This is a genomic window from Paenibacillus sp. lzh-N1 (assembly GCF_002872435.1).
Classification (GTDB): Bacteria; Bacillota; Bacilli; order Paenibacillales; family Paenibacillaceae; genus Paenibacillus; species Paenibacillus polymyxa_C.
Map to the genome: position 1 here is coordinate 1835686 of NZ_CP025696.1, position 57671 is coordinate 1893356.

The 57671-nt window shown below is 45.1% G+C and carries 60 protein-coding genes and 2 riboswitches (2 of these 62 only partly in view); of the genes, 26 read left to right on the forward strand and 34 right to left on the reverse strand.

What is annotated here, in order from left to right:
- Window positions 1-380 carry the 3' end of an LLM class flavin-dependent oxidoreductase gene (locus C0638_RS08295; protein WP_058711930.1) on the forward strand. The gene continues 673 nt to the left of window position 1, outside the view, so 380 of the gene's 1053 nt are visible here — the last part of the coding sequence; its start codon lies beyond the left edge, outside the window; its stop codon occupies window positions 378-380.
- Between the two features lie 126 nt (window positions 381-506).
- On the opposite strand, the gene C0638_RS08300 is transcribed toward C0638_RS08295, so the two are convergent.
- From C0638_RS08300 to C0638_RS08315, 4 genes are all read right to left on the reverse strand, one after another.
- Window positions 507-1016: a DUF1036 domain-containing protein gene (locus tag C0638_RS08300; RefSeq protein WP_013373808.1), complete on the reverse strand. Its 510-nt coding sequence runs from the start codon at window positions 1014-1016 to the stop codon at window positions 507-509.
- Between the two features lie 81 nt (window positions 1017-1097).
- Window positions 1098-2606 carry an aminotransferase class V-fold PLP-dependent enzyme gene (locus C0638_RS08305; protein WP_058711929.1) on the reverse strand — a complete coding sequence of 503 codons (1509 nt, stop codon included), beginning with the start codon at window positions 2604-2606 and terminating at the stop codon, window positions 1098-1100.
- A gap of 135 nt (window positions 2607-2741) precedes the next feature.
- Entirely contained in the window at window positions 2742-3218 is a 477-nt protein-coding gene (locus C0638_RS08310) for a DsrE/DsrF/DrsH-like family protein (RefSeq protein WP_058711928.1), read from the reverse strand.
- A gap of 114 nt (window positions 3219-3332) precedes the next feature.
- Window positions 3333-4196: a hypothetical protein gene (locus C0638_RS08315; RefSeq protein ID WP_058711927.1), complete on the reverse strand. Its 864-nt coding sequence runs from the start codon at window positions 4194-4196 to the stop codon at window positions 3333-3335.
- 244 nt (window positions 4197-4440) lie between these two features.
- On the opposite strand from C0638_RS08315, the gene C0638_RS08320 reads away from it, so the two are divergent.
- Together C0638_RS08320 and C0638_RS08325 are read left to right on the forward strand one after the other, a co-directional pair.
- Window positions 4441-5403, forward strand: coding sequence for a radical SAM protein (locus C0638_RS08320; protein WP_025675717.1), 963 nt, complete (start codon window positions 4441-4443; stop codon window positions 5401-5403).
- A 164-nt stretch (window positions 5404-5567) separates the two neighbouring features.
- Window positions 5568-6542, forward strand: coding sequence for an aldo/keto reductase family protein (locus C0638_RS08325; RefSeq protein ID WP_058711926.1), 975 nt, complete (start codon window positions 5568-5570; stop codon window positions 6540-6542).
- 84 nt (window positions 6543-6626) lie between these two features.
- Here the strand turns inward: C0638_RS08325 and C0638_RS08330 are convergent, their stop codons facing one another.
- The 5 genes from C0638_RS08330 to C0638_RS08350 form a co-directional block, all read right to left on the reverse strand.
- On the reverse strand, window positions 6627-7022 hold the full coding sequence (locus C0638_RS08330) for a hypothetical protein (RefSeq protein WP_013373802.1): 396 nt from the start codon (window positions 7020-7022) through the stop codon (window positions 6627-6629).
- Window positions 7023-7211: 189 nt separating this feature from the next.
- Window positions 7212-9152 carry an ABC transporter permease gene (locus C0638_RS08335; protein ID WP_058711925.1) on the reverse strand — a complete coding sequence of 647 codons (1941 nt, stop codon included), beginning with the start codon at window positions 9150-9152 and terminating at the stop codon, window positions 7212-7214.
- A complete protein-coding gene (locus C0638_RS08340) occupies window positions 9142-9903 on the reverse strand; it encodes an ABC transporter ATP-binding protein (protein WP_013373800.1) in 762 nt (253 codons plus the stop codon). Before C0638_RS08340 ends, C0638_RS08335 begins: the two co-directional genes overlap by 11 nt.
- A gap of 102 nt (window positions 9904-10005) precedes the next feature.
- Window positions 10006-11010, reverse strand: a complete 1005-nt coding sequence (locus tag C0638_RS08345) for a sensor histidine kinase (protein WP_040102519.1) — start codon at window positions 11008-11010, stop codon at window positions 10006-10008.
- A complete protein-coding gene (locus C0638_RS08350; protein ID WP_058711924.1) occupies window positions 11003-11698 on the reverse strand; it encodes a response regulator transcription factor in 696 nt (231 codons plus the stop codon). Before C0638_RS08350 ends, C0638_RS08345 begins: the two co-directional genes overlap by 8 nt.
- A gap of 167 nt (window positions 11699-11865) precedes the next feature.
- On the opposite strand from C0638_RS08350, the gene C0638_RS08355 reads away from it, so the two are divergent.
- Window positions 11866-12495 (forward strand): YfbR-like 5'-deoxynucleotidase, encoded by a 630-nt coding sequence (locus C0638_RS08355; protein WP_025675722.1) that lies wholly within the window; start codon window positions 11866-11868, stop codon window positions 12493-12495.
- A gap of 168 nt (window positions 12496-12663) precedes the next feature.
- On the opposite strand, the gene C0638_RS08360 is transcribed toward C0638_RS08355, so the two are convergent.
- Complete coding sequence (locus C0638_RS08360) at window positions 12664-13848, reverse strand: RCC1 domain-containing protein (RefSeq protein ID WP_013373795.1); 1185 nt, start codon at window positions 13846-13848, stop codon at window positions 12664-12666.
- Between the two features lie 119 nt (window positions 13849-13967).
- Between C0638_RS08360 and C0638_RS08365 the strand changes: the two genes are divergently transcribed.
- Entirely contained in the window at window positions 13968-14459 is a 492-nt protein-coding gene (locus C0638_RS08365) for a hypothetical protein (protein WP_013373794.1), read from the forward strand.
- A 48-nt stretch (window positions 14460-14507) separates the two neighbouring features.
- Here the strand turns inward: C0638_RS08365 and C0638_RS08370 are convergent, their stop codons facing one another.
- The gene (locus C0638_RS08370; protein ID WP_058711923.1) at window positions 14508-15215 is read right to left on the reverse strand and encodes a phosphodiester glycosidase family protein; all 708 of its coding nucleotides are present in this window, start codon (window positions 15213-15215) and stop codon (window positions 14508-14510) included.
- Between the two features lie 238 nt (window positions 15216-15453).
- Here C0638_RS08370 and C0638_RS08375 point away from each other — a divergent pair, with 238 nt between their 5' ends.
- Window positions 15454-16440, forward strand: a complete 987-nt coding sequence (locus tag C0638_RS08375) for an aldo/keto reductase (protein WP_058711922.1) — start codon at window positions 15454-15456, stop codon at window positions 16438-16440.
- Window positions 16441-16556: 116 nt separating this feature from the next.
- Here C0638_RS08375 and C0638_RS08380 read toward each other — a convergent pair whose 3' ends face one another.
- The 6 genes from C0638_RS08380 to C0638_RS08405 form a co-directional block, all read right to left on the reverse strand.
- On the reverse strand, window positions 16557-16856 hold the full coding sequence (locus C0638_RS08380; protein ID WP_013373790.1) for a spore coat protein: 300 nt from the start codon (window positions 16854-16856) through the stop codon (window positions 16557-16559).
- Window positions 16853-17065: a hypothetical protein gene (locus C0638_RS25615; RefSeq protein WP_013373789.1), complete on the reverse strand. Its 213-nt coding sequence runs from the start codon at window positions 17063-17065 to the stop codon at window positions 16853-16855. Before C0638_RS25615 ends, C0638_RS08380 begins: the two co-directional genes overlap by 4 nt.
- Before the next feature lie 29 nt (window positions 17066-17094).
- Window positions 17095-18231: a zinc-dependent alcohol dehydrogenase gene (locus tag C0638_RS08390; protein ID WP_058711921.1), complete on the reverse strand. Its 1137-nt coding sequence runs from the start codon at window positions 18229-18231 to the stop codon at window positions 17095-17097.
- On the reverse strand, window positions 18228-18608 hold the full coding sequence (locus C0638_RS08395) for a spore coat protein (RefSeq protein WP_043886153.1): 381 nt from the start codon (window positions 18606-18608) through the stop codon (window positions 18228-18230). Before C0638_RS08395 ends, C0638_RS08390 begins: the two co-directional genes overlap by 4 nt.
- A 40-nt stretch (window positions 18609-18648) precedes the next feature.
- Window positions 18649-18900: a hypothetical protein gene (locus C0638_RS08400; protein ID WP_040102524.1), complete on the reverse strand. Its 252-nt coding sequence runs from the start codon at window positions 18898-18900 to the stop codon at window positions 18649-18651.
- A 77-nt stretch (window positions 18901-18977) separates the two neighbouring features.
- Window positions 18978-20516, reverse strand: a complete 1539-nt coding sequence (locus C0638_RS08405; RefSeq protein ID WP_102163415.1) for an FAD-dependent oxidoreductase — start codon at window positions 20514-20516, stop codon at window positions 18978-18980.
- Window positions 20517-20672: 156 nt separating this feature from the next.
- Here C0638_RS08405 and C0638_RS08410 point away from each other — a divergent pair, with 156 nt between their 5' ends.
- The gene (locus C0638_RS08410) at window positions 20673-21341 is read left to right on the forward strand and encodes a hypothetical protein (protein WP_058711919.1); all 669 of its coding nucleotides are present in this window, start codon (window positions 20673-20675) and stop codon (window positions 21339-21341) included.
- A gap of 220 nt (window positions 21342-21561) precedes the next feature.
- Here C0638_RS08410 and C0638_RS08415 read toward each other — a convergent pair whose 3' ends face one another.
- The 3 genes from C0638_RS08415 to C0638_RS08425 form a co-directional block, all read right to left on the reverse strand.
- Window positions 21562-21855 (reverse strand): DUF1330 domain-containing protein, encoded by a 294-nt coding sequence (locus C0638_RS08415; protein WP_013373783.1) that lies wholly within the window; start codon window positions 21853-21855, stop codon window positions 21562-21564.
- Between the two features lie 139 nt (window positions 21856-21994).
- Window positions 21995-22366: a winged helix-turn-helix transcriptional regulator gene (locus C0638_RS08420; RefSeq protein ID WP_058711918.1), complete on the reverse strand. Its 372-nt coding sequence runs from the start codon at window positions 22364-22366 to the stop codon at window positions 21995-21997.
- 208 nt (window positions 22367-22574) lie between these two features.
- The gene (locus C0638_RS08425; protein WP_013373781.1) at window positions 22575-23198 is read right to left on the reverse strand and encodes an acetate uptake transporter; all 624 of its coding nucleotides are present in this window, start codon (window positions 23196-23198) and stop codon (window positions 22575-22577) included.
- A gap of 217 nt (window positions 23199-23415) precedes the next feature.
- On the opposite strand from C0638_RS08425, the gene C0638_RS08430 reads away from it, so the two are divergent.
- From C0638_RS08430 to C0638_RS08440, 3 genes are all read left to right on the forward strand, one after another.
- Complete coding sequence (locus C0638_RS08430; RefSeq protein ID WP_016822573.1) at window positions 23416-23772, forward strand: nucleotide excision repair endonuclease; 357 nt, start codon at window positions 23416-23418, stop codon at window positions 23770-23772.
- Between the two features lie 111 nt (window positions 23773-23883).
- A complete protein-coding gene (locus tag C0638_RS08435; RefSeq protein WP_013373779.1) occupies window positions 23884-24828 on the forward strand; it encodes a helix-turn-helix transcriptional regulator in 945 nt (314 codons plus the stop codon).
- A gap of 64 nt (window positions 24829-24892) precedes the next feature.
- Window positions 24893-25414, forward strand: coding sequence for a DinB family protein (locus C0638_RS08440; protein WP_013373778.1), 522 nt, complete (start codon window positions 24893-24895; stop codon window positions 25412-25414).
- Here C0638_RS08440 and C0638_RS08445 read toward each other — a convergent pair.
- The 4 genes from C0638_RS08445 to C0638_RS08460 form a co-directional block, all read right to left on the reverse strand.
- Window positions 25347-25883 (reverse strand): Crp/Fnr family transcriptional regulator, encoded by a 537-nt coding sequence (locus C0638_RS08445; RefSeq protein ID WP_013373777.1) that lies wholly within the window; start codon window positions 25881-25883, stop codon window positions 25347-25349. The two genes, C0638_RS08440 and C0638_RS08445, sit on opposite strands and share 68 nt — an antisense overlap.
- Before the next feature lie 36 nt (window positions 25884-25919).
- Window positions 25920-26660 carry an SDR family oxidoreductase gene (locus C0638_RS08450; protein WP_058711917.1) on the reverse strand — a complete coding sequence of 247 codons (741 nt, stop codon included), beginning with the start codon at window positions 26658-26660 and terminating at the stop codon, window positions 25920-25922.
- Between the two features lie 27 nt (window positions 26661-26687).
- Window positions 26688-27266: a TetR/AcrR family transcriptional regulator gene (locus C0638_RS08455; RefSeq protein ID WP_013373775.1), complete on the reverse strand. Its 579-nt coding sequence runs from the start codon at window positions 27264-27266 to the stop codon at window positions 26688-26690.
- Window positions 27267-27400: 134 nt separating this feature from the next.
- Window positions 27401-27946 (reverse strand): glutathione peroxidase, encoded by a 546-nt coding sequence (locus tag C0638_RS08460; RefSeq protein WP_058711916.1) that lies wholly within the window; start codon window positions 27944-27946, stop codon window positions 27401-27403.
- A 277-nt stretch (window positions 27947-28223) separates the two neighbouring features.
- On the opposite strand from C0638_RS08460, the gene C0638_RS08465 reads away from it, so the two are divergent.
- Both C0638_RS08465 and C0638_RS08470 read left to right on the forward strand, forming a co-directional pair.
- Window positions 28224-28955 carry a YheC/YheD family protein gene (locus C0638_RS08465; protein WP_025675730.1) on the forward strand — a complete coding sequence of 244 codons (732 nt, stop codon included), beginning with the start codon at window positions 28224-28226 and terminating at the stop codon, window positions 28953-28955.
- A 182-nt stretch (window positions 28956-29137) separates the two neighbouring features.
- Entirely contained in the window at window positions 29138-29653 is a 516-nt protein-coding gene (locus C0638_RS08470) for a DUF2798 domain-containing protein (protein WP_025675731.1), read from the forward strand.
- A 60-nt stretch (window positions 29654-29713) separates the two neighbouring features.
- Here C0638_RS08470 and C0638_RS08475 read toward each other — a convergent pair whose 3' ends face one another.
- The gene (locus C0638_RS08475; RefSeq protein ID WP_058711915.1) at window positions 29714-30454 is read right to left on the reverse strand and encodes an SDR family NAD(P)-dependent oxidoreductase; all 741 of its coding nucleotides are present in this window, start codon (window positions 30452-30454) and stop codon (window positions 29714-29716) included.
- Window positions 30455-30613: 159 nt separating this feature from the next.
- Here C0638_RS08475 and C0638_RS08480 point away from each other — a divergent pair, with 159 nt between their 5' ends.
- A complete protein-coding gene (locus C0638_RS08480) occupies window positions 30614-31501 on the forward strand; it encodes a LysR family transcriptional regulator (protein WP_102163418.1) in 888 nt (295 codons plus the stop codon).
- A 45-nt stretch (window positions 31502-31546) separates the two neighbouring features.
- Here C0638_RS08480 and C0638_RS08485 read toward each other — a convergent pair whose 3' ends face one another.
- Entirely contained in the window at window positions 31547-32416 is an 870-nt protein-coding gene (locus tag C0638_RS08485; RefSeq protein ID WP_102163420.1) for an AraC family transcriptional regulator, read from the reverse strand.
- Between the two features lie 246 nt (window positions 32417-32662).
- Between C0638_RS08485 and rlmN the strand changes: the two genes are divergently transcribed.
- From rlmN to C0638_RS08505, 3 genes are all read left to right on the forward strand, one after another.
- Window positions 32663-33760 carry a dual-specificity RNA methyltransferase RlmN gene (gene rlmN / locus C0638_RS08495; RefSeq protein ID WP_025675732.1) on the forward strand — a complete coding sequence of 366 codons (1098 nt, stop codon included), beginning with the start codon at window positions 32663-32665 and terminating at the stop codon, window positions 33758-33760.
- A gap of 140 nt (window positions 33761-33900) precedes the next feature.
- Window positions 33901-34602: a dihydroorotate dehydrogenase electron transfer subunit gene (locus tag C0638_RS08500; RefSeq protein WP_058830966.1), complete on the forward strand. Its 702-nt coding sequence runs from the start codon at window positions 33901-33903 to the stop codon at window positions 34600-34602.
- Entirely contained in the window at window positions 34583-35515 is a 933-nt protein-coding gene (locus tag C0638_RS08505; RefSeq protein ID WP_102163422.1) for a dihydroorotate dehydrogenase, read from the forward strand. The genes C0638_RS08500 and C0638_RS08505 overlap by 20 nt, the downstream gene beginning before the upstream one ends.
- A 101-nt stretch (window positions 35516-35616) precedes the next feature.
- Here the strand turns inward: C0638_RS08505 and C0638_RS08510 are convergent, their stop codons facing one another.
- Complete coding sequence (locus C0638_RS08510) at window positions 35617-35799, reverse strand: hypothetical protein (protein ID WP_013373763.1); 183 nt, start codon at window positions 35797-35799, stop codon at window positions 35617-35619.
- A gap of 223 nt (window positions 35800-36022) precedes the next feature.
- Between C0638_RS08510 and C0638_RS08515 the strand changes: the two genes are divergently transcribed.
- Complete coding sequence (locus tag C0638_RS08515) at window positions 36023-37675, forward strand: ATP-binding protein (RefSeq protein WP_233902300.1); 1653 nt, start codon at window positions 36023-36025, stop codon at window positions 37673-37675.
- On the forward strand, window positions 37672-38409 hold the full coding sequence (locus tag C0638_RS08520; RefSeq protein WP_102163426.1) for a response regulator: 738 nt from the start codon (window positions 37672-37674) through the stop codon (window positions 38407-38409). The genes C0638_RS08515 and C0638_RS08520 overlap by 4 nt, the downstream gene beginning before the upstream one ends.
- 51 nt (window positions 38410-38460) lie before the next feature.
- Here C0638_RS08520 and C0638_RS08525 read toward each other — a convergent pair whose 3' ends face one another.
- Window positions 38461-39480 (reverse strand): 2-hydroxyacid dehydrogenase, encoded by a 1020-nt coding sequence (locus C0638_RS08525; protein ID WP_102163428.1) that lies wholly within the window; start codon window positions 39478-39480, stop codon window positions 38461-38463.
- Between the two features lie 17 nt (window positions 39481-39497).
- Window positions 39498-40553, reverse strand: a complete 1056-nt coding sequence (locus C0638_RS08530) for an AEC family transporter (RefSeq protein WP_013373759.1) — start codon at window positions 40551-40553, stop codon at window positions 39498-39500.
- A 291-nt stretch (window positions 40554-40844) separates the two neighbouring features.
- Here C0638_RS08530 and mmuM point away from each other — a divergent pair, with 291 nt between their 5' ends.
- Window positions 40845-41792 (forward strand): homocysteine S-methyltransferase, encoded by a 948-nt coding sequence (mmuM, locus tag C0638_RS08535; RefSeq protein WP_102163430.1) that lies wholly within the window; start codon window positions 40845-40847, stop codon window positions 41790-41792.
- A 188-nt stretch (window positions 41793-41980) separates the two neighbouring features.
- Here the strand turns inward: mmuM and C0638_RS08540 are convergent, their stop codons facing one another.
- The 5 genes from C0638_RS08540 to rhaB all read right to left on the reverse strand — a co-directional run bounded on the left by C0638_RS08540 (window position 41981) and on the right by rhaB (window position 49172).
- Entirely contained in the window at window positions 41981-44218 is a 2238-nt protein-coding gene (locus C0638_RS08540; protein WP_199771173.1) for a GDYXXLXY domain-containing protein, read from the reverse strand.
- Window positions 44219-44361: 143 nt separating this feature from the next.
- Window positions 44362-45255 (reverse strand): AraC family transcriptional regulator, encoded by an 894-nt coding sequence (locus tag C0638_RS08545; RefSeq protein WP_013373756.1) that lies wholly within the window; start codon window positions 45253-45255, stop codon window positions 44362-44364.
- A 268-nt stretch (window positions 45256-45523) separates the two neighbouring features.
- Window positions 45524-46369: a rhamnulose-1-phosphate aldolase gene (gene rhaD / locus C0638_RS08550; protein WP_102163434.1), complete on the reverse strand. Its 846-nt coding sequence runs from the start codon at window positions 46367-46369 to the stop codon at window positions 45524-45526.
- Between the two features lie 52 nt (window positions 46370-46421).
- Window positions 46422-47678 (reverse strand): L-rhamnose isomerase, encoded by a 1257-nt coding sequence (rhaA, locus tag C0638_RS08555; RefSeq protein ID WP_102163436.1) that lies wholly within the window; start codon window positions 47676-47678, stop codon window positions 46422-46424.
- Window positions 47679-47690: 12 nt separating this feature from the next.
- On the reverse strand, window positions 47691-49172 hold the full coding sequence (rhaB, locus tag C0638_RS08560) for a rhamnulokinase (protein WP_102163437.1): 1482 nt from the start codon (window positions 49170-49172) through the stop codon (window positions 47691-47693).
- 327 nt (window positions 49173-49499) lie between these two features.
- Window positions 49500-49603: riboswitch (purine riboswitch) on the forward strand.
- A 157-nt stretch (window positions 49604-49760) separates the two neighbouring features.
- Between rhaB and C0638_RS08565 the strand changes: the two genes are divergently transcribed.
- The 7 genes from C0638_RS08565 to C0638_RS08595 form a co-directional block, all read left to right on the forward strand.
- The gene (locus C0638_RS08565) at window positions 49761-50378 is read left to right on the forward strand and encodes a xanthine phosphoribosyltransferase (RefSeq protein ID WP_102163439.1); all 618 of its coding nucleotides are present in this window, start codon (window positions 49761-49763) and stop codon (window positions 50376-50378) included.
- Window positions 50372-51679: a nucleobase:cation symporter-2 family protein gene (locus tag C0638_RS08570; protein ID WP_058830975.1), complete on the forward strand. Its 1308-nt coding sequence runs from the start codon at window positions 50372-50374 to the stop codon at window positions 51677-51679. Before C0638_RS08565 ends, C0638_RS08570 begins: the two co-directional genes overlap by 7 nt.
- 733 nt (window positions 51680-52412) lie before the next feature.
- Window positions 52413-52616: riboswitch (cobalamin riboswitch) on the forward strand.
- Window positions 52617-52835: 219 nt separating this feature from the next.
- Window positions 52836-54416: an ABC transporter substrate-binding protein gene (locus tag C0638_RS08575; protein ID WP_102163441.1), complete on the forward strand. Its 1581-nt coding sequence runs from the start codon at window positions 52836-52838 to the stop codon at window positions 54414-54416.
- A 15-nt stretch (window positions 54417-54431) separates the two neighbouring features.
- Window positions 54432-55361: a nickel ABC transporter permease gene (nikB, locus tag C0638_RS08580; RefSeq protein ID WP_102163443.1), complete on the forward strand. Its 930-nt coding sequence runs from the start codon at window positions 54432-54434 to the stop codon at window positions 55359-55361.
- Between the two features lie 14 nt (window positions 55362-55375).
- Entirely contained in the window at window positions 55376-56191 is an 816-nt protein-coding gene (nikC, locus tag C0638_RS08585; protein ID WP_013373745.1) for a nickel transporter permease, read from the forward strand.
- Window positions 56191-57096 carry an ATP-binding cassette domain-containing protein gene (locus tag C0638_RS08590; protein WP_013373744.1) on the forward strand — a complete coding sequence of 302 codons (906 nt, stop codon included), beginning with the start codon at window positions 56191-56193 and terminating at the stop codon, window positions 57094-57096. Before nikC ends, C0638_RS08590 begins: the two co-directional genes overlap by 1 nt.
- Window positions 57093-57671, forward strand: the 5' portion of a protein-coding gene (locus C0638_RS08595; RefSeq protein WP_013373743.1) for an ABC transporter ATP-binding protein. The gene runs 201 nt beyond the window's last position; the window shows 579 of its 780 coding nt (coding positions 1-579); its start codon is at window positions 57093-57095; the stop codon falls past the right edge of the window. Before C0638_RS08590 ends, C0638_RS08595 begins: the two co-directional genes overlap by 4 nt.

Here is a 57671-nt window from a genome sequence, read left to right on the forward strand (position 1 = left end):
ATGCATCGCTGCTTCCAGTTGCATCCCACTCGCATGGTTTTATCGCGGAGACCACCGAGCTTGCAGCGGAAAAGTTTTTCCCTTCCACTCAGCAGAGCATGAATGTGCTTGGACGTGAACGTGGTTGGGGTCCTTATACTCGTTCCAGCTTCGATGCCGCGCGCAGCTTTGAAGGAGCATTGTATGTAGGTGATCCCGATACGGTTGCCAAGAAAATCATTCATCTCCGTAAACAGGTAGGCATTACACGTTTTCTGTTGCATGTGCCCGTCGGCACGATGCCGCATGATGATGTCATGAGAGCTATTGAGTTATTGGGAACAGAGGTAGCGCCACGGGTGCGTGAAGAGATATCCAAGTGGGAATCTGAGAGCAAATAAGCGGATTGACCTCAGCATAGAGAAAAGAGAAAGGAGCAGACCGTGTAAGGAGGTCGCTCCTTTTTTGGTTCTAAATAATTCTGTATGGGTTCTAAACAATCTGTATAGGTGAGTTCAGATCATTCTTTATTTTGTCCGTTTTTTATGAGTGATGCGTTTCTGTAATTGAGGTTTCCCTTGTTGTAATCTCTTAGGTTTGGCAGGAACTCTGCGCAAGATAGGTTTCTCTTGGGTTGCTTTGGAAGGCAGCGTCATGCGGAGTGTGGTTGATGCAGGTTTTCTTTGGCTGCTGCTTCTTATAAAGTCGATAGTATAGTTCAAGACGAACGGGCTAACCGCAATTCTCCGCAGTCCCACGTTTCTACAAGTGGTACAGCCTGTATCCCAGCACCAATCGAAGGCATTCTCAGGAACTTGAGTGAAGTAAGAACCCTGCCATGTACGTCCAAAATCATCCTCGGCGTAATAGAAAAACGTATTACCTCCGGCGAAGCCGCTCCATACTTGAATAGTTTGACCGGGGTTCACGCGATACCAGCCTGCTTTGGAGTAGTTAACAGGAGTACAGCTGAAGTCCGGATAGGCAAAAACTACAAAGATAGCCGCATTGGTGCTGTTGCGAAAATTGAGACCCATTGTCGCCCCTTCTTTCCTCATATAGTAATCTTACAGTGTAGCTTATGAGTATTTTGAAAGAAGGAAACGGACAAGAGTCTCTTAATTGCTAAAGTTGAACCATTTGCTGATGTCTATTTTGTTATGTTCATTCAAAGATCGCCATTCGTTGGATTCCGGTTGATAGGTATAATCTTTTTGCCAGGTTATGATGTTTTCCACGATAGCCCGTATGGAAGAGACAATATAAGAAGCTTCCTGATTGGTCATCATGGGATGAAGCGACAGACGCACCCAGCCCGGCTTTCGAGATAAGTCTCCCGCATGAATCAGGTCTATCATTTGTTTAGAAGCTTGCTGGTCGATGCCCAGCAAATAATGTCCATAGGGCCCAGCACATGAACAGCCACCTCGGACCTGAATGCCAAATCGATCATTGAGTAGTTTTACAATCAGGTTATAGTGAATATGGCCGACAACGAAAGAAACGATTCCCAGTCGATCTTGGCTGCTTCCCCCCAAAATGTGCAGACTGGGTATGGAGCTCAAGCCTTTTAGCAATAATGAGGTCAGCTCCTTTTTACGCTCCGATATGCGTTTGTATCCCATTTGCTCCTTCAACTGAATACAGAGCGCGGTTCGAACAGCCTGTAGAAAAGGAGGAGTGCCTCCATCCTCGCGAGCCTCAATACTATCTTTATACTCGTATCCACCCCAAGGACTGGTCCAACTTACCGTGCCGCCTCCGGGCTGATCGGGAGCACAATGGAGACACAGCCGCGAATCCATAATGAGAACGCCGCTTGTGCCGGGGCCACCAAGAAATTTGTGAGGAGAAAATACAATCCCGTCCAGTTTCTCAAGGGGATCTGTAGGATGCATGTCGATCTCCGCATATGGTGCACTTGCCGAAAAATCAACGAAACATACGCCACCATGTTCATGCATTTTGCGGGATAGTTGGTGAATTGGCACTTCGAACCCTGTAACATTGGAGCAGGCGGTAAAAGCGCCAATCTTGATCGGGCGATGCCGAAATTGATGCAGCAGTCGTTCGAGATGAGCTGGATCGACCATTCCTCCGGGGCCCGGAGGGGGACACACAACGTCTCCAATGGTTTCTGCCCAGGAAATATGATTGGAATGATGCTCCATGTGTGTAACAAAAATAACGGGGCGGTCTTTTTCGGCGATGGGGTAGAGGGGCTTTAATTTTTCATGTATTTTTAATCCTAATAGTCGCTGAAGCTTATTCACCGCACCTGTCATCCCAGACCCGGCGAATAGGATGATATCATGTTCGTTGGCATGAACGTGGTTCTTAATGATTTGTTTCGCTTTTTCATAGGCTTGGGTCATCAGAGTACCTGTCAAATTAGACTCCGTATGCGTGTTCGCCACAAATGGACCTAATTCATAAGCTATTTTCGACTCGATGGGTCCATACAGACGACCGCTAGCTGCCCAATCCGCATAAATCAGCTTTTTAAGCCCATATAGAGATTCAAAGGTCTGGTGATAACCGATTGTATTTTCGCGATACTTTTGAAAATAAGCCTCGTTAGAAGGCTGATACCTACAGTTACTACTTCCGATTCGAGCCATGAGCATACGGCGCCTCCCAAGTCGTTCTGTCTTCTTAGGGTACGTAGGTAGGCTGGAATAGGTTAAAAAAAATGGGCGAATGTCATCATTTAGTCAAATTAAAAAGCCTCATCCAACAGCAGGATAAGGCATGGGTATATATTAGATAAAAAGTTGCATATCTGATTCGAGCGCATCCTTCAGATACGTTTTGGCCTCGATAATTTCCAGTTCAGGTATGAATTCTTCCGGTTTAAAGCCCATAATATCCACCGATAGCTTGCAGGCATAAAATTTGACGTTTTTCTTCCGGGCCCCTTTCAGGAAATGGATCAGCTTCGGTGCTTCATTGTCTTCCAGCATTTCCGTCAGCATCAACTTGCCCAGACCGCTAAAATTCATATGGGACAGCGGCATGGCTTCAGGCCCTTTGGGTGTCATCATGTCCATGAGTTTCTCGTAAATTGTTTTGTCCTCAAGCGTCATTTTATCGGGATCACGAACCAATGACAATCCCCAGAACGCAAAAAACATCGTAACCTCGACATCCAGCTCCCGAGCTGTATTGGCCAAAATCAGTCCAGCCATTGCTTTATCATAATCGCCGCTGAACATAAGCAAATTCATCCTTTTATCCACGATCTTCCGCCTCCATTACCAATAGATATATTCAGTATGGATTTGGAAATGAGAACTATGCCCAGTTCACATATTGATCACAATTGTTGAGGAGGCACTTACACCAGTTAAGAATCAATATTCTACCTTAAGGGAGTAAAACTGACCTTTTGAATTAAAGTCTCCACTCAGCTTAGGTGAATGATCTTTTTCAAAAGTGACTCTGCCGTGCATTTGCGTATTCTTAATCACTTTATATCCGGTCAGATCAACGTTTAGCAGTTCTTTATCCTGTTTTTGGGCCAGTTCCAGAATTTGATCTTCTGAGAATGATTTCAGTTTTTGCTCTACTGTATCGACTTCTGCTTTGTCTTTTCCGAAAAGCTTGTCTGCGAGAATTCTGGTATTGATCGACATCACTTGATTGGAGCCCTTTTCGACCTGAATCCAAACAGGGCTTTCCTTATCACCGTTTTGGAACATAAATTCAAAAACCTTTTTATTTCCCTTCGCAATCAGGGAGATGTGCTTCAGGTTTCCTTTGGTTACTCCGTCAAGAGCTCCAAACACGCCTTCTGCCGCTTTCAGAGCTGTCTTGTCTGCCTTGCTCGTGTCAACGTCCTCTACGGTATGATCTAACTTGTTATTTTTAATCATGAATGTGCGATTACCTACTTCGACATGGGCATCCGTTATATTCCCATTTTTATCGGTAGAAACTTGATCAAATCCTTGCCCTTTAACACTTAATTCGATTTCATTTCCTAAAGCTTGCTTGTAAACGAGCTCCAGTTTCTTACCTGTAATCTCCTGTAATTTCTTTTGAGCATTTTTAATAACTGTACTGTCTGATGGTGTAGATGCATTTACAGTAGATGAGCTTGTGGTAGTGCTCTTGACAGAAGAGCTTGCTGCATAGACATGAGTCGGTATTACCGGAAGAGCGCCGATGATTCCTGCAAGTGCTGCTGTAGAGATTGCTTTGTACAATTTTTTCATTTCTTTAAAAATCCTCCTTATTAGTACTATTATTTGCACATTATAAAGAGACGGAATAAGTTTCCTTTTTTTTGCACTAATTTGGATGTTTTTTGGGGATATTCAATACCACATGTCAATTTGTGATGAGAATAGACTCTAAAACTCCTGCCGTTACCAATGTCATATCTACAAACCCATCCCATTCTGTATAATCTCAAGGGAATTCAAGACACAAGCCTGAGATCGGGAGGATTATAAGAAATTGAGTATAGAGAACAAATATAAAGCACTTGAACTGGAAAAGCCGGGCATCTACGAGCTGGAGGGTCTGGAAGTCGGGGTCACCTCTAATTGCAACTTCAAGTGTGATTACTGCTGCGCATATCAGCGGAACGACGGACAATGCATCAGCAGCAAAGAGGTCATAGGTATTATTGATGACATTCCAACGTTAAAACGTGTGCGACTTTCCGGGGGCGAAGTAACCTTAAAGTATGACGATTGTCTGGACATCGTGGCTCACTGTTCGAGCAAGGGAATTGCAACCCAGCTTAATACCAATGCGAGCTTGCTTAGCCCTGAACGAATTGAGAAACTGCGTGACGCAGGGCTTTCCAATATTCATATCTCCTTTAACTTCACGGATGCCGATAAATATGCAGCCTATTATCATGTTCACCCTCGTATGTATGAGAAAATCGTTCAAAATATCCGTTTGTGTACCGAAGCCAAGCTGGAAACGGTGCTGGAGACATTGTTATTTGAAGAGACGCAGAACAACATGCCAGCGATCAGTGAAAAGGTTTACGAACTCGGTGTACGCATCCATGAAATCCAAAACAGCATCGTGATGGATCATACGAATTGGAACGCGATCTCCACCAAGGAAGCACTTGTCCGTTCCGTTCATGACCTGATTGCGCATAAAAAAGACGATACTGTGTTGTATTTTACCTGTATGGACCGTTTTGCTGAGGCGCTGGGCTTCAAGGAGCAACCGGGGGTATACTTTTCCAACTGTGTTGATGGTAAAAAACAGCTCCATCTGCACGGGAACGGGGACATCCTAATCTGTGAACTATGCCATCCTGTAGTCATCGGTAATATCTATAACGGAACGTCCTTAAAGGATATTTACAAAAATAAGCCCAAGCAGCTTCAGGAGTTTCTCGACAAACTGCCTTGTCCTGCATATGATGCGCTTTTCCCTGGAGGAAGCATATAGATATAATTTGAGATGATGAGACAATAAGCATCTACTACCCTAACGAGTAGGGTGGTAGATGTCCTTCATGTAACTCCACGAGTCCTTTATTATTTGTTTTAATGAAAGGGTTTACATGTTAAGATATATAAAAATGCAAGCTTCTTATGAAAGAAGGAGTAGATATGAGATATAGAAATGTAGGCAACAGCGGTCTTAAAATTAGTGAAATCGGACTGGGGAGCTGGTTAACGTACGGTACGGTCGCCGAACAGGAAGCAGCTCATACCTGTATTGCCAAGGCCTTTGAACTTGGGATTAATTTCTTTGATACCGCGAACGCGTATAACCGTGGAGAAGGCGAGAAGGCTATGGGAGCCGCATTGAAGCCTTACCGGAGAGAAAGCTATGTACTTTCTACTAAGGTATTCTTTCCTATGGATTCCGGTCCCAATGACAGAGGGCTGTCACGCAAGCATATTATGGAGCAATGTGAGGCAAGTTTGAAGCGGCTCGGCACGGATTATATCGACATGTACTTCTGCCATCGTTATGATCCAGATACTCCGTTGGAAGAGACACTGCGGGTGCTAGATGATCTTCAGGCTCAAGGCAAGATCTTGTATGCTGCGGTCAGTGAATGGAGTGCCGCCCAGCTCACGGATGCTTATGGTATCGGAAAAAGGCTGAATCTGCGGCCGCTGATTGCCAATCAGCCGATCTATAATATGTTCGAGCGTTATATCGAGCATGAGGTTCTTCCCGTATCCGGGCAGATAGGCATCGGCCAAATTGTATTTTCACCTCTAGCCCAAGGCATCCTCACGGGTAAATACAAACCGGGACAACCTATACCGACGGGGAGTCGCGGGGCTGATGCCTCTGTCAATAATGTCATCAGCAGTTACATGAACAATACTGTTCTCAACTGCGTTCAGGAGCTGGACAAGCTGGCGAAGGATTTGGGTGTCACCCTGTCACAACTCGCGCTTGCCTGGATTCTGAGAGAACCGGGTATCAGCGCTGCACTGATTGGGGCTACTAAACCGGCACAAATCGAAGAAAATGTGAAAGCAGTCGAGGTGACTTTGCAACCGGAGACCTGCGCGGAAATTGAGCAGATTCTGAAGCAAACAGAGGGATTTGAGCCTTTGCGCTAAGCATTCACACGAGCCTCTATAGAGGGAAGCCATCAATAACAAAGTCTCGCTCTTCCTGTCCTTAACAGAGAAGGGCGAGACTTTTTAACTTGCTTCAAGCATCGCATAGATGCCTGAAATCATACTAAGTGCAATCCCGCTCACTAAAACAAGGATTTGCTTCTTACTGAGATCCAGCGGATCAAAAAAGATGGGCAACAGCCATTTTAGACTGATGACAGCCCATAGACCTTCCACCAACCCCAATATCAATACCTTTTGCCCCCAGTGAAGCTTCATCTGCGGTGTTAGCGGACCTTCAAGAAACAGGTCACCTGAAGTATGAATATTCCAAGAAACGATAACTACGAATATCACAAGCGTTAATAATGTTGACATAATATAAGTGATATCTTTTTTAGCCTTTTTCGTGAGTTTGGGCGATTTTTTAAACTCAGGGAATCCGATCAGGAAAAAGACGATTCCTACGATAATAGCCACCCCTACAGAGGAACCGAGTATAATATTCGCTATAATGCCGATGCCATTGATGAGTAATAATAAAATATGCTCTCCCCCTTTGGGGCTACGATGATAGTTATTTTATTGTACACGCAGGAACGAAAATGCTCAAATATTTGGAAAAGCCCCTGGCACTTTTTTGCCAGAGACTTTTGGGCGTATGACTGATTATAAAGCTGCTTTAATGACCTTTTTATAGTACAGAATGGATAGAACTCCAAAAATGGAATATAGGGCAGTGTATAGTACCATTACGATGATCATAGGCATCCAAACTTCGGTTCCAAACAAGAACCAGCCGGATTGGACGGCGAAATAGCTGTGTGATAGGCCAATCACTAACGGAATGCCGAAGTTAAAGAGTTGTTTTATTTTAATGCCTCGCAGCAGGTCACTTTGGGTGAAGCCTAACTTTCTCAATACAGTATAATTGGCCTTTTCGTCTTCGCTCTCATCCATCTGCTTAAAATAAAGAATACAGCCTGATGTAATGAGAAAGGTCAGTCCCAAAAAGCCAACGACAAACATGATCACTCCCATATTTCTCTTCTGATTGCTGCTCATTTCAAGCTGTGATGTTTGTTGATCGTTAAAATTCGCAGCTGCAAACAGTCGATCGGCCTCTTTGATCTGTGCTTCATTTAGTATATCAATTCCAATATATGGGGATGACTTCTTCTGAATCTTAGGATTTACGTCTTTTTTTAACCGCTCAAAGATGGTTTCATCTACAATGGCAGTGGGTAGCCCCCCGGCTGTAAAATAGTAAGGAATGACATAATCCCTTTTTAGACCCACATATTGTTGAGGTATGACTTCTGTTTTTCCCTTCAAATCCAAGGGTCCAAAGTCTTTCAAGGACATGAATTTCTGTAACATATCATTATAGCCCGTTAAAACCGTTTGGCCTGGAGATACATCCGTACCCTCCACAGATTGGTCGCTAATGACAGGCAGTGTCATGGAATCCGTACCATCATTTAATGGTTCCATAGGAGTCTCCATAATTTGTGCTGTCTTCACACTGACTTGAATGACTTCAATTTTCTTTTCACGATACTTTATATCATGCTGATGAAGTAACGCTTTGAATTTCTCCGCATCCGGCACATTCGTCATGGCAAAATGGGAAGGTACATTGTCCTCAGCTGCTTGATCCGCAGAATAATAGGCGATATAGCTTAAGGATAGTAAACCGATAGCAAGTGCCGATACTGTCGTAATAATGCTTAACAACAAAGCATTGGATTTCATGCGGAACATAATGGATGAGAGGGACAGCACCTCATGGATGTTTAAATATCCGCCTTTGCTTTTTCTGATGATATTGGAAATAAAGCGGATGGATCCTTTATAAAAAAGAAATGTCCCGATGATGACAGAGCCCAAAATAAACACCATCGCCATAAATAGTTCATTTAAGGATGTAAAATCTCCACCAAATAATCTGGAGGAAACATAGTAACCTAAGGCGATAAGCGAGATGCCAATGATCCCGATGATCATCTCAAAGATCGTTATTTTCTTGATTTTCCCTTCGGTGGTTGAGGTCACTCGGAACAAAGACAAAATACTTTGTCTTTTGATAAAAGAATAATTCATGACCATGATCAGCAAGTAGATGACAACAAAAACGATGAGTGTTTGAGTCAGTGCTTGGTTAGAGAAATATAGAGTGGCAATGGCTTCGACACCCGTCGTCTTAAATAAGATCATGATCACTAGTTTGGAAAAGGAGAATCCAACCCCTATTCCGACGAAAAGCGAACCGAAGTATAAAATTAAGTTTTCAGCACTTAGAATGCGAAAAATTTTGTTTTTTGTCATTCCAATCAATTGAAATAAGCCAATTTCTTTACTACGTCTTTTTATAAAAATATTATTAGCATACATAAGGAAAATGCAGACAATAGCGACCAGTAAAACAGAAGCTGCCCGTATGGAGGCTGCACCTTTAACAGAACCCTTCACTTCATCCATGGAGGGATCGTACTGTAATGTGACGAAGGAGAAATAGAGCGCAACACTGAAAATGAGAGCAAAAACATAGAGATAATAATTGCTCAGATTTTTTTTCAGATTTTTAAGAATGAGTAGATTAATGTTCATGTTGAACCCCGCCTAAGACCGCTTGGGTTTTCATGATATCCTGGAAGAAGCTTTGTCTCTCCTGCACGCCTTTATGAAGCTGCGTGTACATTTGCCCATCCTTGATAAAAATAACGCGGCTGCAATGGCTGGCTGCAACCGGATCGTGCGTGACCATAATAATGGTTGCCTTGCGCTTTTGGTTCAGCTGACCCAGCTTGTTTAATAAATCGGATGCCGACTTCGAATCAAGCGCACCCGTAGGTTCATCGGCAAAAATAATAGTAGGCTCATGAATAAACGCTCTAGCCGCAGATGTACGCTGTTTCTGCCCGCCCGAGATTTCATTGGGGTATTTGTCCTTAAGCTCATAAATCCCCAGTTCTGTAGCGACTTCCTGAAATCTTCGGTTAGCCTCTTTTTTAGGCGTTTTGGTGATAGATAGCGGCAAGAGGATGTTTTCCTTCACGGTGAGCGTATCCAGCAGATTATACTCCTGAAAAATAAAGCCTAAATGCTTTTTGCGGAATTCAGCCAGTTGCTTTTCTTTCATTTTCGTCATTTCGATATCATTGATCTTAATGGAACCGTGGCTCACTTTATCAATGGAGGAGAGGACATTTAGCAGTGTGGTTTTACCTGAACCGGAGGCTCCCATAATACTGACAAATTCACCTTCTTCAATAACGATATCTATTCCCTTCAAAACCTCCTGCATATTTAGCTTATTACCATAGCTTTTGTGAATCTTATGGGCTTCTAAAATATTCACTTCGATGCACTCCTTATTGTTCTTGTAGCCTTATTATAAAAATCGTGCCGATGATTTTCCTTTGATTGGGCGAACAGTATATAAAAGCATGTGACATCTCTGTCACATGCTCAGCATACTTACGAAATCATTTCGTTTGGGGAAAATTAAAGTGAAGGTAGTACCCATGTTCGGTTTGGAGTGCACATCTATATGTATGAGCAGGGACTGCGCTGCCTTTTTCGTTAAATATAACCCCATGCCCGTCGAAGTATGATCAGAATGTTGGGTCGTGGATGTAAAACCTTTCTCGAAAATACGAGGTATATCCTTCGGATCAATACCGCGCCCAAAGTCTTGGACCTCAAGCTGTATTCGATCCCTTTGTTCATAGCTGTGAATGATAATATCGCTGGCATCGCTATATTTGATGGCATTGGTTAAGAGCTGTCTGATGATAAAAGCCAGCCATTTGGCATCACTTAGCACTTCCATTTGCTCAAGTCGGATGTCAAAACCGATCCCTTTTTGGATGCACCATGACTGTAATGCTTTGATTTCTTTAAAAACCAGAGATTTTAAATCCACTTGCTCGACATATAGATCATTTTCAATAAAAGATATGCGTTTGTGATGGAGCTGTTGATCCAGCAGTAAGTGAATTCGTAGCCATTCATAGGTTAACTGAGCTTTTAGGGACTTGTCGTCCAACCGCTCAATCATCAAATGCATGGTGGTTAAAGGTGTTTTTACCTCATGAATCCAGGATAGTAGTTCATCTTTTTCATGTTCAAGTGTCAGTTGATTTTGCGAGATGATCTGTTGTAACCGTTCGGTCTGGTCAGTGATTTTTTGTTCAATGATTTGCTCAAACGGACTCTCCGGTTCGCCTATACCCGTTAGTTCTAGAGGGCTCTCCCATTCTTCTAATGTGGTATAGAATTTAGTTTCCTTGAGATAGCGAATGATTAAAAAAACCAAGAAAATCATCATAGATAAGAAGACGATATAAAGGATCGGCATTAATGGAATTGCTGCATCCACATAAGCGATGAACAGGATCAGGAATTGCTGACACACAAACAGTAGAATCCAGCTCAACCTTTCCCTCAGATATTTTTTAATCATAGGCAGGTGCCTCTTCTGTAGCCATGTAGCCTTGCCCCACTTTCGTTTCAATGAAACGGCCCAAATCCAGCTCGTCCAATTTTTTACGCAGGCGGTTCAAGTTGACGGTCAGGGTATTGTCGCTGACAAAACGTTCATCATCCCAGAGGCTTTTAATTAATTCCTCCCGAGAGACAATTTTATTCTTTTGTTCAATCAGCAGCTTTAATATATAAATTTCGTTCTTGGTTAATTCGATGGAGCCAGCCTCATTGGCTACTACATTTTTTTCATAATCGACCGTCGCTCCACGCCATGTTTTCAGGGAAACAGGTTCTGTATTGTAATTGTATACACGGCGAAGTGTCGCCTGTAATTTTGCAATCAGTACATCAAAATGAAACGGTTTTTGGATAAAATCATCCGCTCCAAGCTGCATTGACATCACTATATCCGTAGGGTGATCCCGCGATGATAAAAAGATGATCGGGACGTTAGAGTGGGATCGAATCATTCGACACCAATGAAAACCATCAAATTTCGGTAATTGAATATCAATCACGACCAGATCAGGCTTTATCGTTGTGAATTCTTGAATGACTTTACTAAAATCCTGGATACCGTACACATCATATGCCCATTGAGTTAACCTGTCCTTTATTTCATGGAACAAAGTTTCATCATCTTCAATCAGCAAGATTTTAAACAACGATTTCACCACTTTTTAATTTTTTTATATAAAGTGTATAGCAAAATTTGTTTATGTGCTATATGGGGTTGAATCAACTTGATATTGCGATAATCTGCTGTTAATAGTTGAGGTTTATAGTTGGTTTATATCTACAATCTCATACCGTTAAAAGGATGGATGCATGGATGGGGATTCACACCTATTTTCGATCGCTAAATGAGTTGGAAAGAATTATCCGTTGTCCGGGCAAGTTTAAATTCGAGGAACATAGTGTATCGGCTCATTCCTGGAAAGTAGTACAATATGCCAAAACGCTAGCTGATATTGAAGAGAGAAACGGTGTCTGCATTGACTGGAAAAAACTATACGAGATTACCAGCAGTCACGATTATGGGGAGATTTTTATTGGAGACATTAAAACGCCTGTTAAGCATTCCTCCAAGGAACTCCGGCTATTAATCCAGCAGGTCGAAGAGGGTATGATTGAGTATTTTATTGAAGAGAATATTCCCGAGGATTTTAAAGCGATTTTCCGCAAACAGCTAAGAGAAGGTAAAGATGATTCTGTTGAAGGTTTAATTTTAGAAGTAGCGGATAAAATGGATCAGGTGTATGAAGCATTTGCCGAGCTTCAGCGGGGGAATACGGAAAAAGAATTTATCGTGATGTATCGCAATGCGCTTGTAAAAATCAAAAATATTAAATTGAAATGCGTTGAATATTTTTTGGAAAATATCCTACCAGATATGGTAAAGGAAGAAACGCCTTCATCCATTGATATCAAAAAGATTACGGAAGAGGCTTTAGCTCTGTAAAAGAATTTCCTTACCATCTTTCAGAAGCTGTGAAGCGCTTCTGTTCATACATAATTATAGGCTTATTTGTAATAAGCAGCTCCTAAGTAAAATTAAAGAGCCAAAGCAGCAGTTGATTGAACTGCTACTTTGGCTTCTTTTAGATTGAGAAGCACGGAAGAGCTATGCTTATTTTGAAAATGGATTCGGGAAGTTGGTTTTAGTGGCTGCATTTTGTTGCTTGGTATTGCCAATTCCCAGTTCACCATTTCTATTAAATCCCCAGGACCAGACGGTCCCATCGGCTGTCAAAGCATGGGAGTGGGTTCCTGCTGCACTGAATGCTACTACATCGGTTAGTGGCGTGTTAGTGTCATCTACAACTTGGGATGGGACTTTAACAGAAAATACATCGGTCCCGTCACCTACCTGTCCTTCATTATTAGTTCCCCAACCCCAAAGAGTTCCGTCATTTTTCAGCGCGAAAGTTTGGGTTTTGCCTGCTTTCAGTCTATTTACGTCGGAAATGTTGATCAATACAGGTGATCTTCTAAAGGTAGAGGTTCCATCCCCCAGCTTACCAGAAGTATTGCTACCCGAAGCGTATACTTCCCCGCTGTTCGTTAATACATAAATACGGTCAGCTCCAGCGGTAAAGGTTTTGATATCATCAATTCGGTATTGAACAGGGGTAAGCTGGTTTTCTTTATCGTCCTGTCCCAGAGCGCCATCATAACCACGCCCCCATACCCATAACTGATTATTTTTGTCTAGAGCTGCGCCAAAGCTATCACCAGCGTCAATGGCTACAATATCTTCTAAGCCTTGTACCTGGACAGGCTTAACGGAAAAGGCGGAAACTCCTTTGGTGCCAATGCCCAGTTGCCCAAAGTTGTTTTCTCCATAAGCCCACACCGTACCGTCATTTTTGAGGGCAAGTGTAAATTGACCTCCTGCTCTCACTTCCTTAACATTATCAATATATTTGTTTTTAACAGGGACTTTTGCCGTATCCCGCTTGTTCCCTGTTCCTAGTTCGCCGTAACTTGCAAAACCCCAAGACCAGATCGTTCCGTCTTTTTTGAGTAAGGTTGAGTGCAAATCACCAGCATCAATCATAGCGATGTCAGATACATCTGCTTGCATCGGGCTTGTTTTATTATTCCCTCCGCCAGCGCCCACGCCGAGCTTGCCATTGCCGTTACTTCCCGTTGCGTAAAATGAAGATCCATCTTCCATAGCCAAGTAAGCGTTAGTGGTCCCTGCTGAAAGCAAATGGTCGTAATTCACGGCAGAATCGGCGCTTGCCGTAATGGAGCTCCCCACTAGAAGTGTTGATGCGGCAAGAGCTGTTAGAGCGAGTTTTTTTAACATATAAACTACACACCTTTCGAAATAGTAATGGATGAATACATGATGAAAGCAACCAAATTGTTCCTGTCACGTCTTATTAGTAAGTCGCAAATGATAAACCAGATTAGGGAGGATCACTGATGAGAAAAGGAGTTTTTGTCCTAGTCTTACTTGTATCAGCCTTATTGTCGGCATGTTCTAAAACGGAATCGGCGTCGCCAGTTAAACAACCTCATACAAATGAAGTGGTGGCTCAATCCATTTTTGATTTAGAACGTCTGGAAAGCACAACGGTATACACGGGGCGTGCTAAAATTAAAAGCATCGAAAAAATGGATAAAGAGATCGAACAACCATTGGCAGCCCCCAGCATGGATTATTTGATCCGATTTGAACAGCCGGTTCAATTTGCTCAAGAACTACCTCAAAGTGAAGATCCAACGGAGAAGCCTATCCAATCGGTCTATATATCCGTTCCAGACACACATATTTATAAGCAGATGGATGGTCAGCGGAGGCAATTAATCCGTCCGGCAGAATTACAGGTGGGGCAATCCATTGAAGTCTCCTATGTGTACCCTGCAACACCTGTTTTCCTAGCATTGGAAGTGGTCGTGCTGGATGATTTGTAGAGGAGGCCAGTAAGGCCTCCTTACTCCTATGGAAGCACGTCATAAGGCTTAGGTGATGTTAATAAGTTTCACCATGTTGTAGATATAACGTGTTTGCTCATATTTGACCATAGTGCCTGCAGAATTTTTGACCTGAATGCCGGACGAGCCTCCACCATCCAGAAGAATGGCTTCGAAGCAATCCTGCTTGATAAAATAGTTGCGAAGTTGTTTCAGCGTCGCATTTTCATGAACAACCAGGTAGACCTGCCAAATGTTATTGACGACTTTGAAGCCCAAGCCTGTCCGTCCGATGGATTCGGTGTATCGTAAGGTTCCGTTCAGATCGAAATTTTCAATCTCTTTCAGCTCCTTGAGCCATACTTCTTCCTCATTCTTCAGTGACAGACTACCGCCGCTAATAATGGATTTGTACTTAATGGCCGTTCCCATTTGTTTTTTGAGATCCGTCAGACTTGAAGTACGGGTAATCCCTATTTTTGTTTTGTTGCTTTCCGTAAAAATAAATGCAGTACCTCGACTATTCTCTTTGGCATTTGCCTTAATATCGTGAGTGTTATTAGGTGTCACCGCCATGGATAAACCTTGAGTTGGTGGTTTTGTGGTGCTGATAGGGTAAAAGAAGCCCCCATTAATCCCGTAATCGGTTTGCTGTGTGATCCGGCTTCGAATATTTTTATTTTGAATATTCGAGGCTGGCGTAATGATCACATGGAAACCATCAGACGTTTTAGTGTAAGAGTAGTTTGCTGGCATGGGAAACCTCCAATTAGATGATTTTGAAACAGAATCTCGCGCGATAATTCGTTTCTCATATATATAGGAAATTTGCACTTGTCTTTTACAACCCGGAAATCAGATTTTTCTAAAAAAATTTGAAACATCATATACAAGACACCACTTGACTTAAAGTTAACTTTAAGTAGTAACATACTGGATGTGACGTGGTGATTAGGAAATACGTAACTAATCTGACAATTTGGGAGTGATAAAATTGAAAAAGAAACAACTGGGTAACAGCGAGCTTCAAGTATCTGCTCTGGGTCTGGGCTGCATGGGAATGTCCGAGTATTATGGTGAGTTGGATGATCAGAAATCGATCAAAACACTTCATCGTGCGTTGGAGCTGGGGATCAACTTCTGGGATACAGCCGATGTGTACGGTGTGGGGAAAAATGAAAAACTGATCAGTCAAGTCCTGCGCAGCCACCGGGATGAGGTAGTGTTGGCTACCAAATTCTCCATTATGCGCGGAGAGGATGGGGGATTCCTGGGTGTCAGCGGCCGTCCTGAATATGTAAAACAGGCATGTGATCGCAGCCTGCTGAGATTGGGTGTAGATGTGATTGATTTGTACTACCAGCACCGTGTTGACCCGAATGTGCCTATTGAAGAAACGGTAGGTGCGATGAGTGATCTGGTTCAAGCGGGAAAAGTCCGCTATCTGGGGCTATCCGAAGCGTCTCCTGCACTGATCAGACGTGCTCACAAGGTACACCCGATTACAGCGTTGCAAACAGAATACTCCTTATGGAGCCGGGAAGCGGAAGATGAGGTTATACCCACATGTAAGGAGCTGGGCATCGAATTTGTGGCCTACAGTCCACTGGGCCGCGGCTTTTTGAGTGGGCAAATTCAGAAGTTTGATGATTTTGCAGAAGATGATTTCCGTCGCACGGTGCCGCGTTTTCAGCCTGAGAATTTCCAGAAGAATCTGGATCTCGTGCAGCATGTTAAGGATCTTGCGGCTCAAAAAGGAGTCAAGCCTTCTCAGCTTGCTTTGGCCTGGCTGCTTGCGCAAGAGGGAATTGTACCGATTCCCGGTACTAAACGGGTCACGTATTTAGAGGAAAATGCAGGGGCAGTGAATGTGGGCTTGTCCGCAGAGGAAATGGAGACTATTAACGCAATCATCCCCAAAGGAATGGCAGCGGGCCTTCGTTACCCGGCAGAGCGGATGCCAAATTGGCAAGCGGAATAATGAGGACCACGAAATAACCCCCAAAGTCGTCTTTAACGCCAATCAGCGTAACGGACGGCTTTGGGGGCTTTATATATACGCAAGAACGTGCTTCGTATAATGTCGAAGGCATCCTTTTACAAAACAGGAGCTTGCAATGCGGTATTGATATTTTGCAGATCCATCGACAGCTGCTCGTTTACGTTCCATGGGTGATACCAGCCGCGTTCGATCATGTACGTTGAGATTTGCTCATGCATATCAATAGCTTCATCCAGTTGTTTTGTAAGCATAGCTTTAATTTCTGGAGTTCCCGCTTCCGTTACAGCCATGGCGTAATTTCTCACACCGCTTTTGGCGGTGTTTAAGAAATCGGCAGCAATCACTTGGTCGGTTAAAATATTTAGTCCGGTCAAATGCTCCAAGAGTATGTTCATTGTTTTACCTCCTGTGATGACGAGGCTTGATTTAAAATGTTACCCAACTCTTGCAATTGCCGTGTTGTTAGGTCAACATCCTTTTGCAATATAGCTTTGAGGACCGGATCTGAGATCAATGCTTGCATTGTTTTAGATTTGGTAAGGCACACTGTTTTGAATGCTGACAATTCATGGACTTCAAGTGTTTCGTGCAGGCCATACACCATACGACATTTGCCTCCAGTCCAATAGATAGTTAAGGTTTAAGTACAACTTTGATGCAATTGTCTTGTCTGGTATCGAAAATTTCATACCCCCGTTTGGCATCGCTTAGCGGAATAACGTGTGTGACAACGTCCCCAGGGTCAACCTTCCCCGTATCGATCAGCTCATACATATAAGGCATATAGTGAATCACAGGAGCCTGTCCAGTACGCAAATTAACATTTCGCTGAAAAATGTCTCCCAGAGGAAAACCGTTATATCGACCGCCGTATACCCCGGTAACTTGAATGGTGCCGCCTTTGCGGACAGCCTGTGTAGCTATGATCAGCCCTCCTAAAGCTCCACCGTGAAGCTTAAGCCCGGAAGCCAAGGACTCCAGCGGAGACATTTTGCCGCTCATGCCGGAGCAGTCAATAACTACGTCCGCGCCTCCTTTGGTTATTTCCTTGAGGTAGTTGCCGACGTTTTCTTGCGATTCCACATTCACGATCTCCACGTGATTGGTGCGCTTCGCATGTTGCAGACGATAATCGAGATAGTCTGCCGCAATGACTCGTTTAGCCCCTTTGAACCAGGCGAACTTTTGCGCTAACAGACCTACCGGTCCACAGCCGATAATAACGACGGTATCCCCATCCTTCACTCCGGCATTATCGACGCTCCAGAATGCAGTAGTCATGGCATCAGCAATCAGGCAAAGCTTCTCGTCAGGATGTTCACAACTCTCCGGAATTTTGAAGTGAGTAAAGTTGGCAAAAGGCACACGCAAATATTCAGCTTGTCCACCTGGATATCCACCAGTTGTCCCGGAGTAGCCGAAGAAACCGCCCATCTCTCCATTTTCATTCGAATGATCACATTGGCTTTCCAATTGGTTTTTACAGTAAAAGCATTCCCCGCACGCGATGTTGAAGGGAATGATCACGCGATCTCCCTTTATCAAGTTAGTCACGCCGCTGCCGACTTCTTCTACAACCCCCATCGGCTCATGCCCAATTACATAATCCTCTTGTAGATTCGGAATCATTCCATGAATGAGATGCAGATCTGAACCACAAATAGCGGTTGTTGTCAGTCTGATAATCGCATCATCGGCTTTTTGAATACTCGGGTCCGGAACATCTTTAACCACAACGTTTTTGATACCTTGGTAGGTCACTGCTTTCATGCCTGGTTTCCTCCCATATGTTCGTCCGGCGTGCGATCAAACATACCTTTGCGGGTGGTATCGTCTGGGAACAGTTTCATTTTACTGATGTCCACCGTCTTATTGGCTGACAGTTGATCCAATTGATATTGCTTTTGCAGATCATAGGGATGAAACCATTTTTTTCGTACCATAAGATCGGTAATTTCCTGATGAAGCGCAATGCCTTGATGCAGTTGATTACGTAATAGGGTTCTGGCATCGGTAGAGACAGTTTCTGTCAAAGCTATTGCTGTGTTCCGAACCCCTTCCTTGACGCGAACCAGAAAATCCATTGCAAGGGTCGTGTCTGCCATTTCCGGCATATTTAATGAGTTTTTTGGGTCCACATAATCCATTTTAGCGGACTGGGTCTGGTTAGGTGTCACATCATTCACCTCAATTTAAAATTGGTGTTGGGCGGAAGTCAGGAACAGGCGCTTGAAACGGTGCTTTAGCATAGATTGCTTGCAAATCGGCAATAGCCTGAATAGATTGCTGAACATCTTTTTCCATTAAATCCTTTAGCTCTTGATCGAATACTAAGCCCTGCATTAATTTGGACTTCGCTAAACATAAGGTTTTGAAGTTAAGGACTTCGTGGATTTCCAGGGACTCATGTGCCGCTAATGTAGGCTGTTGGCTTGTCATAGGATCACCTTTCTTTTATGACTCTCGAAGGTATTTTGTCCAGCATAACTAGGTTTATTCCGAAAGGAAGGATCGTGCTATTCGGCTTCAACCTTGCCAAGTGCTTTTTTGGCCGGTCCTTCAATGACTTCGCCTTGATATGAAAAGCGTGAGCCATGACATGGGCAATCCCATGTTCTTTCGGCCTCGTTCCAGTCAACTTCACAGCCCATATGGGTGCACGTAGTGTCCACCAGGTGCAGTGCTCCTTGTGGATCTCGATATGCGCCCGCCCTTTTGCCGTTTACCCGGACGACTGCCCCTTCGTCTTGCTGGAGTTCTTCGGCTTTTTTATAGCTGATTTCCAGCTTACCAGCAATCAAGTGCTTCGCCACATTCGCATTTTGAGTTACAAATGTTTTAATGTCAGGGTCTGCATGAAATCTTGAAGGGGAGAAAAGATCCTGATACGGGCTTTCCTTTCTGGTTATCAGATTCGTATTTAATAAAGCTGCCGCGACACTTGTCGTCATCCCCCATTTTCTATACCCTGTAGCAACGAGGATGTTGGAAACATCGGATAGTTCCTGCCCAATATAAGGGAGCTTGTCTAACGAGTACAGGTCCTGTGCCGACCAGCGATAGACGATTTCCTTTAATCCAAATGTTTGCTCTGCGAACTTTTCTAAAGCTTCATAGTATTGAAATGTGCAGATTCCTTGACCCATTTTGTGGCCTTCGCCACCGACGATGACCATCGGTTCACCGTTTATTAGTACAGAGCGAAGCGAACGTTTGGGGGTTTCCGCACTTAGGTACATACCACCCGGATAGGTTTTGTCCGTCTTGACCGCTAGTACATAAGACCGCTCGGCATGCAATCGCGCAAAATAAAGACTGTTTGGATCATTGAACGGAAAATGAGAGGAGGATACGACATAGTTGCAGGTAATCTTGTGCCCGTCGCTTGTATTAATAATAGAGGGGGTTCCTTTATCCACACCCACAACGGTGGTCTGTTCATAAATCTTCCCGCCTTGCCGGATGACTTGATTGGCTAGATACCTTAAGAAAGGAATCGGATTAAACTGAGCTTGGTTTTCCATCATAATAGCTGCTTTAGTTGAAAAGGGCAGAGGCGTTTGTTCGACATAACTTCCCGGGATGCCAAGTTCCTTGTAAGCTTTATATTCGTCGTTGATTTTTTCCACATGCGTATCCGCACATGTATAAACGTAGGCATCTTCTTCTGCAAATTGACAATCGATATGATACTCTTCTACCGTTTGTCTGATGAATTCAAGAGCATCGCGGTTAGCTTCATAATAGAGTTGGGTTTTCTCTTTACCAAAATGTGAGAGGAACTCGCTATAGATCAAATCATGTTGTGCGGTAATTTTGGCGGTGGTATGGCCCGTTGTTCCATGAAGTATCCGCCCTGCGTCAACGACTGCGACGTTTAGTCCTTTTTTAGAAAGTAAATAAGCAGTGGTAATACCGGTGATCCCCGCACCTACAATAGCAACATCCACCTGAATATCTTCATTAAGCTTGGGGAAATTGGGGACGTCAGTTGAAGCTAACCAATACGATTCTGGAAATTGCGGGAAGGTTGTATGACACTCGTCTTGTTTCATTTTCACAAGCACCCCTTTGATTACAACTATTGTATACATTGTTATCATTGTATGATTTTATATACCTAAAAAAGGGATACTTTCAGCCAGCTTTTATCTTGTTTTCAGCTTGACCGGGTACAATCAAGGCAATTTTCCCGGGGAGGATGCATAACAATGAAAACAAAGATGAAGAAGACGGTTTGGATTCCGGCAATCATCGCAGTTACGGTAGCGGCTCTACTCCTAATCTACTATTACTACATGTCCTCGGTTTCCGGCGGCAAGCCTGGCATGCAACCTCCGGGAGGCGGCAGTGTACCAGGGCACATGGGCGGACGTCCCGGCGGAAAAGGTGGTGGGGGAAACGGGGAAATATTTAATACCTTGGGCACGATCTCCGTTTTTCTTGGGGCGGCCTCTTTCTGTTGGTTCTGGTTTAAGAAGAAACTGAGATCGCCGTCAATGTTGGTTCGAAAGGCCGGAAAGTTGTTTCACTCCTTGCATAAACTGCTGGGTTGGGCGACCTTGATTCTTATTGCCGTTCATGGCGTCTATTTCCTGATTACCAAACTTCAAGATCATAAAACCTACTCCGGCCTTGCAGCCTTTGCTATTATAGTGGCAATCTCCGGGTACGGCTTCTATATTAATAAAGTACGTAACAAGTGGATGCGAACCATCCATCGTATACTTGGACTGCTGTGGGTTCCCGTGCTGCTGCTACATGTAGGCGGAACAGCAATTATGGCGATCGTCTCCACCCTTGCTGTGGGCGGACTTGTCTGGGCGCTCGAAAGAATGGCGGGAAGAACGACGAAACCTGTCGCAGGGGATACTCTATAATTTTATGGAATGGTGTTACCTTCATCTGGGGGAGAACAAGATGCTGGCGGAGGCGGTTGATATATTGGTTGCGGTTACATTCTTTACGTTGTATTACAAACTCCTACGTTCTTAATAGGACGTAGGAGTTTGTTTTATTTAAAGAGTATGAAATAAAACAAGCTAGTTACCTAATCCGAGTGCGAATTGTCCTAGTATATGAAAAGTAGCAGAACAGAAGTTATGCTCTTCCGTTAACCAGAATAACGTTAGCTTGAGTTCCTGATTGGCGCAGTTTAATTAAGGGCGCGTAGTCATCGGAATAATAGAACTGCTTGGCAGCCTCGTAAGTCGGGAATTCGTGAACTACGACTATTGACGGCTTCCATGTGCCTTCCAGTGTCTCGGGCTGTGGATCTAGCGTAAGGTTGCGGAATCCCGGAACTTCCTGCAGCAGCGCATCTGCTAGCTCTGCGTATTGTTTGAAAACAGCTTCTTCCTCTACTTTTATATCTACGATAACATATGCGCTCATATCCATTCTCCTCTGTATGTCGGACGGTGATCATACGTCCTAGGACTTCGCCGGCGAGCATCTTTAGCTTAATCCGACACGCGGAGATTGTAAATTAGGCACTTTTTTTATCCTCAGTTTCATTTATTACACTGGTTCGTTATTTCAGGTTTGAAAAGTCGGAGAGATGATGTTCGGCCTGAAACCGTTCTCCCCAAGCCTTCATTTGGGTGAGTATTGACTCAAGCGAAGCTCCGAGCGGGGTTAGCGAGTATTCCACTTTAGGCGGAACAAGGTGATGAACTTCACGGTGAATGAGATTGTCTGCTTCTAACTCTCGTAGTTGGAGGGTCAGCATTTTTTGAGTGGCCGTGGGAAGTGCCCGCCGCAGTTCTTGAAACCGCTTAGTTCCACCCAGCAATTCGTACAGAATGATTCCTTTCCACTTTCCGCCGATAATGCTCAAGGTTACTTCCACCGGACAGCCTTTAGTCGGCGTGCAATTAACTCCATTGTTCAGCCGTTTTCTCAACGATATCATCCCCTTTCACTTTGTTATTATACCAATATTATACTGGGCAGTTTAGTTCAGATACAGCGATCCAAGGCAGCACTTGACTTCAAGTTAACTTTAATAAGCAGCATCTAGTAGCAAGCCGAGTAATTCCAGCCTTATATCCCCAAAGCTGTCTTAACGCGGATCGGCGCGAAAGGTGGCTTTGGGGGGCATACATATGCAGCTAAGGACGTGGTTTGAAGATGCCGAAAGGACGTCCTACAGGCAGGAATGTACGGCCAAAATGTGCATTCAGAACAGCAGCTCCTGTACCGTACAGCGAGAGTAAACCAATGCCCATTTCAGCATAAGCAGCGATGGTGTGGAACACCTCTGGGGCGATGCCGAATGCATCGAAGCTAAGGCCGAGGAACAGAAAATCAATCAACACAAAAATAAAAAATAGAACCTTGTGCGTCTCCATGGCTCCAATGGTCATGAAGAGCGTAAAGATGAGATAGCCGGCAAAGGCAACGCCGAGCTGCCTACCATCCACCGCTGATGCCAGCTCTGAGCCGAATACGCCCATTTTAATCATCCAGCTACTAGCTACGGCTAACCAGAAGAAGGCGTAAGCGCCAAATGCCGTCATGCCAAAGGTGTTGTTATGCTTTGCATCCTGAATGCAGGCAAACAGCTGTGCAAAGGCACCCAGGAAGATAGCCCAAGGAATAATAAAGCTCAAGCCCTCGGTGAGACCAAGCTTTTGGGATGAAGCTACAAGCGTTACAATGGCCAAGCCAAACAGGCCGATCGCGCTCGGATCGGCCGTTATGATTTTTACGTTAGAATGAGATTCATTTTGCATGAAAAAATAGAAGCCTCCAATAATATTTAAGTACGTGTCAATCTGCCGATGCCAGAATCACACTGACATATTGTAACGGAAACCAACCTACTCCGCATAGTAGGGAAATCATAAAATTCCTCCCGATCTGTTAGTAATGGGGCAAGAATTTATGGAATGGTGTTACCTTCATCTTTGTGGTAATATTTACACCTATATAGAATGAGGAAGTGACATAGTGATTAATATAACGATTCCAACTCCGGATATCACAATTACCAAACAGGTTAACCCTGAGCTCAGCCATATTTATGGATTTACAGATTTCCACCTGATTCCTAGAGATAAGGCTGGTATCTTTATGTTCTACAATGCACAGGAGGAATTACTGTTCGTTGGTAAAGCAAGAAAGTTAAGACCCAGAATCAAAAAGCATTTTGAAGATAACGTATCGCCGATCAAGGCTAATCGGAACGAAGTGGCGATTATTGAGGTCTGTATTGTGGAAGATGCGGTAGATCGTGAAATTTATGAAACCTACATCATCAATTCGCAAAAGGCTAAATATAACGTTGAAAAAGTGTTTTTTAAGTAAAGAAGCAACTACGTCTTATAAAAAAAGAGCAATAAGCCGCAGTCGTGCACTGCCCTTATTGCTCTTTTAAATTCGTGCATTTAGATCCTCTCAAGGACGGGGCGATATAGTATGAACAAAACCGACCGGTTGCTGGCTATCTTGCTAGAGTTACAACGTAAGGATATTATACGGGCAGAGGATTTAGCGGCGATTTTCGAAACGAGTGTGAGAACGATCTATCGGGATATTCAGGCTCTCAGCGAATCGGGCGTACCGATTGTAGGAGCACCGGGTATTGGATATTCTTTGATGGAGGGATACTTCCTGCCTCCTGTAAGCTTTACTGTAGAAGAGGCTGTAGCGCTGCTAATCGGAACAGATTTTGTCGAACAAAAATTTGATACAGACTATGGCATGAAGGCGCAAACTTCACGCAGAAAAATCGAAGCTATTTTACCAGAGAGCGTTCGCAGGGAAGTTGCCCAGGTGCGAACGACCATCAGACTGCTGGCGGTGGGTAAAGGAACAAACCATACAGAGAAAGCCTATTTGGAAACGCTGCGCATCGCTGTATTGGCTAAACAGAAGGTTCGGTTTGGTTACTCCAAAAAAATGCCAGAGGCTGACGGGAATCGCCAAAGTGTGCGTGTGGTCGCTCCTTATGGTCTTGTACTGCTGCATGGTTCGTGGGTTTTGATTGGACAATGCGAATTGCGGCAACAGCTGCGCCATTTCCGTTTGTCGCGTATGAACGATCTGATCATGCTGGAGGACGGTTATCAGTTGCCTATTGATTTTAATTTGCAGGATTATAAGCAAGCTGATGACCGCCACATAAATGTTCACATACAAATCCGTTCGGATATTGTAGATAAAGTGAAGGAAGCGAACCATTTTTACATGGAGTCCATGGAGGAGCGTGAGGATGGAATCCATGTATTTTTCCGTGTTAGACACCCAGAGGAATTACTATCATGGATACTTGGTTGGGGCGCAGATGTGGTAGTGCTGGAGCCTGAATCGCTTCGCGAGCGTGTCCGGACAGAAGTGGAAAAAATGTTGAAATGCTACTGACATAATGCTGTCAGTAGCATTCTTGTATAGTAAAGCTACTTTGATAGAGAGGGGCATTTACTATATGAATACAAGCGAAACATTACAGCGTTTTGAAGAAACGGTACAGCACTATCTTCTTGAATTGGACAGCTTTAGCCTGGAGCAATTGCAGTACACACCGCAGGAGGGACAATGGTCGCTTGGACAAATGTATCTTCATTTGGTGAACTCTGCTCTTTATATGCATCTTAGGAACATAGATCTTTGTCTACAGTCTAATGGGGAAAAAGGGACTAAAACGGAGGCGGGCACAGCCGCATTTAACTTGGGAAGCTATCCACCCATACGTATCCAAGTCCCACCATCTCCGCAGTATACTCCCCCCCAACCGACGAGCAAAGAAGAGATTGCAGAAGGATTGAATGTGGTGATCCGTAAAATGAGAGAGATTGAGCCGACCGTTGAGAAATCAACAGGGTCGTCTACTTCTCCTCATCCCGGATTTGGCGCGTTGAATGCGGGAGAGTGGTTTAGACTCATCGAGATGCATTATCGTCACCATCTTTTGCAGATGGAGCGCTTGAAGCACGCAATAGCCGGTTGATCGTCTCCCGACGTAGCCCGATGAACTGCCCGATTTCCTCCTGCGTCAGTACGTCTGTTAACGTAGCGGGTGCGATGTAGGAGTGGAACCAGCGTTGAAGCTTCCGAAGCTTCTCGGCAGGCGATACCTCTGTGAGCTGGTCAATTCGTTGTTGCATCATGCGTAGCTTATCCTGTAGCTGCAAAGCGATGGCTCGACATTGAGCCGGGTCCTGCTCCAGCTTCAGGTACCATTCTTTTTGCGACAGAACCTCAATCTCTGAGGTGACCAGCGCCATCGCGGTACCATAATAGGGATTGGGACTGATGAGGGAGTGGTGCGGGATGATTTCATCGGGCACAATTACATTAACTAAAATTTGCGAGCCGTCTTCATGGACTCGGATAATTTTTAACAGGCCGCTTTTTAAGTGATATAAAGGGCCAGTTTCCCCTTGTCGAAATAAGGTCTCGCCTTTGTGTAATATCATGAACGTGTATAGCCTCCATTTCATGTATTCCAGCTTTTAGATGAACCCGCCATTGACGCGGATGGTCTGTCCGGTAACCCACTGCGATTTAGCGCTGACCAGAAACTCAATCACATCAGCGATATCTTCCGGTTCACCGAGACGACCCATAGCATTCATTTTCTTCATGCCTTCGATCTGCTGCTCTGTTTTTCCTGCTTGAAAAAGCTCTGTGTTGACAGGGCCGGGAGCCACGGCATTGATCGTAATTTGCCTGCTTCCGAACTCCTTGGCTAGCTGACGGGTAAATTGCTCCACCGCGCCTTTCGTACCCGCGTATACGCTATAAGCCGGAAACATTTGTCCGATCACGGATGTGGAGAGGTTTACGATTCTCCCGTAATTCTCCATGTAATTCATCGCTTGCTGACAGGCAAAGAAGGTACCTTTTACATTCAGCGCGAATTGTTGGTCAAAATCAGCTTCGGTCACCTCAGCCAGAGGTTTGGTAATCATCAGCCCGGCATTGTTAACCAGAATATCCACTTTGCCGAATTCAGCAATCGTATTGGTAAATAAGGCTTCAATATCGCTCATCTTGCCCAGATCAGCGTGGAGAGCTATGGCTTTTCCGCCTTTTTGAATAATGCCTGCTACAACTTCTTTAGCTCTATCCGGACTGTTGGCATAATTGACAACTACAGCAGCACCTAGATCAGCCAGCTGCTCAGCAATGGCACGTCCAATTCCCCTGGATGAGCCAGTGATAATTGCTATTTTCCCATCCAAATGCTTCATATGTGTTTGGCCTTCTTTCTATATAGTTTAAGATATCCCTTTTTCTAAAAGCATCCACACTTCCGAAAACTCCCGCTCAATCGCCGGACTTTTCCATTCGTAAGCATGTGCGGGATGATGGAAACGGGTTGTGGCATAGAAAAGTGTACGTGCCAGTTGGGTGGGTTGATCCACTGTGATGCCCCCGCGCGCAATAATGTCAGCGAGCTGATCCACAATGTGGGCGATATGCTGGTCGATTAAATCCGCGGCTTGCTCGGTGACCCGAGTATACATCCCAAACATTTCCTCGTCATCGCGGGCATAATACTGCTTAAGCTCGATCAAGGTCTGTATATATCGTTTTAAGTGCGGTATTCCTAGCACAGATGAATCCTGGCATATCTCCGTTAACGGATCGATTATCTTTTCATTTAGCCATTTTTCGGTCACGCCTTCAAGAAGCTCGGCTTTACTTTTAAAGTGTCGGTAAATAGTGCCGTGACTTACTCCTAATACTTTGGCAACATCCGTCACGGAGCTCTTGGCTACACCAAAACGCCTAAGTGTGTCTTCTGTAGCAATGAGAATCTGTTCCTTGGTCAGTATATCTGAGGATTTTTCCATAGAGACACGGTTAACTTACCGTGTGAGTCACCTCCTTGAAGTCAGGATAACACAATGAGTATCAAATGACAAATATTCATTTTTGTCATTTGATACTCATTTTTTTAAAGAATCCAAAGAAGTGACCAGAAAAACTACAATAGCGATTCGATGACAGGATCAATAGCACAGGGCGCTGTTGTTACTTCAAATCTGCCTTTTACATGGCCATCACGGTTAATCAGGAATTTGGAAAAATTCCACTTGATACCGTCGCCGACGTATATTTCTGGATATTTATCCCGTAGGAAATCATCCATCCATTGACCGTCTTTGGTCTGGGTATCAAAGCCTTGAAAAGGTGACTGTTGGGTCAGATATTGAAATAAAGGATGAGCAGATAAACCTCTTACATCCGTCTTCTCAAATAGCGGGAAGGTTATTCCATGGTTATTTTGGCAGAATGTCTGAACCTCCGAATTGCTACCCGGCTCTTTTTCATTGAATTGGTTACAAGGAAACGCAAGGATTTCAAAACCTTGTTCCCTCCGTCTTTCATAGAGCTTTTGCAGATCAGCGAATTGACTGGAGAAGCTACACATGCTGGCAGTGTTTACAATAAGGAGAACCTTACCTCTATAGTTTGAGAATTCAATCGGTTTCCCGTTGATTAAGGTTGCTTGAAAATCATAAACAGACACGTTAACATTCCTCCTCACGTTATTTTATACACATCGTATATCCAGAATTGCTATTGGTCTAATATATTATTGGAATCAACTTTATAGGCATTTACAATAACCCCGTCAAGTAAAGATACATTGTCCATCTATCTTTTGAAATCAAAGGAGGCTCGACATAGGAAATAGGAGATTCGCTTCTTACATAGCAAACTGTGGCATTCGCCGTTACCAAGATAGAATATAGATGCATATTCATGTAGTGTGTGCAAAAACCCAACAGAATCGAGGGATATTCGTGCCCATTGGAAAGATGATTCAATACAAGGAAATGCAACAACATCCCATTTTACGCTCGCACTTGCCCGAAACCCGCTGGATTACGAATGCAAGGACTTTACGGATGCTGGATACCTATCGCACAGTCTTCATCAAGCCTAATTATGGGAGTGGGGGAACCGGCATCATACGCGCGAAAAAGGTAGGGAGGAGATATGAAGTTCGTTGCGGCTCCAGTCGCAGAGTCGTTAGATCCCACGCCGTAAGAAGAGCAATTAGAAGCTACCGAAGACCTCATCGTCGTTATTTGGTACAGCAAGGACTCAAGTTAGCCAAGTACAAAGGTTCGATTTTTGATGCCAGAGTGTATATGCAAAAGCCAGACTCGGAATGGGTTATCTCAGGGGTAACCGGTCGTGTCGCTGCACCCCGAAAAGTGGTTACCAATTATCGGAAGGGAGGACATGCGGCGCCGTTATCCAAAGTGCTTTTAAGGGTTTTTAAAAATGACAGAGCAAAAATGAAAGAGATTTTGGACCAGATCATCGAGCTTTCTAGAATTATTGCCGACACGATTGACAAAAATCATCCGGTTCGCGAGCTGGGCATCGATCTTGCTGTTGAGAAGAGCGGCCAAATCTGGATTATCGAGGCCAATCCGCATCCCGGACATATGTTATTCAGGCAGCTCCCTAATCATAAGATGATTCGCAACATTTTGAGAAACAAACGTCGTATTCATCATCATTAGGATAAAGTATTTTAAAGCAGCACTCTAATATCAGAACGGCAACATTTCAAGGTATCGTTGAGATGAACGATGCCTTTTTTGTGTTAAAAGAGAGTGTCTATCGAATTGTTCACAAAATGTTCACTTATGTGAGGGTTTCGACTATTTATATAATTAGCAAAGCAAAAGAAGGGATGATGGAATTGCCAACAACGAAGAAGGAAAATTTTTATTTTGGTTTAATGATGTGCTTGGGGATGGTCGTATTCATGACATTGTATAATCTATATACAAATGGCTTGATTGGCACCATGTCTCTAAAGGCAATGCTTCTTCAATTTATTTTATGTTTTATCACTGCTTTCGTATTGGAATTATGTATTGTCGGTCCAGTAGCAAAGAAAATAGCCTTCTCATTACCGTACGACAAATCCAAAAGGCTATTTGTAATTCTATCCCTTTCATGTTGTATGGTCATTGGCATGGTTCTCTGTATGTCACTTTATGGTTTGGGGACGGCTTACTTTTTTAATAGTCTTTCAGAAGGCTCATTATTTAAAAATTATTTATCTTTAGTTGTTAAGAATTTTGCGTTTGCTTTTCCTCTACAGCTCTGCATTGTAGGGCCGCTTGTTCGCTATTTATTTGTTAGATTCGTGAAAGGTACAAGTATGGGGATGCCATTAGGCAAAAACGTAGTTAACGACGGTATTCGATAGCTCAACAGCCGCCTTCTGTCTGAGAAGGCGGCTTGTTTTTTACCCAGAAGCTCAGTACCTTTATAGCGTTTGTCCGCTGTCTACCGTAATGATCTGGCCTGTCATGGCTTCCTGTTCCAAAGCAGAGCAGACCATGCTAGCAATATCCTCAGGTGTGGAAATGCGCTGTAGCAGCAGATGAGGAGCCAATTGTTTCATTTGTTCCTCCCTACCTGCCCACCATCTTGTCGCCACCGCGCCTGGCACGATGCAATTGACTCGAATATCAGGTGCCAGGGATCGTGCTAACGATTTGGTCAGCCCGTGGACGGCTGCTTTGGATACTGCATAGGGTAGAGAGGAACCCAGCCCTGTTTGTCCAGCTATACTTCCCAGATTGACGATAGCTCCTTGTTGACTATGCTTCATACTAGGAGCCACGGCTCTAGCACAGTAAAACATGCCTTTCACATTGACATCCAAGAGATCATTCCACACCTCTTCCGTAACAGCTTCTAGATCGTCCATCAGAATATGATGTGTAATGCTGGCGTTATTCACCAATACATCAACCGTGCCGTATTGCTGAACAATCTGCTCGACCATATCCCGTACTTCCCGATCTTGGGAAACATCTGCCTGTAATGCAATTGCACTTCCTCCCTGTTCAAGTATCATACGTACGGTTTCCTCTGCATCGTCTTTAGAACGGGAATAGTTTACGACTACCGTAGCCTTTCGATCTGCTAATTCTATACATATCGCTCTCCCAATTCCTGTACCGCCGCCTGTAACTAGGGCTACTTTTTGATGTAAATCCATGTATATCCGCTCCTTAGCCAACTCGTTAGTGTTGTGTGAGAAAAGTAATATAATCTGTTAGGGATCATTGTAGAGGATGTATTATATTTTGTATAATTGAATTAACTGAACTTGTAATTCAATAAACTTGAATTAAACAAGCGACTTGGGAGTAGGAGAATGGATATTAAAGCACTCAAAACATTTCAGATGATTGTGAATTACGGGAGTTTTATGCGTGCGGCGGAAGCGTTGAATTATGCGCAATCCACTGTGACGATGCAAATACAGAAGCTGGAATCCGATCTAGGAGTTCAACTAATTGAGCGGGGCAAGAAAATAAAGTTAACTGAAGCTGGCAGGATGTTTTATGAGCAGAGTTTGCCCATTGTAAAAGACATGGAGCAACTACAGGAAAATATGGAGAACCTGCAAAGGGGAACCGCAGGTGACATTCGTATAGGAGTGACTGAACCGACCGCCAGTTACCGACTACCCGAAATTTTAAAGCGGTTCTTAAACCATTACCCTCACATTCGGGTCTCTGTTGAGTTTGGGAATACACCTACATTAAGCGAGCGTATACTCCAAGGGGATGTGGACATCGCATTATGCTCTGCCCCGGATTTGGGTACAGAGCTATATTTTGAACCTTTATTTAAGGAGAATTTTGTAGTTTTGATGCCTGAACATCACCCTCTTGCACAAAAGGAGTGCATTGGACCCGCAGATTTACAGGGGCATCGCCTACTTATTACGTCGTCCATCTGTCCTTATCGGCGCAAACTTGAAATGGTCATGAAAGAACATGGAATAACTACGTTAGACACGATGGAAATTGGCAGCATGACGGCTCTAAAATCTTATGTGGAATGTGAATTAGGGATTGCCCTTGTGCCCCAAATTCTAGTCCATCCTGTCCCGGCAGGAACAGCAGTGAGGCAATTAAGCGGCAGCTTGATCGATATGACCTTTGGTCTTCTTTGTAAAGCAAACGAGGCACCGCTGAAGCTGGCAAGCTCAAGGCTATATTCTGTGTTAAAGCAGGAGCTTAGGCAATTGTCGTGAGCATACGATATCAAACCGACTGCAATAGGCAGCCGGTTCGTTTGGTTATTTTTTCGTAATCGGAATCCATACTTCACTTCGGTATTCCTCAGCATGAGTATCTCCCATGGTATATACTTCTAGCTCAGGCCCGCCTGAGTGCTCATAGTTGCTGGCAGGGAACCATTCCTGGTAAATTCTTTGCCATACCTTCTGGATCGAGTGAGGCATAGGGCCGATGGATGTAAACACGGCCCAGGTTGCAGCCGGGATGGTTCTGGCTTCTAATCCGTTCGAGGCTGCTACGTCTTCACTGCCCTCTGCGGCGATAAGGTAGCTAAACGTTTCCTCACCGTGCTTCATGTCCAGACATATACCGAGGATATCATCGCCTGTCCCCAAGGCATGAATGCGATCCGATGTGCCATCTGCGTTAAGTTGATCCCAGAATTTTGGGATTTCCCGAAGGTTTTCACCGTTCTTAGTAGTAACTTGAATGGACTTCCCAATGACCGTAAAGGCCGCCTTCTCTACAATTTTATAATCCATTTCCTGATCTCCCTTCAGTGATAGATGGAAGGTGATGCGCGGAAAGGCTTTCAGGTTCACTCCCGGGTTTCTGGCCTCAGAGGGAGAAATACCGTGTACCTTTCGGAACGCTTTAGAAAAAGATTCGGGGGAATCATAACCGTACTTGAACGCAATATCTAGTACTTTGGTGGTAGAAAGACTCAATTCCTGAGCAGCCAGGGTCAATCGACGTTTGCGCACATATTCTGCTACCGTAACGCCAGTCAGCATATAAAACATCCGTTGAAAATGAAAGGGCGACGAGTAGGCAGCCTTTGCAATTTCATCAATATCAAGGGGCTGCTGCATTCTCTCTTCCATTAGATCGAGTGCGTTCTTGATCCGAAGCAACCATTCCAACGACATCACCTTCCTTGGTTGTAATCATATCATTCACGGTGTCCGTCATCCTGTCTTTGCGTGCTTTTGTCGAACAGGATATCATCAGCCTGCCCCTTGTGTTCATAATTAAAATTTGGGACAATACAAGAAGTGTTTGAATAGCGCAGAGCGCTCAAACATGCTATGATGCAATGATAGTTGAGACGAGTCGTGATGGCTAGGGTTTATATATAGAAATACGAATTTTAACGTTTGAAAAGAGGATCGAACATGAAAAAGGAATCCATTTATGGATTAACGCTAGACCAATTGACAGCATGGCTCTTGGAGCATGGATATAAAAAATCTCGGGCATTGCAGGTATGGGACGCATTGTACCGGAAACGGATTACTGATTTTGCGGCGATGACAGAGGTTCATGAGAATTGTACTCGCCTGTTGGCAGAGAACTTCTCTATTGAAACCCTGGAAGAACATGTGAAGCAACAATCAGCAGACGGGACGGTCAAGTTTTTGTTCCGTTTGCAGGATGGTAATTTGATTGAGACGGTATTAATGCGGCATAAGTTTGGATTATCCGTATGTGTGACGACGCAGGTGGGATGCAACATTGGATGTAGCTTCTGTGCAAGTGGGCTGTTGAAGAAGAGCCGTGACCTTTCCAGTGGTGAAATCGTAGGACAAATTATGAAGGTGCAGCTGTATCTGGACCAGGAACGTCCGGGCGACCGGGTCAGTCACGTTGTGGTAATGGGAATTGGCGAACCGTTTGATAACTTTGTGAACCTGTCCGATTTCATTCGGGTCATTAAGGATCATAAAGGGCTGGCGATTGGGCCGCGGCATATTACCGTGTCCACAAGTGGCCTTGCCGATAAAATCATTGAATTTGCTGATTCCGATCTGCACGTCAATCTTGCGATCTCCCTCCACGCTCCGAATAATGAGATTCGTACCCGCATTATGAAGATCAACCGGGCGATCCCGATTGAGAAGCTCATGCAGGCAATTGATTATTACTTGGACAAAACCAATCGTCGGATTACGCTGGAGTACATCTTGCTGAAGGATGTTAATGACGGTAAGGAGCATGCGCTCGAACTGGCTGAGCTGGTGGGCCATCGTCGCAATCTGGCGAACGTGAACCTGATTCCATACAATCCGGTGGATGAGCATAGTCAATACCAGCGGAGTGAGTCGGAATCGATTACTGGCTTCTATGATGTTCTGAAAAAACAAGGTATTAGCTGTAGTGTTCGGCTGGAGCACGGAGTCGACATTGATGCGGCCTGCGGACAGCTGCGCAGCAAGCAAATTCGCAAGGATGCCAATAGCAGCCGCAATGCGGAGCGCGAAGCTATTAGTTAAAATATACGAGCGTACTCTCTAACAGGAGTACGCTTTTTGTATACATGAACCATCGAACAAAACGTCAACTGTAAATGTGAAAATAGTCACGTAATAGTTGCTGCTTTTACGTTATAGTGAGTGGTTAGTGGAGGGGTTATATGGCTAACGTAATTTCAAATGTGGCGCTCGTTCCGGGCATTTATGTGATGAAGATAGAGGGGAAATTTAAGGGGAAGATGGGTCAGTTCTACATGCTGCGCAGCGGGAATGGTTACCCACTGCTGCCCAGACCCATCAGCATTTATGATATTGGGGAAGAGAGCATTTCCTTTTTGTACCGGGTTGTTGGAGAGGGGACCCATCTATTTTCCCAATTACAGCCTGGTCAGGAGATTCAATTGGAAGGACCCTTTGGAAACGGGTTTCCGCAGGTTGAGGGCAGTTTGGCTTTAATCGGCGGTGGCATGGGTACAGCACCATTGTTATTGGCTGCAAAATATTACCCGCATGCAGACGTTTATCTGGGGTTTGCACAGCAGGCCTTCGGGGTTGAAGCGTTCGAGGCTGCGGCAGCATCTGTAGAGGTCAAGGTAGGGGGGAGCATCGTCGAGCAGGTCGATCCGGCTCGCTATGCGAATATGTTTTCCTGCGGGCCAACTCCGATGTTGCAAGCACTCGCGTTGAAAACGGCGGGTACAGCGTCCCGCTTATATATTTCAACAGAAAGACATATGGCCTGTGGTATTGGCGCATGTTTAGGCTGCACCATGCGTACCCGTGGAGGCAATCGGAGGGTATGTAAGGAAGGGCCTGTATTCCCGGTGGAGGAGGTGGAGTTCGATGATCTCCATGGCATGTAATATAGCAGGTGTACAGTTCAAAAACCCGATTATCATGGCATCCGGTACGTTTGGGTTCGGGCGTGAGTATGCAGAATTCTATTCTCCTGAGCTACTCGGCGGCATCGTCGGCAAGGGACTAACCCTTCATCCGAAGGCGGGGAATACGGGGCAACGAATACATGAGACAGCATCCGGTATGCTGAATAGTGTAGGATTGGAAAATCCGGGTGTGGCGGCTTTTTTGAAGGATGAACTGGATGACATGACTCGCTGGAATACGGCTGTTATTGCCAATGTGGGCGGCTCCAATCTGGAGGAATACGTACAGGCCGTAGCTATGATTACGGAAAACGCGCAAAAACGCCGTACAATGAACCGTAGAGGCGTTGACATGCTGGAATTGAACATTTCATGCCCCAATGTGAAGCAGGGCGGAATGCAATTTGGTATCCAGACAGAGGTAGCGCGGGAGGTGGTGCGTCAGGTGCGCAATGTGACGGCGCTTCCGCTAGTTGTCAAGCTGTCTCCAAATGCAGAGAACATCACGCAGATGGCGATTATGTGCGAGGAAGAAGGCGCCGACGGCGTTTCGCTGATCAATACATTTTCTGCAATGAAAATAGATATACGCCGGCGCCGCAGTGTGTTCGCCAACACGTATGCAGGCCTTTCCGGACCGGCAATCAAGCCGATTGCCTTGCGCATGGTTCACCAGGTGGCGCAGGCGGTATCCATTCCCGTGATCGGGATGGGCGGGATCAGCTCTGTGGAGGACATTATTGAATTCACCATGGCAGGGGCCGCCGCCATTCAGGTGGGAACGTATAATTTTGTCCATTTACATGCAGGAGCTGAGTTGGTATATGGACTAGAACAATGGATGCAGCAGGAAAAGGTGCAGTCGTTGGATGAGATACGAGGAATTTTGTAAATTTAGCACTCATATGTGTATAAACTTGAGCATACAAAACCGGCTTGTCTTCTAAGGCAAGCCGGTTTTGTATTTTATTTTACCGAACCAGCCAGACTTGACTAATGGTTAATATCGCATTTGTTCAAGATGAACGAAATTTGATTTTCCAGCCGATGAATGGCTTCCTTGGATGCCTGGTCATTGGCACCTTGTGCCTGAAGCGTAGCGAGCTCCTGCTTGAGTTGATGAAGGTCTTCTCCTGCATGAGCGCAGTCGTAATTGCTCTCGAGATTGTCAATCATCCGTTATCCTCCCTTTCGTCAGGTATACGTCCTTATTATGGAGAATTGACCTTTCCTTATTCAGCATATTGTTTTATTTCAGATAAAGGCTGCGTTATCCACTAATGGGGCGCGTAAAGCTTGTAAAATAAGAAGGGATTTTGTCAAACGATGTCGAATAAAAAGGGATTATAGGGGCAAGATAGGCTCTTCTTCCCATTGGAGAGCTTGCTAAAGAAGCTGGGTGATAGGGTTGCGGTTAAAAGGTAAGTTGAAACCGAGAAGACAATTCAAAGTTTCGCTACAATTTATGATTATTATTTTGGTTGTTTTAGTTATTATTATTTCCTTGATTATATCCCTGCTTCTCATTCGTAATTTCGTGATTAACAAGCATTTTGATAATACGAAGGAAAAACTTTCGGGTATTGCCAAGCTGGTTGCCAGTGACAACGATGTTATTCGTAATGTTGAACAGGGAGTCCCTGTGAAGCAGATCCAAGACTATTCGCTTGGAGTAATGCATAACGTTAATGTGGATTTTGTAGTCATTCTGAACCACGATTTAATTCGGCTTTCCCATCCGAATGAAACCATGATTGGCAAGCCATTCTCTGATTTGGACGATGCCAGAAAAGCACTATCCGGTCAGGGACATTTTTCTGAAAATATCGGTGTTTTAGGCCAAGGCTACCGTTATTTTACGCCGATATTTAATCAACAGAAAGAGGTCATTGGCATTGTATGTGTAGGACTGACCATGAGAACGCTAAATCATGATTTGATGCAGGCGCAGTATACCATTTTTGGAGGACTGATGCTGGGACTCTTTAGTGGAGTTCTGGGCGCGATCATTCTGGCACAAAAAATCAAAACGATCTTATTTGGGCTGGAACCACAAGAGATAGCAACACGATTACGTGAAAAAGTAATTATTGAAAACGAGGTCGCTGAAGGAATTATAGCCATTTCGGCTGACAAGAAAATTATGCTTATGAACAAGGAAGCTCAGGCCAAGTACCAACTGGTGAATCAAGACAGAAAAGCCCCGATTGGCGAGCAGATCGATACCAACTTTTATAACGCGCTCTTCAAGAAAGTGTTTGATAGTAAGAAGAAGATCAAGGACCGCTCGTTTTATGTGAATGGTATAGAAGTCATTGCGACAGTAACCCCTATACATGTAGAAAATGAGTTTTTTGGGGCAGTTGCTACACTGCGCGACCAATCCGAGATGATTCATCTTAGCAATCAGTTGAGTGGCACAAAATATTATATTAACTCTCTTCGCGGACAGACGCATGAGTTTATGAACAAAATGCACGTGATCTCCGGACTGATTGAGATGAGGAAATATGAAGAAGTCAGTCAGTATATTCAGCAGCTAAATCACCGGTATCAAAATGAAGTAGGCTTTCTAACAGAGAGGATTAAGGTTCCGGCTTTAGCAGGTTTTATTATGGGGAAAATCAACGAAGCACGCGAGCAGAATATTTCGGTGTTACTGGAAGAAAGCTCGAATGTATCCAATCTAGAGATGCAGGACATTGTTCATGATGTCATACACATATTGGGCAATTTTTTTGACAACGCGATAGACTCCATTTTACAAAAAAGGCAACCCGGCAAAATTGAATTGAAATTGAATTATGAGTGTGAGGGAAATGTGTTTATTTTGAAAGTGAAGGATAATGGTATGGGAATTGACTCTGAAATGCAACAAAGAATATTCGAGCATGGCTTCTCAACCAAAGGAGAGGACAGGGGGTACGGTTTGAATCTGGTTAAAACCATGGTGGACAATCACCAGGGCATCATTGAGATTGACAGCCAACCGGGTCTAGGAACAAGTATCTATGTAGAGTTGCCCTGTACATTGGAGGTGACGAGTGAATGAAGGTACTCATTGTTGAGGATGATCCTATGGTTGCTGAGCTCAATCAACAGTTTATTGAGCGTATGGACAACTTGGATGTGGTATGTAAAGCAGATACTGTCCAGAAGGCACAGGATTGTCTTCAGAAGTTCACACCTGATCTGGTATTGCTGGACGTTTATTTACCCGGGAAAAGTGGATTAACCTTGTTATCCCATATGCAGGAGCAGCAGTACCATGCTTCGGTTATTTTAATTACGGCTGCAAAAGATATCCAAACGGTAAAGGAAGCTGTTTTCTATGGAGTGGCAGACTATCTAATTAAGCCTTTTACATTCGAACGCTTTAAGCTGGCTGTTGAGAAAATCCAGCGTTTGGCCACGGTGATGGAGGAAGGGAACGGAATTAATCAAGCTGTCATTGATCAATATTTTAATAAAGAAGAGCCTATGGGTGTAGAAAAGAGAAAACCTGCTAAACAACTATCCCCAAATCTATCGAAAAATCTGTCTAAAAACTTGTCCAAATTGACCATGACTACCATACTGAAGAGTATCCAAGAGCTGGACGGACCTTTTTCGGTTGAAACATTAGCCAGAGAAGTGGACTTGTCCCGTATTACAGTCAAAAAATATATTCAGTTCCTGGTAGACGATGGCTTCCTGATTGAATCGATAGAATACCACAAGGTTGGAAGGCCGCTAATGCTCTATCAGATCAATTCGGATATAAAAGAACCGCCATTTCCAGTATGATCTGGAGATAGCGGTTCTTTACTGTCCAATGAGTGTGCCAAGCTTCCTACCCTATTTCATAGCGAGAACAGGAAGTGGGACCAGATTGTCCGAAGAATGAGTTGTAATGATATCATGGAAGTTTTCGTAGCTGGTTTCAATCATGTTGGATAACGCAGTAACGGTATTCGAGCCGGCATGAGGTGTGACCAACACTCTTGGATACAGCTCCACAAGCTTCTGGATCGTTGGGTCCGGGAGCATTTGCCATGGGTCAAATGCTTTGAAAAATAGTTCTTCCTCTTTAGGAAAGACATCTGTTCCGAACCCTTCCAAATGATTGCTGAGCAAAGCATCCAGAATGGCTTGGTTATCTTGTAATTCCCCACGTGAGGTATTGATGAGAATAGACCCTTTTTTCATTTTTGCTAAAAAGCTAGCATTAATCATTTGGTCGTTCTGTCCCGGCAGGTAAGGAACATGCACACTGACGATATCACTCTCTGCCAGTAGTTCATCCAAGGTTGTGAATGGAATGACGGCCTTGGCAGCCTCCGATTGGTACACATCATAGCCGATAACAGAAGCTCCTAATCCTTTAAATAATTTGGCTTCCGTCAGGCCGATGCGACCGACCCCGATAATCCCAACTTTACAATTGTGAATCTCTTTGCTGAACGTATGCTCGTCCACAATAAAATTTTTGAAAGAGCTTTTGGTAGTCATATAAGCGGTGTGACGGAGCAGCATCATAGCAAGAGTTAAGGATAGCTCTGCAATGGCATTCGGAGAGTAGGATGGCACACGTGCGACCTTCATTCCAAATTCACTGCAGGCATCCAAATCAATATGGTTGATTCCGACGGTTCTGGTGAAAATATATTGAATGCCGTACTGATTGAATTTTGCGAGATTTTCCCGATTGGCAGCACAGTTTCCTCTTAACAAAACAGCATCGTGATGCTGGGCCAGTTGTGCATTGCTGGAGGTCAGCAGCTCTTCTACTAGCGTTAGCTGGAAGTTATATTTATTAAGCTCATGGAAATAGGGCTTCTCATATGAACGGGCACCATAGCAGATGATTTTTAACATGTTGTTTCCCCCCTGATTTAGAAAATTCCAATTTTATCGATGACATTGAGCGTAATAATCCACACCGGAATCATGACGACGGAAGTAATAGTTGATAGAAGCGATGCGTTGGAAGTTAGTACAGCTTCCTTATCAAAACTGATGGCGTAGGCTGCGGCTACGGTAGCTGTAGGAGTAGCCATCATAATGACAATGGTAGATAAAGCGACAGTATCGACCGACAGGATATGAGATATAGTCAACAAAGCCAGCAAAACGATGTTCACAATAGGTACCAGCCAAACTTTAACAAGGCTGTAATACCATGATGTCTTGTCTGTAGCTGCCGACTTGAAGCTGATTTCACCCAAAGTTGAACCAATCGATAACCAGGCCAATGGAGAAGCTAGTCCGGCAAGGTAGGTCATGGGCTTGAACAGCCAGACAGCGGTTTGATCAATTCTTAGAAAAGCAAACTGCTGAATGGTTCCATCCTCTGTAGCCACACTCATTTGTGGTAAATAACCCTGGAACAACCAAACAAACAAGCCTATAAAAGTCGCAATAACAATCGGATTCAAAAACATAGTTTTGAGATTTTTAAGCTCCATTTTTAAGCCGCTCATTTTGATATAGCCATAAGAATATAAGAAAATGCGGTAGCCTATATTAAAAATGGAACTGTACATCACTCCAGTAGGACCGTAAATGGCACCGACAATGGGAATTCCGAAAAAAGTAGTAGAACCGAAAATGGTTAGTACCCGCAAAACATCCTGCTTATCCTTGTTGTAGCTCAGGAAGAACGGCTTGGAGATAAAGATGAGAATGATATAAATGAGAATCCCCCATATTAAAACATTCATGCCCTGTTTTAATATTGTAGGATTGATATCCTGCATGAAAGAATTAAAGGCTAGTGCTGGTAGAGCCACAGTGAGAACAACCTTAGATAGCATCTTTCCTACGGCTGCGGTAAAAATCCCCTTCTTGCGGCAAAAGAAGCCGAGCAGGATAATAAAAACGGTAGAAGCGATAGAACTGACAATACTGTTATCTGTTAAGGTCGCTGTAATCATTTCTAGTAAAGACATAGATAAAATCCTCTCTTGTACCTTTTTTCACATAAATGCCGATGCAAAATGTGACAATGCAATTCCCTGATCTTTTGGCCAAAGTGTTTGGTTTGCACCTTTATAGTAAAAAAACTTTGTGAAAAAAAGAACAATATCTAATTAATTTAACTTATGAAACTAATTTAAAAAATTTATACGTCACATCAGGATGTAAATGTAAGGTGCTCATCAACATACATGCTATAATATAAAAAATTAAATCCAACCTAGTCAGTGGGTTAAATAGATTAGACAAGCAGGAGGGGCCGCATGAATCCGATACAACGTATACTGAACAAATTTCAGCTGATCGTGCTGGACGGCGCAATGGCGACTGAATTGGAACGTCATGGGCATGATCTGAACGATAGCTTATGGTCGGCCAAAATACTCTATGAATATCCGGATTCGATCAAGCGTGTACATCGAGATTACTTTGAGGCTGGGGCAGACTGTGCGATTACGGCGAGCTATCAGGCCACTGTGGAAGGCTACGTTCAACGAGGGCTGAGCGAAAATGAGGCGTTGAAGCTGATTCAGTCATCGGTGCAGATTGCTGTACAGGCACGAGATGAGTTTTGGGCCGATGTGACGGCTACTGCAAGTCAGCAGCATCGTCCCAAGCCGCTGGTTGCGGCCTCTGTCGGACCCTATGGAGCGTTTCTCGCTGATGGTTCAGAGTATCGCGGTGATTACAAGCTGAGCGAAGAGCAGCTTATGGAGTTTCACAGGCCGCGCATGAAAGCTCTGATCGAGGCGGGAGCAGACATTTTAGCCTGTGAAACGATACCCTGCCTGGTGGAAGCCAAGGCTATTGCCCGCTTGCTGAAGGAATTCCCCGGTACGTATGCCTGGATCAGCTTTAGTGCAAAGGATGAGCAGCATATCAGTAATGGCGAGTCTGTCGCCGCATGTGCAAAGTGGCTGAATGAGCATGAGCAGGTGGCTGCGGTAGGGATCAATTGCACGTTGCCCAAATTCATTCCATCTCTTATTCACGAAATACACAGCCATACGGACAAGCCGGTGGTGGTATATCCCAATCTGGGGGAGGAATATGACCCGGTCACCAAGACATGGCAGGGCCATACTTGTACAGAAACGTTCGGACAGAGTGCCCGGCAGTGGTATGAAGCAGGAGCGCGTATGATTGGTGGCTGTTGTCGGACTCAGCCGCAGGATATTAAAGAAATCGTGGCATGGTCGAGAGAGAGATAAACGAGGATAAACTTTAGGGAAAGGTTATCATGGAGTTTTCCTCCATTGCCGCAAAAGAACAAGCAGGCTGAACCAAGTTATGCTCCAGCAATGGAGCAACCTGGTTCAGCCTGCTTGTTGTACAAATAAATTTTTAAAGCCCCGCTTCGTTCAATACCTCTACCTCTCTACCTCTTTGCCAATCCAGATCAGCTTTCCACCAAACGTTCCAGCAGTGCGTCTCCATTGCGGCTGACCCGAATATAGGCGTAATGAGCGTTCTGTTCAACAGTACGTCCGGTTCCTTCAGGAATGAAATAATTCTCAATACCGTACAGAATACGAGAACCATTCCATTGTCCATTGAGAACAATTTCATGATGGGCAAGTTTCTCACCATCTTGATACAGACGATCAGCGATGTATACTCCTTGGCTATTTGGTGTGAGAACGACTTTAACCTTGCCCCGGTTCCAATCCTTCTCCTGAAGAGAGTTCTTAGAAGGAGGAGTAGAAATATCGTAATTCAGTGCCACAAAGTCGCCCTGCAACAGGGAGCGTGGGTCTATAGGAGCCAGCTTGAGCTTAACGGAGGCACCTGTGGCGAGCAGGGTTTCACTTCTCGCCGTCTGATAGCCGATAATTCCTAGCTGTAGCACAATGACAATGGCAATGAGTAACGGGCTTAGGCGCATAAAGCTAAAGCTGCGGTGGTCGGCATCGAACGCTGTTTTGCCGCTATGGGCCATTCGTCGATCGAACCACCAGGTAATTCCCAGTACAATGATTCCCAGTAGCGCCAGTGTAAAAGATTTATACAGCAGCGTCCACAGTAAATCATAGTATTTGAAGCCGATAAAAATAAACCAGAATACGACGCTCGTAATAGCCTCCGATTTTTGTTTGTGACGGATAAAGGCAAAGACCATCCATGTAACGATAACAAAATAAAAAATGTTCATGAACATATAAGAGTGTGGAATGACATCCTCGAAAAACGTCGTCCAAAACAGAAACAATAAGCTGAAAAATAATGAACTATCCCGAAGATGTCCTTTTAGCTCTGTCTTGGGTCTAAAGTAGCTTAGCCCATATAAGACGGCATTGAGAGCGAACAGGGCGAAGATGATGAACTTATAGGTCCAGTTCCAGCCATCCCACTCTTGATACTGTTGAAACAAAACAGTTGCCATATTCAGGTTTACAAAAGTATAGGCAAAAAATCGCTGCCTTTTCCCCTTGGAGCGAAACCATCCGGCGATGGAAACGATCAGAAATAATACCGAAAGTAGCGTCTGATCTGACCATAGAATGGCCGCCAGGCCGGTAATATAGCTGATGGTCAGCAGCGTATAACGGATTACAGAATCCAGCTTGGACTCTGGTATGACGATCATCGTAATCATCAGCAACAAAGACACGCCCAGCAGTACATATTCGGTGTGATTTACGTTCGTGCTAATCATAATCAGTCCGATGAGAGATATACTGCCAATCAGCACTCCAACCACTTTGATTATGCGAGATACGGTTTTGGTGATCCACTCACTGCTATGTTCCTCAGGGACGGCTGTCTCATCCGGAGATGGTTTTCCCAAACGATTTAAATAACGGAAAAACCATACGTTACCCGTCAATAGCAGTGCCACAAAAATCAACCCGAAAACAAAGAATAGTGATGAAGAGTACGCCTCTGCCAGCTCTATAAATTTAAAGACAGCAAACGCCGAAAGCGCCAATGCATTCAAGGTCAGTAACGTTTTATTCAGCCGAACCTTGGTAAATATATAAAATCCTAAAGCAATCACAGCGATATGCGGTATATTCATGATTAGGCCATATCCATCGAATGCAAAGGAGTTGGTCATCGCCAACATAGCTATATGGAGAACAGTAAAGCTCATATATTGTAGTGGAGCCGAATGTATACGATGAAGGAACGTCAATAGAAATAGCACCAGATTGAATATTGCGAACACTCCAGCGATGGACAACGATTCCAGTTGGCTATAAGACGGGCTTTGCATCGTTGGATAGAAGTAAAGCCATACCCCTAAATGAATCAGTACATAAGACAGCATATATAAAGGATTGTAGCGAGTAATCCAGCTAAGCAGTAAAGCCGGCACTGACCAAATGAAAAACAACCCGTAGCTGTCCGCATGGGAGTTGTAAATTTGACCGAGCAACGCCACGGAAACGCCGAAGGCTACACAGCCAGCCACCAGAAATATATTGGACAGAAAAGCTTGTTGCCCGGGAACAGCACGTATACGTGCAAATACAAAAGATAAGCCATAAAACAAAACAATAAGCGCAACAGCTAGCACGATTTTGACTGTTCGATCCAGTCCGCCCCAATTGGAGGCGAAAAAATAAATAATCGCAGCCAGTATCAGTGAGATGCCCAGCAGATAACCTGTACGTATAGCATTGAATCGCAGCATGGAATTCACGTACCTTTCCTGTTGGTTTGATGCTTATTATAGCGTTGATAGCGCTCAGAACCAAGTACAAATTAGGATCAGGTCATAAAAAAGGGAGAGCCGCCGTATGATGGTGGTTCTCCTGTATCATTACTGGATTCCGACTAAGCGTTGGCAGTGCGGATCTCTTGCCGGGACTGATGCCGGAAGCGATACTCTCGGGGTGGGATTCCTGCTGTTTTCTTAAATGCTTTGGAAAAGGTGGACATATCGGTATATCCGATGGATTGGGCGATAATCGACAAATTGTAAGTAGTTTGTTCCAGCAATCTTTTGGCTTCGTTAATCTTGAGAGTTTGCAAATACTTGGCGGGGGATATGAGAAAGGTGGAATGGAATTTACGTGAAAAATGCGCACGATCCACACCTACATGCTCAGCAATTTGCTCGATTGTAACACGGTCACAATAATGCATTTCGATGTAATCTTTCCCCTGCTGGAGCCAATAATCAGAGCATACAGAGTTGCGCAGAGCGCCAGATGTGTTGCGGGACAACTCCTCGAAGATCTGGTGTAGTGTAATTAAGCGGGCCAGATCGCTGCCCTGTCTGTTGTGGTCGTTGACGATGGAAAATAGGTTGGAGATAAGCTCGAGGATGTCCTCGCTCACTGCGTTAGCTATAAATGGCTTAGAGGGGGTAATCCCGATCCGCTCGAGTAGCGCCAGTGATTTTGGTCCCTCAAAGGCAATCCATACCTTTTGTAACGGGTGCTCTTGGTTGGTGTAATATTCATGGGCAAGATGGGGGGGAAAACAGAATAAATCAGACTTTTGGACACGATACTTCTTTTCCTTATAAATGAACTCAGCCTGCCCTTCAAGTACAAAAATAAAATAAAAATAAGGGACAGCCTTGGGGCCGACATGACAGCTTGTTTTCGAAATATCCATACCCAGTCTGACCGGCCAAATAGCACTGGATTTTTCCAGTTCGGTTGTTGTGAAATAATGGTCTTCCACGATGTCGAAGTGATCTTCATTCTTTGTTCTTCTCATATTGTCACCTCTCCTTTGGTGGAGATAAGGGAATTTTGATTTTATTGTATATAAAGGAAAGTGTAATTACAAGTTAATTCATTGGAATTTGGGGTTATAAAATTAAATTGCTTTATAGAGGATACTGTTTATACCTGCTGTCGGATCGTGTCATGGGTAAAACATTCGAATCCAGTAGCATTCAGATATGCATGATAAAGGCTCCATGGCTGGTTTGAGACGAGCCGTGGAGCTTTATAGAGTTCGGTGCTATACGATTAGCCTATGTCTATACGTTCAGGATTCCTTCTTTTGGGGTAACATTAAAGGCTTTAGCCAGATCGGCCAATTCCTGATCTGTAATCCGTTGCTTGATCTCATGGTGAGCAATGAGCATGTAAATTTGCGCCGCTTTTTCAATCGTCTCAATGAGACCAAACGCTTCATCAATGGAGCTGCCCGTTCCGAAAATGCCATGATGAGGCCATAATACAGCGTGATGATCCTTCATTTTTTTAGCCGTTTCGCGGCCGATTTCGCTGGAACCCGGTACCATCCAAGGGATTACACCGATACCGTCTGGAAAGACGACAATACATTCGGTACACATTTCCCACAGCGTTTTGGTGAATTGGTTTTCGTCCAGACTATGAATGAAGGTCATGGCAATAACATGGGTGGCATGATTATGAATCACCACACGATGGTTAGGATCGACCTTCAAGCGCTCAATGTGGCTCATAAAATGGGAAGGCAACTCACTGGTAGGCACTGCGCCATGTTTGAGGCCCCACAAAATTTCTAACTGCTCACCATCTTGGGATACACGCAGGACTCCTAAATTGGCTTCCGGATCGGCAATAACGTTTTTGAAGTACTTGCCTGATCCAGTGACGATAAAATATTTGCCTGCCAGTTCATTCACTGGGAAAGCGGGTTTAATCGTTCGAATGACTTTTTGAATATCAATATATTTGGCAACCTCGGCCTCATCCAGAATATAACTTACATTGCCTCCATTGCGTTCATCCCAGCCGAATTTCCACATGTTTTGCGTAATTTCCGCCATCTCGCGAACAAATGGGATATCCAGTCCTGATTTTCGTTCTTTTTGATTCTCCAGCACAGTAGTCATGGATGATCTCTCCCTTTGGATGATATAAATATAAAATTATCAGTGCAGTAGTTTATCGTTTCAGCAGGACCTGGTGTTCATAGTTTTTAGCTTCGGTTAGCCATTCCTCACGAACGGGAACGCCGTTTTGAGCGCAATAGTAATCCCATACAGCCCCAAACGGATAGGATTTAAACTCTTCGACCAAGGCAAGGCGTGTCGTGAAGTCTCTTTCCTCTTCGGCCTTTTTCAGTTCCTCAATCGGTTCCAGCATGGCGCGAAGCAACGCTTTGATGGTGTTGCGTGTTCCAATGACCCAAGCGGCCACATGGTTAATACTTCCATCAAAGAAATCAAGGCCGATATGAGTGCGGGAGAGCAGCTCACCGCGCACCAGCTCACGGGCAATGTCCAGCAATTCGTCGTCCATCGTCACGACATGATCGCTATCCCAACGAACAGGTCTGCTGACATGGAGCAATAATTGATCGGTAAACATCAGCACAGAGGATAGTTTGTTCGAAATGACTTCTGTCGGGTGGAAGTGACCGGAATCGAGACAGATAGATTTACCCCGTGTCAGGGCGTAACCCATATAGAACTCATGAGAGCCGACGACATAGCTTTCCGAACCGATGCCGAACAGTTTACTTTCAACTGCATCGATGTTGTAATCTTCACTAATTTCCTCACTGAAAATTTCGTCCAGAGCGTCCCGCAGACGTTCTCTTGGAGCCAAGCGATCCACCGGGGTATCCTTGTAACCATCCGGCATCCAGTGGTTTGTGACACACGGCTGACCGAGTTCTTTACCGAAATGTTCTGCAATCCTGCGTGATTTTTTACAGTGTGTGATCCAGAAATCGCGAATATCCGGATCCTTGTGACTTAGTGTGAAGCCATCCTCCGCTTTGGGGTGGGAGAACAGGGTCGGATTAAAATCAAGTCCAAGCCCTTGCTGTTTGGCCCAGTCTACCCAGTTCTGAAAATGGCGTGGCTCCAGTTGATCCAAATCTACTTGTTCTGTAGTATCCGCATAGATCGCATGCAGATTAACCTTGTGTTTACCGGGGATGAGCGATAGAGCTTTTTCTAAATCCTGACGCAGCTCATTAGGCGTGCCTGCTCTACCTGGGTAGCTGCCTGTTACGGCAATTCCCCCGCTAAGCTGTTTATCTTTGAACAGGAAACCCTGCACATCGTCTCCCTGCCAGCAATGTAGTGATATTTTAATTTGTGAGAGTTTCCGTAAAACGTCATCCACCTGAATACCGTGGCGGGCATACAGCTTTTTCGCTTCGTTATAACTCGCTTCAATGGCTTCGTTCATGACTTTACTCCTTTATTGAGATATGTGAGTAGGGGATGTTGCTTGTATTTTGAGGCGTTCCCAGCGATCCAGAAGCTCTTTCATGCCTTCCACTGATTGCGGCTCATATAGCCGAGTCGGGAAGGAGTTAGCTATGGTTCGGCCAGCAGCTTTCAGATCTCCAAGAGCACCAGAGCTGATTAATTGCACGACAATATTGCCGATGGCCGTCGATTCGGAAGGTCCTGCCTGAACCTCGATTTCTAAAAGGTCGGCTGTTAGCTGACATAGTAATTCGTTGTTTGCGCCTCCGCCGACAATGTGCAATCGGGTAATCGTTTCGTCTGTTAAACGTTGTAGCTCATGTAGGGCATCCCGGTAGCTTAAGGCCAGACTGTCGAAAATACAGCGGGCAAGCGCGCCAGGTGTGTGCGGGATAGTCTGCCCGGTTTCTTCACAGAACCTCTGAATCTCAAGGGTCATACTATCTGGATTTAAGAATGAGGACTGGTTGCAGAGGACGAGACTGACAAATGGTGTCTCTGCTGAAGCCAATTCGGCCAATTCAGCAAAACTATGTGCAGAGCCTCCCTCTCTTCTAACCTCCTGAATCATCCATAAGCCCATAATATTTTTCAAAAAACGGTACGTATCGTAAGCGCCCCACTCATTGGTGTAGTTCGCCTGCATAGCTGTCTTGGTATTCAAGGGTTGGGATCGTTCCATACCCAGTAGCGACCATGTTCCACTGCTAATATAAGCCCAAGACTCTTCCCGCGGTGATGGAACACCTGCAACCGCTGAGGCGGTATCGTGCGTAGGCACAAGGATGAGTTGGCAGTCTGGAAGATCGTACTTCCGAACAAGCTCCGGCAAGATGGGGCCCAGGACGCGTCCAGGCTCAGCCAGCTCCGAAAATTGATTGCGCCGAAGCTGGAGCAGGGAGAGCAGATCCTCATCAAATTCTCGGGTGTTTACGTTGAGAAGCTGCATCGTGGATGCATTGGTCATTTCATTGACCATAATGCCAGTCAAGCGATAGTACAGATAATCGGGAACCATCAATATTTTATCTGCCTGGGCGAGTTGTTCCCGATCATGGACGAACAGCTGATACAAGGTATTAAAGTTTAGTTCCTGGATGCCCGTTTTCTCATATACATCCTCTCGGCTGATGAGCTGGTGCAGCTTATCGGGGGCTTGTAGAGTGCGTGCATCGCGGTATGCGTACACCTCATGGATGCGATGACCTTCCTTATGAAGTAACACGTAATCTACAGCCCATGTATCAATGCCGAGCGTACAAGATTCAATCCCGTTTTGCTTAGCCTTTTGCAGTCCTTGAATGATCTCATCAAATAAATTGTCTATATTCCAGTAATTGTGCCCGTGCCTCTCAGTAAAGGAGTTGTTGAAACGATGAAGCTCTTGCAAGTGAATTTGTTCACCTTGTAGGGTTGCACTCACGAGTCTTCCGCTTGAAGCTCCAATATCAACAGCAAGATAGTTGTTCATATCTAATCTCCTTGCATGGTGAAGTCCTGGCAGCCCGAAAGTCTGCCTTTTGTTTCTTAACTAATTCCATACTACTTCCGTTTGTCTGTGTAGTCAACATAAACGGAAGTATAATTTTTGGTTTTTCTTTTGAATTTAAAAATAAAAATAAAATTAAATGTTGTTTTGTGTGGTTTTGTGTTTTTTAACATCTGCTTTCTATTATATATATACCTCAAACAGTGATCGGTGTGTTGCTGAGACATTCAAATTGTGGAAGGTTCTCCAAATGCCGCTGTTTGTATGAAAAATAGTCTTGAAACCGCCCGCCAGAGGGTGTAGTATACAAGATATCAATTTCATATGACTCGTATAATATTGGGGATATGGCCCAAAAGTTTCTACCGGATGACCACTGTAATCGTCCGACTATGAGTGATAGCGCATCAGCTTCGGATGAATGCGGGCATTTTATTTGTGCGCCAATCCGTTAGGGATTACGACCCCAAGGACAGGCTTCACTTGAGAAACGACTCAAGGGAGCTTGTCCTTTTTTGGTTTTCGTAGGTTTTATTCTATTTTAAAGTACAGAGGAGCGATATTCGCATAATGAAAGCTTTGGAAGAACGTATTCGTCAAGAGGGACAGATTTTATCCGATACGGTGTTAAAGGTAGATTCATTTTTGAATCATCAGGTGGATACAGCATTAGCATTGGAGATTGGCAAGGAGTTCGCACGCCTGTTCGGCAGTGCTCCGATTACCAAGGTACTTACCATTGAAGCTAGTGGCATTCAATTTGCGATGGCTACTGCTATTGCCTTGGGGGTACCGTTCATTTATGCGAAGAAAAAGAAGGCGATCACGCTGAATGAACAGGTATACTTCGCAGAGGTTCATTCATTCACTCGGCAGGAAACCTATCAGGTGAGCATTTCCCAAAAATATCTCGATGCTAGCGACCATGTACTGATCGTGGATGATTTCTTGGCTACTGGTGCAGCTTTGGTCGGACTTACGGATATTGTGAAGGAAGCAGGAGCGGAACTGGCCGGAGTCGGCTGTGTAATTGAAAAGAGCTTTCAGGAAGGCCGCGGGCTGTTGGAGCAAAGGGGCATTGCCGTACGTTCTCTTGCGCGTATCGCTTCCATGGCACCGGGCGAAGTCCATTTTATAGAGGATGCTGGCATGGTGATTCCTCCCGTTAAGGAGAATGTGGGATGTTAAGTAAACAAAAATTATTTGCGCTGGGCTTCCAGCATGTCATGGCGATGTACGCCGGAGCCATTGCTGTTCCTCTGATTGTAGGGGGAGCACTTCACCTGACGCCAGCCCAGATGGCCTATCTAGTGGCTGCTGATCTATTCACTTGCGGGATTGCTACGTTATTACAGATTATGGGCTCACGCTTTTTTGGAAGTAGATTGCCTGTCATTTTGGGCTGTACGTTTACGGCAGTAGGACCCATTATCGCAATTGCTTCGACCTCAAATCTGGCGACAGCATACGGTGCCATCATTTTGTCCGGTATATTTGTGGTGCTTGCGGCACCGCTATATGGCAAACTGTTACGCTTTTTCCCAACAGTGGTTACCGGCTCGGTCGTTACGATTATCGGTCTATCCCTTATTCCGGTGGCGATGAACAATGTAGCGGGTGGTCAGGGTAGCGCGGATTTTGGACAGCCGCGTAATTTGCTGCTGGCACTGGTTACACTACTGGTTATTCTGCTTGTCAATCGAGTAGCTAAGGGCTTTTTACGCTCGATTTCCGTACTTATTGGTCTGTTCGCAGGTACTGTAGTCGCCTATGCGATGGGAATGGTGCACTTTGCTCCCGTAGCGGATGCTTCATGGGTGAGTATTGCGCAGCCGTTTTATTTTGGTAAGCCAGAATTCAGCATTATGGCGGTATGCACGATGATTATCGTCAATATTGTCAGCATGGTCGAGTCTACGGGGGTTTATCTGGCAGTAGGTAAAGCGATTGATCAGAAGGTGGAACAAAAGCAAATCGTCAATGGACTTCGTTCGGAGGGACTTGCGATTATGCTGGGCGGTATATTTAATGCGTTCCCTTACACAGCCTTCTCGCAAAATGTGGGTCTGATCTCGCTAACTCGCGTCAAATCGCGTAACGTTATTTTTGCTGCGGGCGGTATCATGGTCGTTCTCGGTTTGCTGCCTAAGCTGGCTGCCTTGACGACAGTGATTCCTAACGCTGTGCTGGGCGGGGCAATGATCGTCATGTTTGGCTCGGTTGCTGCATCAGGCATGTCTATTTTGTCAGAAGTAGATCTGCGGAAGGAAAGCAATCTGCTGATCGCAGCATGCAGTATTGCTGTAGGCCTAGGCTCAGCTGTTCTGCCGCAAATGTTTGACCAACTGCCTAGCTTTGCCAAAATGCTGCTGCAAAATGGTATTGTATCGGGCTCGATTACGGCAATTGTCTTGAACATCGTTTTGGCAAGAAAACAAGCTGAATCGGTCAAAGGCGTAAATGTCTCGGAGGTTCCACAGAAGGTTTGATGAATAGGAAATAGATAAAAACAGCCGGAAAGAGGACGTAGCCTCTTTTCCGGCTGTTTGGCATGGGGTTACCAAGAGCAGGTTATTTATTAAGCAACATGAAGTTATTGATAACCCCCCTCTTGTATGAAAATGGAGGATTGAGAACCTACTAGAAAAGTTTGCTAGAGTAGTAGGAAGAGGAATGGTATAATCTAAACTATGGATTTTGAATAGTGGTGGATGTTTTCGGACCATGGCGCAGCTTCCCGAAAGGGGGTGAAGCCGATGGTCACACTTGTGTCGTGCTACGATGTGTTGCGTTGGATGGTTACGTTACTAAGCCTGGTGTTTAGTATTCGTAAACTTTATCGCTGGCTGCGTCGGAAATTTCGGAACAAGCGAAAACCCACCGCTTGATTAGGTTAGGCGCCTAACGGTGGGTTTAGCTAAGCATTTAGCGCGCCGTGGTGATCCACAGCCTTTCAAATCCTAGGAGTCTTTGCCGTTGGCGCGGCGAAGGCTCTTTTTAGTATACGGATACGGTGGATATCTCTATACCTAATTTTAGCACGTGAATTGCGTGCATGCAATGAATAGTCACAGCCTTGATTCTCATCGTATCATTCAAATTTAAAATATTACGCTGCATTTGTTGACAAGCCAGTAGCAACAAAATAAGATAATCCTAATTCGTAATAAAAAGGAATAAAGGAAGAAAACAGGTGTGAGCCGGACAACTCTATATACGAGGTTTTGTTGAGACGATGTAGATAGTTGTTGAGCGTGTTCACTTAAAAGGGAAGTTCGGTAGATTCCGACACGGACCCGCCACTGTATACAGGCATCAGCAGGGTACTGCTGGAGCTTTCAGAATAGCCACTGGAACTGTGAGGAACCGGGAAGGCCTGAAAGATAAGCCTGGAGTCAGGAGACCTGCCTGTTTTGACATCACTGTCAGACCCACGGGATGCTGGGGAGGTGGTTAGGCGTGCTGCATACGGAATGTCTGAAACCGATCTGATCCCTTCTATGTTTTTGGAGTTGGCTTTGAGGTGAGTTTTGACATTTTATAATGAAAGCATTTCTGACTGCTGGTCAAGTGGTTGGGAATGCTTTTTTCGCGTTTTGCGTTAGGTTTATACGATATTTTACAAGATAGAGGAGGACATGTGGGATGATAGGCAATCGTAATAGGCGTTCATGGTTCATATGTACAGGATTGCTGCTGCTGATGGCAGTTATGGCTTCGGGATGCGGCACAGCCACGAAGACGGAGGATAGCTCAGGCAAGGGTGAGAATACGCCTGCACAACAGACTCCAGCAGGTAAAAAGCTGGTGATGGCGTATACGTGGAAACCGTCAGGCGTCGATCCGCATGGAGACAATAGCTGGGATGTGATGCGTTCCGGTGCCGGTGAGACACTCATTCGTTTGAATGAAAAGTTGGAGCCTGTGGCTTGGCTAGCCAAGGAATGGAAGCACGACAGTCCTAACGTGTGGACGTTCAGCTTGCAGGATAAGGTCACTTTTCATGATGGAAAGAGTATGGATGCAGCAAGTGTAAAAGCATCTTTGCTGCGCTCTATCGAGAAAAGTCACCTGGCGAAGGATTTACTGGATGTGAAGTCCATTGATGTAAATGGCCCGCTGACGCTGAAAATCACGACAAACCAGCCGAATGCAGCGCTGGCATCCAATCTGGCTGATCCGTCAACAATCGTGCTGGATGTGGCATCCATGAAAGATGAGCAGAGCTACCCTGCAATGACAGGTGCTTTTAAAATCAAAGCCTTTAACAAGGATCAATCCTTGGTCGTAGAGCGTTATGACGGATATTGGGGCGAAAAGGCACGACTGGCTGAAGCAACGATGAAATTCATTACGGACGGTAATTCGCGCCTGATGGCGTTGCAATCCGGTGAGGTGGATGTAGCGACGGATATTCCGGTAGATAACGCAGAGGTATTAAAAAAGAACGACAAGCTACAAGTGCTGTCGGCTCCGTCCTTGCGTACCCATATGATTGTGTACAACATGGAATCGTCTGTGTTCAAGGATGCGACCAACCGTAAGGTGGTAGACAGTCTGATTCCGCGCGCATCCATTGTGAGCGCCGTCATGAGGGGCTACGGTACGGAAGCAAGCAGCCCGTTTCCGAGTATCCTTCCCTTCGGTAAGATTGAGCGCAAAGCATTGAACGGAACGGCAGAGCAGTTGTTGACGAAGGATGGCTGGCAAAAGGATGCCCAAGGCACATGGTCCAAGCAGGGCAAGCCATTCGAGGTTACGCTGCTGACCTTCCCTCAGCGTCCGGAGCTATCCGTCATGGCTGAGGTTATTCAGAGCCAGTTGCTGAATGAGGGAATCCAGGTCAAAATTCGCAAGGTGGAAAATATCGACGAGGCGTTGACCAAAAACGATTGGGATTTTGCTATGTACAGCATGCTCACGGCCCATACAGGGGAACCGCAGTATTTTATGGACATGTTCTACTCCTCTACAAGTGAAGCTAATGTAAGCCGTTATGCTTCCAAACCGCTGGAGAATATTCTTCACAGCCTGAAGTTGGCAAAGGATACCACACAGCGTAATGCAGTAACACTGCAAGCGCTGGATATCATCAATACAGACTTGCCGCAGTCATTCATTGTACACCCTGACAATGTGTTTGGCGTGAAAAAAGGGGTAGAGGGCTTTACGCCGCATCCGATCGAGTATTACTACATTACAGCGCAATCTGATATTGCGGAATAACGAGCTACGTATCCTATGATTCGTTTTATACTGGAACGTGTGGCGCAGCTGCCCATCATTGTATTCGTTGTATCCACGCTGACTTTTGTACTGATGAGGCTGGCCCCTGGTGACCCTGCCCTCATTTTGCTAACCGCGCATAATGTTCCTGCTTCTGGGGAGGCGCTGACCGCGTTGCGAAACGAACTGGGCTTGAATAAGCCGCTTCATATTCAATATGTGAACTGGCTGCGGGATGTGTTCACGGGACATTGGGGAACCTCATATGTGTCCAAGGAGTTGGTGCTAAACGAACTGTGGAGCAGACTGCCCGCTACGGTGGAGCTAGCTTTGGCGGGCTTTGCCGTCATGACGGTGCTTACGCTTGGGATGGGGCTGGCTGCCTCGCTAAAAGTCAGCGGTCCACTAGATCGTCTGGGCAGGCTGTTCGCTTTGCTGGGATCGTCGATCCCTTCTTTTTGGCTTGGTTTTCTGCTGATCTATCTATTTTCCGTTCGCTTGGGCTGGCTCCCATCCATGGGAAGGGAGGACTGGACACATTTAGTACTCCCAGCGCTGACCCTTGGTGCAGGATTGGGAACGGTGCAAGCTCGTGTATTGCGTGCTCAAATGCTGGAGCTGAGTGACCGAAATTTTGTGAAAGCAGCGAGGGCTCGCGGTTTTTCCCGTATGCATATTCTCTTTTTTGAGCTATTTAAACATGCCGTTCTGCCAATGATTACGCTGTTAGGTACGAATCTATCATTTATGCTGGCAGGTAACGTCATCGTAGAGACCATTTTTTCATGGCCAGGGTTGGGCAAGTATTTTATAGATGCAATTACGCAGCGGGATTACCCGGTGATTCAGGGATATGTTATGTTTGCTGCATTTTTAATTGTAGGTGTTCAGTGTTTGGTGGATGTGGTCCAGACGGTGATAGATCCAAGGCTGCGTTTGCGTTAAGGGGGAAGCTGAAAATGAAAAAGATACGGCTTTCCTTTAGAGGAAGCTTGCTGACAGGGGGCGCACTGTTTGGCCTGATCGTGCTGCTCGGATTGCTGGCTCCATGGGCCGCCCCTCATGATCCTCTGCATGTGGATCTTCTGAACCGTTTGGCACCACCCAGTCGGAAATATCCTTTTGGTACGGATCATCTGGGTCGGGATGTGCTGTCACGGCTCATTTACGGGATTCGGACGAGTGTGCTAATCGCTTGTGCGATTACGGTAGCTACGCTGTGTATCAGTCTGCCCACAGGCTTGCTCATTGGTTATGTGCGAGGGCGCGTGGATCAGTTGATTATGCGGGGAATCGACGGCGTACTGGCTTTTCCTGATATTATTTTAACGGTAGCGATTGTGGGTATTTTGGGGCCGGGTTTCGTCAACATGACTCTAGCGATTATTGCGGTACGGTGGGCGGGCTATGTCCGCTATATCCGTAGTTTGGTTCAAAAAGCTTGCCAGGAGGACTATGTACGGTATGCCCGTTTGTTCGGTAATTCACACGTGCGCATACTAAGGCGTTATGTATTGCCACAAGTATGGCCGCAATTGTTGGTTTATACGGTATGGGATATCGGACGCGTGGTGTTAATGATCGCTGGGCTCTCCTTTCTTGGACTGGGTGTACAGCCGCCCAAGCCAGAGTGGGGTGTGATGCTGCATGATGCAACCTCGTATTTTCAGGTGGCTCCGCATGTTATGATCTTCCCGGGTTTGGCGATTATGCTATTTGTGCTTGCCTGCCAGCTTCTGGGTGATCATTTTTCGGAAAAGGAGGCGGCAAAATAATGGGGGAGCGACCAGTCACGGGGCGAAAGGACACGATAGAGCAAGCATACATGCAAAAACCGTTGTTACACGTGGAACATTTGGAGATTTGCCGTACAGGTGTAAGAGCCAGCGGAAGCGAAAGCAAACCGCTATTACGGGATGTGAACTTTTCCGTCTACCCAGGGGAAATTGTAGCCTTGACTGGGCCAAGTGGATGCGGCAAAAGCCTGACCGCACACGCAATCGCGGGTATGCTGGACCCAGGTGTTGGTGTTACGCAAGGGTGCATCTACTATAACGGGGAAGACATTATCCCGTTCCATGAACAGCGCTGGCAAAGACTGCGCCGTGGGGAAATTGCCCTGCTCATTCAGCAATCGCTGAGCGGGCTGAATCCGATCCGTACCGTCCGTGCCCAGCTGACGGATACGCTTAGACTGAACGGGGGGCGCCTGATGCGCGCCCAGAAGGAGCTGGGGCAAGCTGATGCTGCCCCGTCCCACACTGCATCGCAGCCCCAGGGTGTGCTGTCACGGATGCGGCTGATGCTAAATCGTGTCACAGAGCTGGCTGGAGGCCGTACTATTCCAGGGCAGGAATCCTATTTGTGTTCTCTGCTCCGCAAGGTCGGTTTTGCCGATCCTGAGCATATTCTGTCATCATATCCTTTTGAACTAAGCGGAGGTATGTGCCAAAGGGTACTGCTGGCTGCAATGTTAAGCTCTGGTCCGCGCCTCTTTATTGCCGACGAGCCTACTACAGCGCTGGATGTTATTAACCGCGACAAGGTTCTGGCCTTGCTTCTACAGTTGAGGGAAGATTTCGATCTCACGATTTTGTTAATTTCACATGATCGTCAGGGGATAAGCCGCATAGCAGATCGGGTGCTGGAGATGACCCCGGAAGGAAGGATGCAACCGTGATACTGGAATTGAAGAACGTCACCAAAGCTTACCCTGTCCGCAGACGGAGAAAAGGCTGGTTCAACACGAGACAGAGTGAGCAGCAGGCTATACAGAAAGTGAGTCTGGAATTACGACAGGGAGAATGCCTTGGATTGGTTGGAGAAAGCGGAAGTGGCAAAAGTACGCTGGCACAGTGTATTCTGGGGCTGGAGTCGTTGACCTCGGGGGAAATCTGGCTGGATCACCGGCCCATACATACTAGAAGGATGAAGGATATTCATCTGTACAAACGAATCCAGTTGGTTGCGCAGGACTCGGCCTCTTCACTGCATCCCCGTATGACCATTCAAGATATTTTGATGGAGCCGATCCGTAACTATTTTCCTAAGCGAAAGGTAAGGGCGCTGGATATCTGCCTTTCCTTACTGGAATCGGTAGGGTTGGAGGCTGACAGTCTGGGAAAATACCCTGCACAGCTAAGCGGTGGACAAAAACAGCGGGTGTGCATTGCTCGGGCGTTGGCGGTTGAACCAGAAATCATCCTGTTCGATGAATCGGTCGCCAATCTGGATACGACAACCCAGTCTTCCGTG

Coding starts and splice junctions, on each gene's coding strand:
- C0638_RS08300 (WP_013373808.1), bottom strand. CDS start 1,016: ATGGGTCTCAATTTTCGCAACAGCACCAATGCGGCTATCTTTGTAGTT.
- C0638_RS08305 (WP_058711929.1), bottom strand. CDS start 2,606: ATGCTCATGGCTCGAATCGGAAGTAGTAACTGTAGGTATCAGCCTTCT.
- C0638_RS08315 (WP_058711927.1), bottom strand. CDS start 4,196: ATGAAAAAATTGTACAAAGCAATCTCTACAGCAGCACTTGCAGGAATC.
- C0638_RS08325 (WP_058711926.1), top strand. CDS start 5,568: ATGAGATATAGAAATGTAGGCAACAGCGGTCTTAAAATTAGTGAAATC.
- C0638_RS08335 (WP_058711925.1), bottom strand. CDS start 9,152: ATGAACATTAATCTACTCATTCTTAAAAATCTGAAAAAAAATCTGAGC.
- C0638_RS08345 (WP_040102519.1), bottom strand. CDS start 11,010: ATGATTAAAAAATATCTGAGGGAAAGGTTGAGCTGGATTCTACTGTTT.
- C0638_RS08355 (WP_025675722.1), top strand. CDS start 11,866: ATGGGGATTCACACCTATTTTCGATCGCTAAATGAGTTGGAAAGAATT.
- C0638_RS08360 (WP_013373795.1), bottom strand. CDS start 13,848: ATGTTAAAAAAACTCGCTCTAACAGCTCTTGCCGCATCAACACTTCTA.
- C0638_RS08365 (WP_013373794.1), top strand. CDS start 13,968: ATGAGAAAAGGAGTTTTTGTCCTAGTCTTACTTGTATCAGCCTTATTG.
- C0638_RS08370 (WP_058711923.1), bottom strand. CDS start 15,215: ATGCCAGCAAACTACTCTTACACTAAAACGTCTGATGGTTTCCATGTG.
- C0638_RS08380 (WP_013373790.1), bottom strand. CDS start 16,856: ATGAACATACTCTTGGAGCATTTGACCGGACTAAATATTTTAACCGAC.
- C0638_RS25615 (WP_013373789.1), bottom strand. CDS start 17,065: ATGGTGTATGGCCTGCACGAAACACTTGAAGTCCATGAATTGTCAGCA.
- C0638_RS08390 (WP_058711921.1), bottom strand. CDS start 18,231: ATGAAAGCAGTGACCTACCAAGGTATCAAAAACGTTGTGGTTAAAGAT.
- C0638_RS08395 (WP_043886153.1), bottom strand. CDS start 18,608: ATGGATTATGTGGACCCAAAAAACTCATTAAATATGCCGGAAATGGCA.
- C0638_RS08400 (WP_040102524.1), bottom strand. CDS start 18,900: ATGACAAGCCAACAGCCTACATTAGCGGCACATGAGTCCCTGGAAATC.
- C0638_RS08405 (WP_102163415.1), bottom strand. CDS start 20,516: ATGAAACAAGACGAGTGTCATACAACCTTCCCGCAATTTCCAGAATCG.
- C0638_RS08410 (WP_058711919.1), top strand. CDS start 20,673: ATGAAAACAAAGATGAAGAAGACGGTTTGGATTCCGGCAATCATCGCA.
- C0638_RS08415 (WP_013373783.1), bottom strand. CDS start 21,855: ATGAGCGCATATGTTATCGTAGATATAAAAGTAGAGGAAGAAGCTGTT.
- C0638_RS08425 (WP_013373781.1), bottom strand. CDS start 23,198: ATGCAAAATGAATCTCATTCTAACGTAAAAATCATAACGGCCGATCCG.
- C0638_RS08435 (WP_013373779.1), top strand. CDS start 23,884: ATGAACAAAACCGACCGGTTGCTGGCTATCTTGCTAGAGTTACAACGT.
- C0638_RS08440 (WP_013373778.1), top strand. CDS start 24,893: ATGAATACAAGCGAAACATTACAGCGTTTTGAAGAAACGGTACAGCAC.
- C0638_RS08445 (WP_013373777.1), bottom strand. CDS start 25,883: ATGATATTACACAAAGGCGAGACCTTATTTCGACAAGGGGAAACTGGC.
- C0638_RS08450 (WP_058711917.1), bottom strand. CDS start 26,660: ATGAAGCATTTGGATGGGAAAATAGCAATTATCACTGGCTCATCCAGG.
- C0638_RS08455 (WP_013373775.1), bottom strand. CDS start 27,266: ATGGAAAAATCCTCAGATATACTGACCAAGGAACAGATTCTCATTGCT.
- C0638_RS08475 (WP_058711915.1), bottom strand. CDS start 30,454: ATGGATTTACATCAAAAAGTAGCCCTAGTTACAGGCGGCGGTACAGGA.
- C0638_RS08480 (WP_102163418.1), top strand. CDS start 30,614: ATGGATATTAAAGCACTCAAAACATTTCAGATGATTGTGAATTACGGG.
- C0638_RS08485 (WP_102163420.1), bottom strand. CDS start 32,416: ATGTCGTTGGAATGGTTGCTTCGGATCAAGAACGCACTCGATCTAATG.
- rlmN (WP_025675732.1), top strand. CDS start 32,663: ATGAAAAAGGAATCCATTTATGGATTAACGCTAGACCAATTGACAGCA.
- C0638_RS08500 (WP_058830966.1), top strand. CDS start 33,901: ATGGCTAACGTAATTTCAAATGTGGCGCTCGTTCCGGGCATTTATGTG.
- C0638_RS08505 (WP_102163422.1), top strand. CDS start 34,583: ATGATCTCCATGGCATGTAATATAGCAGGTGTACAGTTCAAAAACCCG.
- C0638_RS08510 (WP_013373763.1), bottom strand. CDS start 35,799: ATGATTGACAATCTCGAGAGCAATTACGACTGCGCTCATGCAGGAGAA.
- C0638_RS08520 (WP_102163426.1), top strand. CDS start 37,672: ATGAAGGTACTCATTGTTGAGGATGATCCTATGGTTGCTGAGCTCAAT.
- C0638_RS08525 (WP_102163428.1), bottom strand. CDS start 39,480: ATGTTAAAAATCATCTGCTATGGTGCCCGTTCATATGAGAAGCCCTAT.
- C0638_RS08530 (WP_013373759.1), bottom strand. CDS start 40,553: ATGTCTTTACTAGAAATGATTACAGCGACCTTAACAGATAACAGTATT.
- mmuM (WP_102163430.1), top strand. CDS start 40,845: ATGAATCCGATACAACGTATACTGAACAAATTTCAGCTGATCGTGCTG.
- C0638_RS08540 (WP_199771173.1), bottom strand. CDS start 44,218: ATGCTGCGATTCAATGCTATACGTACAGGTTATCTGCTGGGCATCTCA.
- C0638_RS08545 (WP_013373756.1), bottom strand. CDS start 45,255: ATGAGAAGAACAAAGAATGAAGATCACTTCGACATCGTGGAAGACCAT.
- rhaD (WP_102163434.1), bottom strand. CDS start 46,369: ATGACTACTGTGCTGGAGAATCAAAAAGAACGAAAATCAGGACTGGAT.
- rhaA (WP_102163436.1), bottom strand. CDS start 47,678: ATGAACGAAGCCATTGAAGCGAGTTATAACGAAGCGAAAAAGCTGTAT.
- rhaB (WP_102163437.1), bottom strand. CDS start 49,172: ATGAACAACTATCTTGCTGTTGATATTGGAGCTTCAAGCGGAAGACTC.
- C0638_RS08565 (WP_102163439.1), top strand. CDS start 49,761: ATGAAAGCTTTGGAAGAACGTATTCGTCAAGAGGGACAGATTTTATCC.
- C0638_RS08570 (WP_058830975.1), top strand. CDS start 50,372: ATGTTAAGTAAACAAAAATTATTTGCGCTGGGCTTCCAGCATGTCATG.
- C0638_RS08575 (WP_102163441.1), top strand. CDS start 52,836: ATGATAGGCAATCGTAATAGGCGTTCATGGTTCATATGTACAGGATTG.
- nikB (WP_102163443.1), top strand. CDS start 54,432: ATGATTCGTTTTATACTGGAACGTGTGGCGCAGCTGCCCATCATTGTA.
- nikC (WP_013373745.1), top strand. CDS start 55,376: ATGAAAAAGATACGGCTTTCCTTTAGAGGAAGCTTGCTGACAGGGGGC.
- C0638_RS08590 (WP_013373744.1), top strand. CDS start 56,191: ATGGGGGAGCGACCAGTCACGGGGCGAAAGGACACGATAGAGCAAGCA.